Origin of the sequence: Blautia sp. OF09-25XD (assembly GCF_003482095.1) — a bacterium.
Classification (GTDB): domain Bacteria; phylum Bacillota; class Clostridia; order Lachnospirales; family Lachnospiraceae; genus Fusicatenibacter; species Fusicatenibacter saccharivorans.
The window spans coordinates 1-57,671 of record NZ_QUMG01000009.1; the positions used below are offsets into that span (position 1 = coordinate 1).

Sequence of the window (57,671 nt, forward strand, 5' to 3'; positions counted from 1 at the left end):
ACGGTCATTGCAGTTTGTCCAATAATCTTAGCGAGAATGCAATCAGGCCATTCACTGTCGGCCGGAAGAACTGGCTGTTCAGTGCCAGTCCGAAAGGAGCTGCCTCCAGTGCTATTGTGTATACAATGGTCGAGATGGCAAAAGCGAATGATCTGAATACCTATAAATATCTGCCATATCTCTTATCACAGCGGCCAGACGATAAAATGTCAGATGAACAGTTGGAACAGCTTGCCCCATGGAGCGAGACTGCGAAAACGAACTGTCAAAACTAAAATAGAGTAAAACGCTTGCATCTATCATTTTGGTGCAAGCGTAATTCATGAGTAACGTAGCAATATTTTGCGCTTACGATGGTAAGATGGCTTACATGAGAGAACAGAGGAACAACAGAAAAATCGAGAATGCGGTAAAGGCTGAGCGTCATACGAAGCTGATGCAGGACAAGTACAAGGATCAGATTCAGGCTTCTATTTCGGCAACGAAACTTTATAAAGTAGTCTGGAATTCGAAAGATCCGGACGAGAATGCAGAGCAGAATAAGATGCGTATTTTCGTGGAGGATCTGGACAGCGTTGCTGCAATCCTAAAATATCAGGGATCGAAAACGGCGGTTCTGAATTTCGCTTCTTACCGGAGTCCGGGCGGCGGTTTTATCAGGGGCAGTATCGCGCAGGAAGAATGTCTGTGTCATGAATCGTTTTTGTACAATGTGCTGGAAAGTTTTCAGAGAGAGTTTTATGAATGGAATATGCAGCATAAACAGAAAGGGCTGTATTTGAACCGTGCGCTGTATTCGCCGGAAATTGGATTTTTCCGTAATGGGAAGGAAGCGTTCTGCGATGTGATCACCTGTGCAGCACCGAATAAGGCGGCGGCACAGAAATACGAAAATGTCTCCGACCGGGAAAATACAGAGGCGCTGAAAAGCAGAATCCAGTTTGTGCTGGATATTGCGGAAAAGAACGAGGTAAAGACTCTGATTCTGGGTGCATACGGATGTGGTGTTTTCGGACAGGATGCAAAAGAAGTTGCCGGGATTTTCAAGGAATTTCTGACAACGACGCATACAAGTTTCGATACGGTCGTGTTCGCGGTGCCGGATGGAAAGAATGGGAACTACAGAAGATTTGCGGAAGTATTTAAAGAAAACTGAGCATATATATTTAGGAAAGAAGAAAACCGGGATGTTTTCCTGCAGATGAAGCAGGGTGGCATCCCGGTTTTGCTTAAAAGAGCGCGCAGCAGTTATACTACGGGATGAATGACTGGGCAGATGAAGCATGATAAAATTTTACCTGTGGCGTTTTACAAATGCTATATAAAATTATTTTGAGAGAGGATTTTGAAAAATGGGAAAGCGAAAATTGGCATCTGTGCAGTATGTACATCACATAACTCCAATTGAAGGAGCAGACAGAATAGAGTGTGTGCATGTCCTGGGATGGAAGTGTGTTGCGAATAAGGGACAGTTTCGGGTTGGAGATTGCTGTGTATATATGGAAGCAGATTCGTTTCTTCCGATTTGTGAGCAGTTTGAATTTCTGCGAAGCAGCAGCTATGAGAAGAACGAACTTCTGGGAGAAGGTTTTCGGCTGAGAACTATGAAATTTAGAGGCCAGATTTCTCAGGGCCTGGTTCAGCCTTTATCTATATTGCCGGAAGGAACGTATAAGATTAGTGATGAGGTTACAGAGCTGCTTGGAATCAGAAAGTGGGAAGTAGAGGAAAGAGTCACCAGCAGTGGTACGATTATAGGGGAGTTTCCAGACGGAATTCCAAAAACAGATGAGCTGAGAGTACAGTCTTATCCAGAATTGATCGACGAATTTAAAAAGATAAATGGATATTACATCAGTACAAAGATGGACGGAACCAGTGTTACGATGTATCGGAAAGACGATCATTTTGGTGTATGCGGAAGAAATTTTGAATATGCAGATGACGGAAAATGTGCGATGTGGAAATATGCACATGAAAATGGGATACCCGATAGAATAAAGGAGAATAATCTGTCAGATCTCGCAATTCAGGGTGAATTCTGCGGTGCTGGTATTCAAAAGAACAGATTAAAGCTGAAAAAACCGGAATGGTATGTATTTACCATGATAGATCTGAAACCACACAGAAGACTGTCTCTTGCGAAGATGAAAGAACTGTGCGGAATTCTGAACCTAAAAATGGTTCCGGTGGAAGAAGAAAGAGATTTGTTTGAGTATGATAGTATCGAAGAACTTTTAGAAAGAGCAAAGGGAAAGTATACATCTGGTATGAATAAAGAAGGAATTGTAATACGCCCATTGGAACCAGTGTATTCCAGAATTGTGGAAGGACCGTTATCTATGAAAGTATTAAACAATGATTATTTGCTAAAGGAATAAAAGAACTGTTTGAAGAAACTTGAGCATGTATATTTGTCAATAGAGGAAAACCGGGATGGTATTCTGCTTCATCTGCAGGATACCATCCCGGTTTTGCGTAAAAGAGAACGCGGCAGTTATACTGCGGGACGAATGACTGGGCAGATGAGGTATGATAGAATTTTACATGGTGAAAGAGATGAGAACGGCCAGGTATCTCATCGAGTGGGAGAGATTAATTATGCGCCTGCCATCCCGGTACAAGGAACTCGTTACTGTCTGCCTTTATCAGAAACTGAAGGATGAGATTGCGGATCTGGATGAGAAGATCATGGACAATCTTTTCTTCTTCCGAATCAGTGCATCGGACTGCAACGAGCATGATACGCTCTTCTACCTGAAGAGCCTGGATCTCGACCGCAGAATGGGTTATGAGCTGGGTACGATCTATGAGTGTACCCATGAGAATTAGAAAGGAAAGGGGTATTATTTTATGGAGCAGAAGAAATTTATGGATATCAAGCGAATCGTGCAGGAAAATGAGATGCACAAAAACAAGAACACCTGGGCTTTCGAGCCCGGGGATCACATTGTGATTCAGATTAAAATCGATGGAAGCAATGCCAGCGTACGGTATGACCCGGAAACAGGAAAGCTTGCGGCGTTCTCCAGAAAGCAGCAGATCGTGAGGACAAAGGATGTCGACGCGACATCAAAATTTCTCGACTATGTGGATACACTGGACGCGGAGAAGTTTCAGAAGTATCCCGATTATGTATTTTTTGGGGAATGGATGACGCGTCATCGTGTACCGTATCCGGAGAAATATCTGAATATCTGGATCATGTACGATGTCTACGATCTGAAAGCGGACGGTTATCTGCCGCAGAAGCAGGTAAAGGCGCTGGCGGCTGAGGTAGGAGTTCCGTATATACATGTGCTGTATGACGGACCTTTCGTGGACTGGGATCACTGTCGGAGTTTCATGCGGATTACGAAGTATACGGATGGGGACTGCGAGGAAGGCATTATCGTCAAGAATATGTCGAAACTGAATAATCCGGACTCGAGAGCGCCGTTTGTGCTGAAGATTGTGAATGAAAAATTTTCAGAGATGAAAGCACAGAAAGCACCGATCACATCGGAGCAGGAAGCGGCGAAAAAGATGGCGTTTGCAACTGTTGAGCGGATGGTGACGCGGGAGCGCGTGGAAAAAGAGCTGTATAAAATGCGCGATGAAGGTATTCTGCCAGAGGAGTTTGGAACGGCAGAATGGAAGCTGATTGCCCCGGTGATCGCAAAAAGAATCTATGCGGACTGCGTGAAGGAAGAGGCGGAGGCCGTGGAAGCCTGCGGAAAACTCTTCGGTAAAATGTGCGGTGGGCAGACGATGAATCTTGCAAAGAGTATTCTGAAGAAGATGGATGAAGCACGCGGGAAATAAGGAATTTTTTCTGGCGGAGATCTGATAAAAGAAAAAGCTCAGGGGAACCAGAGTTATGAAAGTAAGGTTAACTCTGGACCTGAGCTTTTTGGGGGGTTGTAGCTTAGGGTAGTAGTTGCTTTGCGTAGGCAGAAGCCACTCAGTTTCCTTTTAGTTACATCTATGATATTACACTTTCCAGAGAAAAAATGCAAGCCCAGGATGAGAAAAAGGATTCAACTGTCGGGGGACAGTTACGGTTCACTGCTGAATGAACAGTAACGAGGATACATTTTTTAGAAATAATTTGGAGAATAACGAGGAGAATTTTAGATGGATGCTTATAATAATGTTGGGATTGATTCCATAGAAACAGCAAAAAATCTGAAAAAACTTAGAATTGAGAATAACCTGAAGTTAAAACAGGTGAGAGACGCGATTGGACTTTCGGCAGAGCAGACGGTATGCAGTTGGGAGAGCAAAACACATCCGAAACTTCCAAGCATTGATAATGCGTTGAATCTGGCACGGCTTTATGGAGTCAGACTTGACCAGTTGTACAAGACACGTCCGGTGAAAACAGGCAGCCCGGAAAAAGTGGATCAGGAAATCCGGGACAGAATAACGATTTCCATGCGGATGGGTGAGTTTGAGGAGTTCTTTGACGATATGCGGATGGAACGGGAAAGCATCTGCGGGCCATTCGTCGCAGCGGAAGCACAGCGTGAGGACGGAACCTGGGAACCGGAGACGATTCCGCTGCCGGATGAGCTGACTTATTTTTCATATGATCTGTTCAAACTGAAACTTTGTAAAAAGAAAGGAAGCAGCAAGGCTCAGTTTTACCCTGGCACAGGATGCTTTGTCATAACACCGGAAGGGCTGGAAGACGAAAAACTTGTACTGCACAACATGATCCATCTCCACGAGTGGGTGCTGAACCAGGTGCCGGGCCATTACAAAGAAATGGTTACCAAAAGTCTCTATCAGGAACTGCGAAAGAGCATCAGCAATCTGGATGAACGTATAGAGGAAAATCTGTCCTTCTTCCGGGAAAGCCAGACGGACTGCGATGAACATGATACGCTCTTTTTACTGAAGAGCCTCGACCTTGACAGAAAAAGAGGGTATGAACTCGGGACGATTTACGGAAGTAAGTGACATTTTTAAAAATTTAACCCGAAAAAATATGTGTCCAGAAAAGAAAACAAAAGTTAGGGAGAACAAAAACACATATAATCTAAATGATAAAAAAGTACCTGAAACAGTATATAAAAAGGGGTAAAAGGAAAAAAGAAGGGGGGCTAACCTGAACGAAAATTTTTTCTGTCCTGACCTTTTATGATTTTAACCCGGAGTGTAAAATATGGGTATAAGAAAAGAAATTAGGGAGGGCAAAGATATGAAAGAATCGGAACAGATCTATGCAAACTTGAACATGAAGAAAACGGGCGAAAATATCCGTAGCCGGCGTGAAAGATTGGGGATGAACCGACCGGACATTCAGAAGAAGATGGGGCTCGCCGGGGTTCAGAGTGTCTGGAACTGGGAGAAAGGAAAAAAGATGCCGAACATTGAAAATCTGTTTGCACTTGCCGAGATCTTACATACGACGGTAGATGATCTGTGTGTGCGGGAGATCGTGGAAGTTTGACATGGATGAGAAGAAGGCTGTCTGCTGAGAAAGCAGGCAGCCTTTTTCCTGAATTGGGCATGTTCGTACCATAATCGACGCTATTGTAGGAATAAAAGAAAAAATTTGAAAAATTTTAAAAATTACCGTTGACAAATTAAAAGAACAGTGCTAAAATCTATAAATGTCAGCGGGACATAAGCGCTGATGAAAAACAGGATATGGGATCTTAGCTCAGCTGGGAGAGCATCTGCCTTACAAGCAGAGGGTCATAGGTTCGAGCCCTATAGGTCCCATATTTATCAAAAATTACATATGGCGAGATAGCTCAGTTGGCTAGAGCACGCGGTTCATACCCGCGGTGTCGAGGGTTCGAATCCCCCTCTCGCTATGGTTGGAGGCTCCTGTGTGAACAGGAGTCTTTTTTTCGTTTTCCTGGCGGATGATTTCTTTTTCTGGTTGGGTATAGTATAATGAGCAGAGAACATAGGAAAAACAGAGTTTTTGCTGCAGAAAGGGGATAGTTTTTGTGAAGTTGTTTCATTTATCGGATCTTCACATTGGAAAACGCGTGCATGAGTTTTCCATGATCGAGGACCAGAAATATATGTTGACACAGATCCTGCAGGCGGTTATGCGGGAAAAACCGGATGGAGTTCTGATTTCCGGAGATGTATATGACCGGACGATTCCAACGGCGGAGGCAGTGCAGGTGTTGGATGCCTTTTTAACCAGCCTTTCGGAGCAGGAAGTTCCGGTTTTTATCATCAGCGGCAATCATGACTCGGCGGAGCGGCTGGCATTTGGGTCGAATCTGATGGGGAAGAGCGGAATCTATTTGTCGAAGGTATATGATGGAAGAATAGAAAAGTTCGCGTTACAGGATGCATATGGAACGGTGTGGATTCATCTTCTTCCGTTTCTGCGCCCGTCAACCGTACGCCATGCCCTGCCGGAACGCGCGGAGGAGATTCAGTCCACGGCAGATGGCGTGAGGGCGGCACTGGAGCAGACCCAAATAGATCCAGGAGAGCGGAATATCCTTTTAGCGCATCAGTTTGTGACAGGCGCGCTGCGGTGCGAGGCAGAGGAACTGCAGGTAGGTGATGTGGATCAGATTCCGGTGGAGCTTTTTGATGCGTTTGATTACGTGGCGCTCGGCCATATCCATAGTCCGCAGAAGGTTGGCCGCGAGACCGTGCGCTACTGTGGTTCACCACTCAAATATTCGTTTTCCGAGGCTGGACAGGAGAAGTCGATTACCATTGTAGAGCTGAAAGAAAAAGGAACCGTCGAACTTCGCACGATTCCATTGAAACCGCTCCACGATCTTCGAAAAATCCGTGGAACGTATCTGGAAGTGACAGCAAAAACGTTCTATGAAAACAGCGACCGTACGGATTATCTGATGGTAACCCTGACGGATGAGGAGGATGTTCCGGACGGCATGGCGAAGCTTCGGACGATTTATCCCAATTTGATGCGTTTGGAATATGACAATAAAAGAACGCGTTCCAATGCGGAGGTAACGGCGGCGGAACGTATCGAGGAAAAATCGGAACTGGAGCTGTTTCAGGAATTTTATGAACTGCAGAATAACCAGAGCATGACGGAACAGCAGAAAGCATTTGTGAAAGCATTGCTTAGGGGGATAAAAAGATGAAGCCAAAGAAATTGATTATCAGTGCATTCGGACCATATGCGGACCGGACAGAACTGGATTTTACAAAACTGGGCAGCGGCGGCCTGTATCTGATTACAGGTGATACCGGTGCAGGAAAAACAACAATTTTTGATGCGATTACCTTTGCGCTCTACGGCGAGGCAAGCGGTGAAATCCGGACGGGGGAGATGTTCCGCAGCAAGTATGCCGCGCCGGAAGTGCGCACTTTTGTGGAGCTTACCTTTGCGCATCAGGGAAAAGATTATATGGTAAAGCGGAATCCGGAGTATGATCGGCCGAAGGAGCGCGGTCAGGGAATGACGAGAGAAAGAGCAAATGCAGAACTGATTTTTCCGGATGGGAGACAGCCGGTGACGAAAAGTACGGAAGTGACAAAAGCTGTAACGGAACTTCTCGGACTGGATCAGAAGCAGTTTCGACAGATTGCCATGATCGCGCAGGGGGATTTCCAGAAACTTCTCCTGGCAGAAACGGCAGATCGAAGTGAAATTTTCCGGAAAATGTTTCATACGGAAATTTATCAGGAGCTGCAGAATCGTCTGCGGGATGCCGCGAAAGAGCGAAGCAATACGTATAGTGAAAAGCGGAGGAGTATTCTCCAGTATCTCGACAATATCGTCTGCCCGGAGGATGCGGTGTTCAAAGAGGAATTTGCGCAGTTGAAAAAGGCAAATTTCGACGGTCAGGTGATGCGGGGGATGGAACTGCTGGCACGTTGCATCGAGATGGATCAGAAAAGACTTTCGGATCTTGAGCAGGAGCGGAAAGCGGTGGAAACAGAGATGGAGCAGAAAACCCAGCTGCTCGGCAAGGTAAAAGAGAGCCAGAAGCGGCGGGAGGAAAAAGCACAGAAGGAAAAGAAACTGGCGGGACTGGTTCCAGAGGAAGCGGAAAAACAGCAGAAAAGCGAACGGGCAGAACGGGAGGCTTCCATCTGCAAAGAACTGGAGGAGCAGATCCGCGCAGAACAGGAAAGCCTGGAACTGCTGAAGAAGATGAAGCAGGAACAGGCAGAGCTTTTGGAAAAGCAGAAAGAACTGCAGACGGCAGCGGAAGAGAAGGACAGACTGAAAGCAGAGCAGGAACAGGCGAAAGCGCAGCTGCTTGAGAAAAGAAAACGGGAAGAAGATCTTTCCGGCGTGGATGCGGTTTTGGCGAGGGTACAGCAGAATGAAACGCGGGCGCAGGAGCAGATTATGGCAATCCGGGGATGCCGCGAAAAAGTTCAGGAGTCCGAGAAGAAGACGGGGCTTCTGGCAGCAGAACTGGAAGGCCTGACACAGCAGGACACCGAGCTGGCATCCCGGATGGAAGCAACGACGGTATTTCTGAAAGAAAGACAGGATGCTGCATTTGCGGAGGAAGAATATCGCCGGGCGCGGACCGAATTTTCGCAGCTACTGCGAAAATGGACGGCAGCGCAGAAGGAATGGAAAGAAAAGCAGGAAGCGTATCGAAAAAGTCTGGAAATCAGAAATGATGTGCGGGAAACGTGTCAGGAACTGGAACAGCTGTTTCTGGATGCGCAGGCGGGAATCCTGGCAGAAAATCTGACAGAGGGAATCCCATGTCCGGTCTGCGGATCCGTGCATCATCCAGTGCTGGCGAGAAAGGCGGAACATGTGCCGGATAAAGAAACACTGGATCAGCAAAAAGAAAAACTGCAGAAGCAGAACGAAGTGACTGCGGCATTAAGCGAAGCGGCAGGAAACTGTAAAAGACAGGCTGAAACGGCAAGGGAAGAGCTGACGCAGCGGATTGCCCGGGGAACCGCTGCTCCGGCAGAAACAGCAGATCAGGAATGCAAAAAAGAGCAGGAACGTCTGACACAGCTTTCGGAAGAGCAGTTTGCACAGGCTGCGGATGAAACAGAAAAGCAGCTTGCGGCAGAAGAAAAGCGTCAGAAAACACGACGGGAAGAATATGCGGCATATGAGAAACGTCAGCAACAGGAACAGAAGCAGCGGGAAAAACTGAAACAGGTGATGGCAGAAAAACAGGCAGAGCTTGGACGGCTGGGCGGAGAAAAGCAGACACTTCTGGATCAGCTGAAACAGAAAATGGAAGACGCACAAAAAGCGATCTGTGAGGAAGTGGACATGGAAGAACAGCCAGCTGCTGTGGCAGCAGCTTACTGTGAAAAGCGTCTGGAAGAGAAAAAGAACAGAATCATTCTCTATAAGGAACGAATGCTGGAAAGACAGAGCGAATGGAAAGCTCTGAAACAGATGATTCCAGCAGAAACTGAGCGGGCAGAGCAGCGGGAAAAAGCAATCCATGCGAAGGAACTGCTGGAGGCGAAAGGAAAAGAGGCGGAAAAAGCGCTGCTGGAAAAGATCGGAGAAAAAAAAGAAAAGCTGGAAGGAAAAGACGAAACACAGCTCCGAACAAATATTTCCGTATGGAGTGCAAAAAAAGAGCAGCTGGAACAGGCGCAGAAGAAAGCAAAAGAAGCATATGAAACAGTGAAAGAACGGCTTACCGAAGTGCGCGCGGCACTAGAGACGATCCGCTCTCTGGAAGAAAATGAGGAGACAGATCGGACACTTCCTTCCGAAACAGAGCTGCAGGAAAAAATAGCGGAGCTGACAGAACAGAAACAGCAGCTGGAACAGAAATACAACGAACAGTATCATGCGGCAAATACAAACCGTAAGACGTACGAAAATGTACAGAATCAGCAGAACCAGATGCAGGCATTGGAGGAAGAATACAAATGGGTGCGGGCGCTTTCGGATACGGCGTGCGGCGGCATGAGTCAGAAATTGAAAATCGAACTGGAAACGTACGTTCAAATGACGTATTTCGACCAGATTCTGCGAAAAGCCAACCTGCGTTTCATGACGATGAGTGATGGTCAGTATGAATTGAAGCGTCAGGAAGCCTCTGGAAAAAATCTGAAGGTCAAAACTGGTCTGGATCTGAATGTCATTGATCATTATAATGGAACGGAGCGCAGCGTGCGTACCCTCTCCGGCGGCGAATCATTTCAGGCCTCCCTCTCTCTGGCCCTTGGCCTTTCCGATGAGATTCAGTCGCACGCAGGCGGAATCCAGCTCGATGCGATGTTTGTGGACGAAGGGTTTGGCTCTCTTGACGAGGAATCCCTGAATCAGGCTGTGAAAGCACTGGAGGGACTGGCCGGTGGAAACTGTATGGTTGGAATTATCTCCCATGTGCCGGAACTGAAAGAGCGAATTGAGAGAAAGATTGTCGTAATGAAAAGCAGAAGCGGCGACCGCGTAGGAAGCATGGCGGTTATTGAATAAGTGAAAATCCAGGAAATGAGTTTTTAAATTTCTTGTCAGAAGGCGGATGCAATGGTATAATAAGGTTCGTTGAGCCCGAAAGAACGGGCGCAGCACAGTATTTTACCTGACATCGGCCTTTTGTGCCGATTTGCAATAGAATGGAGGAAACCAATGAAAACTTCAGATTTTTACTATGATCTGCCAAAAGAACTGATTGCGCAGGATCCGCTCGAAGATCGCAGCGCCTCCCGCCTGATGCATCTGAATAAAGAAACCGGTGAATATGAGCATGGCCATTTCCGTGATATTCTGAAATACTTAAAACCGGGCGACTGCCTTGTGATCAACGATACCAAAGTAATTCCGGCGCGTCTCTACGGTTCGAAAGTCGGCACCGATGCAGCAATCGAAATCCTTCTGTTAAAAAGAAGAGAAAATGATATCTGGGAGACCCTCGTAAAACCGGGCAAAAAATGTAAGGTCGGCACGGTGATCTCCTTCGGCGACGGCATTCTGACCGGAGAGGTTGTAGATATTGTCGATGAGGGAAACCGTCTGATCCAGTTCCATTACGACGGCATTTTCGAGGAGATCCTCGACCAGCTTGGCGAGATGCCGCTGCCGCCGTATATCACACACAAACTGCAGGACAAGAACCGCTACCAGACGGTATACGCGAAACACGAGGGAAGCGCAGCCGCTCCGACCGCAGGACTGCACTTTACAAAAGAGCTTCTGCAGCAGGTACAGGATGCCGGTGTAAAGATCGCCCATGTAACCCTGCATGTCGGCCTTGGCACCTTCCGTCCGGTGAAAGTGGAGGATGTCACCCAGCATCACATGCACTCTGAGTTCTATGTGGTAGAAGAAGATCAGGCAAAACTGATCAACGATACGAAAGCAGCAGGCGGCCGTGTGATCGCAGTCGGAACAACGAGCTGCCGTACTCTGGAGTCGGCAACCGGCGAGGACGGCATTTTAAAAGCCGGAAGCGGCTGGACCGAGATCTTTATCTATCCGGGTTACTGCTTCAAGATGATCGACGGACTGATCACCAATTTCCATCTGCCGGAGTCCACACTGGTGATGCTGGTATCGGCACTGGCTGGAAAAGAGCATATTATGGCAGCTTATGAAGAGGCTGTAAGAGAAAAATACCGCTTTTTCTCCTTCGGCGATGCCATGATGATTGAATAAAAAATTCGTTTATGACAAAAATACGATGCTGAAAGAAAACGACCATATAGGAACACCCGTGAAGCCCTATATGGTCGTTTTTTTTCTCTGCGAATCTTCTAAATCTTTCTTTTTCCCTGCCGAAAAACAGAAGATTTTATTAAGGTTTCTGAAAACGAGCGGAACTGGGTTGTGTCAGGGAATGTTTTTGCGTATACTGATACGTGTTTGAGACAAGGGAGGACGGATTTTGAAGAGAGACGAGAGAAGAAAGTTTCCATACTATGGTATCCTGCCGCTAATTCTGACGCTGACAGCGAATTTTATCGCTTATTTTGGAACGCGGCCGTTTACCAGTTCGTGGAAACATTACAATATAGAAACGGTGCTGGACCAGCAGATCCCGGTGATCCCGTGGACGATCGTGATTTATTTTGGCTGTTATCTGGTCTGGATTGTAAATTATCTGATTGCCGCAAGCAGAGAGAAAGAATTTGTCTGGCGGTTCTTTGCAGCAGATGTTCTGGCGCGGCTTGTCTGTATGGCATTTTATCTGCTGCTGCCGACAACGAACGTAAGGCCGTCGATCCCGGAACAGGGATTCTGGAATCAGATGCTTGCCTTGCTCTACCAGATGGATGCGGCGGACAATTTGTTCCCATCGATTCACTGCCTGAACAGCTGGTTCTGCTATATCGCAGTCCGCAGCAGACGGGAGATTCCGCGCTGGTATCAGCGGTTCTCTTTCTGGGCGGCACTTGCCGTGTTTGTCTCTACGCTGACAACAAAGCAGCATGTGATTGCAGATGTGATTGGCGGAGCGCTTCTGGCAGAAGTGACGTGGCAGATCGCGGGACGCACGCATCTTGGTACATGGTATGGCATGATATTGGAACGAAGGAGGTGGAAACGCCGTGCAGAGTAAGAAAAAAATGATCGTGAATACCGTTTTTCTCGTTGTGATTTTTGCGTTGACGATATACGATGTTTTCCACGGCGAAGACCTTGGCGCAATGATGGAAGCAATGCGGCGGGCAGATGTGCGGTGGCTGTTGCCGGGACTGTTCTGTGTCGTGTTTTTTATCTGGGGAGAATCGATCATCATCTGGTACATGATGCATTCCTTCCAGATTCCGGTGAAGAAGCGGACATGTTTTCTGTTTTCTTCCGTCGGATTCTTTTTCAGCTGTATCACACCGTCCGCAAGCGGCGGCCAGCCGATGCAGCTTTACTATATGAAAAAGGAGAAAATATCTCTTCCGGTATCAACGGTGATTCTGATGATCGTCACGATCACCTACAAAGCGGTGCTGGTCGTGGTGGGACTTGGGCTTGTTCTGTTCGGACAGGGCTTCCTGCACCGGTATCTGACGGAAATCCTTCCGGTTTTCTATCTGGGAATCGGTCTGAATGTCTTCTGTGTCACAGCCATGCTTATTCTGGTTTTTCATCCGGCGCTTGCGCGGACAATTCTGGTTTTGGGACTGAAAATCGTGGAAAAACTGCATTTGATGAAACGAAAAGAAAGCCGCCTGAAAAAACTGGAAGCTTCCATGGAAGTCTACCAGAATACGGCAGCGTATCTTGGCACCCACAAAATGGTGCTGGTCAATGTCCTTGCGATTACCTTTGCACAGAGGTTTGCTTTATTTGCAGCAACATGGTTTGTATACCACGCCTTCCATTTATCAGGCATTTCCTTTATCACCATTGTGCTGCTGCAGGCGGTCATTTCCGTATCGGTTGACATGCTGCCGCTTCCGGGAGGAATGGGAATCAGCGAGACACTGTTCCTGAAAATTTTCCCGCCGGTCTTTGGAAGCACGCTGCTTCTTCCGGCAATGGTGCTTTCCAGAGGGCTCGGCTACTACGGGGAACTGCTGGTGAGTGCAGTCTTTACCATCGTCGCACAGCTTACGATCGGGAATACGAAAAGAGAAAAAAGAGGGGGAACTACATATGATAGGGTTCTATGATTATACCGTAATATTAACATATATCAGCTTTGCATCGTCCATCAGCGGCATTTTTCTTGCAACGCGGGGGCACTTTAACTGGGCGATTTTTTGTCTTGCTTTTTCCGGACTGTGCGATATGTTCGATGGAAAAATTGCGCGGACGAAGAAAAACAGGACCGAAGATGAAAAGCGGTTCGGCATTCAGATCGATTCGCTCTGCGATGTGGTTTGTTTCGGCGTCTTTCCGATCGTGCTCTGCTATGAGCTTGGCATGACACATTTTTACAGCATTCCGATTCTTATTTTCTACGGTCTTGCGGGCGTGATCCGTCTGGGATATTTTAACGTGATGGAAGAGAAGCGTCAGAATGAAACTTCGGAGAACCGGAAATATTACCAGGGACTGCCGATTACCTCGATGTCAGTAGCTTTGCCGCTGCTGTTCGTCTTTGCACCGCTCTGCCGCGGATACTTTCTGATCTGGCTGCATCTGCTGGTGCTGGCGGTCGGCGTTTTGTTTATCACGGATTTCCGCTTCCGCAAGCCGACGAATAAAGAGCTTGCTGTGCTGGTAGCGGTCGTTGGAGTGGCTGTGCTCCGCGGACTTCTGATCTGGAAGGGAGGAAGAACGATTTGAGACTCTGCGCTTATCCTTACCGAAAACAGGGGAAAAATCATCCAAAGCTTGATCTGATCCGCGAGGAAAATGATCTGCAGGACCGTTTTCTGCACATGATGTACAGCCATGCCGCCGGAAGAGCCGCGATGCAGCCGCTGGTTCAGTCATTTGTATCTCGTGCGGCAGGCTGCTTTCTGGACAGCCGCTTATCGGTGCCGCTGGTTGCACTGTTTGTAAAGAAAAATCATATTTCACTGAAGGAATGTACCGCAAAGCAGTTTATCTCGTTCAATGATTTCTTTGTGCGGAAGCTGAAAATGGATGCACGTCCGTTTTCCAATGCGCCGCAGGATTTTATCAGCCCGTGTGATGCGCGGCTTACGGTTTATCCGATTCATGAGAACGGGAAGTTTGAGATCAAGAACACAGAATATACGCTGGAACAGCTTCTGCGCGACAGGAAGCTGGCAAAACGGTATGAGGGCGGAACGTTATTTCTGTTTCGGCTTTCCGTGGACGATTATCACCGGTATCTCTTTGTGGATGACGGCGTCTGTTCGACGGAACGGCGGATTGAGGGTGTGCTCCACACGGTCAATCCGGCGGCGAATGATTTTTGCCCGATCTATAAAGAAAATACGAGAACCTACACGCTGCTGCAGTCCGCAAATTTCGGCACACTGCTGCAGATGGAGGTCGGCGCGATGATGGTCGGAAAGATTGTCAATGAAAATGCCGGAGCGGCGAGACGTGTACAGCGCGGCGAAGAGAAAGGCTATTTTGCCTTCGGTGGTTCGACAGTGATCGTTCTGGCACAGAAGGGAAGCGCAGTGCCGGAAAAACGGATCTGGAATTATTCGCGGCTTGGAATCGAAACGCGGGTACGGCAGGGAGAAACGGTTGGAACGGCCGGAAGAACAGGGTAAAAGCAAAAAAATGGATTGTGAGGAAATGATCTTCACAATCCATTTTTGTTTAAACGTTTTTTATGCCTGCAGCCGTGCCAGATCCTGGTAGAATGTCGGATACGAGATATCCACACAGCCGGCGCGCAGGATTTCCGTCGGTGTCTCTGCGGCAAGCGAAGCGATTGCAAACGACATCGCAATGCGGTGGTCGAGGCGGCTGTCGATTTGGGCGCCGTGGAACGGTTTTCCGCCCTCAATGATCATGCCGTCGTCCGTGCCTTCCAGGGAAACACCCATCGCGGTGAGTTCGTTTACCATGATATCAAGACGGTTCGATTCTTTGACTTTCAGCTCCTCCGCATTCCGGATCACGGTTGTACCGTTCGCTGTGGCGGCAAGAACCGCGATGATCGGGATTTCATCGATCAGGGTCGGGATCAGTTCGCCCTCGATGACAGTGCCGGAAAGAGACGGCGTATAGCGCACGAGAAGGTCTGCAACCGGTTCTCCGCCGGAGTTCTGCTCATTCAGAAGTGTGATGTCAGCACCCATGGCGCGGCAGACGCGGAGCATACCGTCGCGGGTCGGGTTGATGCCGACATTTTTCAGGAGCACCTCAGAGCCTGGAACTATCAGCGCGGCGGCGATGAAGTAGGCGGCGGAGGAAATATCTCCCGGCACACGGACGAGATTTCCATGGAGATCCGGGTCCGGCAGAACCGATGCGGTCAGCCCTTCGGAGGCAACGTCGGCGCCGAAGAATTTCAGCATCAGCTCCGTATGGTTTCTGGAAAGAGCCGGTTCGGTAACGCTTGTTTTTCCGTCAGCATACAGTCCGGCAAGCAGGACACACGATTTGACCTGTGCGGATGCGACCGGCGAAAGATAGGAGATGGCGTGGAGCGGATGGCCGTTGATCGCAAGCGGCGCACAGCCGTTTTCCGGAATACTGCGGATGGAAGCGCTCATCTGGGTCAGCGGATTGATGATGCGTCCCATCGGCCGTTTTTGAATAGAGGCGTCACCGGTCAGTGTACTGGAAAAGTTCTGGCCGGCAAGAATGCCGGAGATCAGGCGTGTCGTTGTTCCGCTGTTTCCGCAGTCGAGAACGGCGGACGGAGCCGAAAGCCCGTGCAGACCTTTTCCATGAACGAGGATGCGCTCCGGCGTGTTCTTGATCTCAATGCCCATACTGCGGAAGCAGGAGATGGTGGAGAGACAGTCGGCACCCTGTAAAAAGTTTGTGACTTCTGTGGTTCCCTCTGAAATGGCACCGAACATGACGGCGCGGTGGGAAATGGATTTATCGCCCGGCACGGAGATTTCTCCGCGCAGAGGACGTACTGCTTTCTGGAACTGCATAACGTAACTTCCTCCTGTCAAGATATACGCGCTTTTAATTGCGGATATGAATGGTATAGCCATGGTCTTTTAAGACCTTCCGGGCAAGAATGCCTGCCTGCTCTTCATAAAATTCAATGCGGAGAGCACCCTCTTCGAACTCGCGGTTATGCGTAATGCCGATATTTTTAATACTGATCTGGTTGATGGCAAGAATTGTTGTAACGGCTGCGATTCCGCCGGCTTCATCGAGCAGGTCGCAGTAAACGACGTATTCTTTCTTTGTCGGTCCATAGGAAGAATCTTCCATGGAATTCCGGTATTCGCGGGAACTCTCAAACATATTGTAGAGCTCGTGGCCTTTTTTGTTGTCAACCAGGTATTTTGCCTGGACGAGAAGGCGGATATAGGAATCCAGCACATTCGAGAGCTGCTTCTGGTTTGAGAGACAGATCTGCTGCCATACCTCCGGGGAGGAGGAAGCGATGCGGGTGATGTCCTTGAAGCCGCCTGCAGCAACGGTTTTCATCTGCTCTTCCGGTGTGTCCAGGGATGCGAGTGCATTGACCAGGGTAGCGGCAACGATATGCGGCAGATGACTGACACCTGCGGTGATGTAGTCGTGCTCTTCGTATGTTAAAACCATCGGGATCGCCTTTAAGGACTGGACAAGATCAACGAAAGCGGAAACTGTCGCGATCTCAACATCTGGTCCGGGTGTAATCATATAGTAAGCATTTTCCAGCAGGTAATCGGTGGCGCTGGAATATCCCGTCTTTTCGGAGCCTGCCATCGGATGGCCGCCGATAAACTGGTGCGTCATGCCGAGGGTCTCAACCGCCTGATGGATTTCTCCTTTTACACTTCCGACGTCTGTGATGATACAGCCCGGTTTTGCGATGCCTTTCACGAACGGAAGATAGGAGATGTTGGTGCTGACAGGAGCACATAAGAAGATATAGTCACAGTCGGCAAAGCGGTCGTCCCGTTCTTCCAGCGCGATATCAATCACGCCTTCCTGAATTGCCTCTTCGATCGTCGCTTTGGTGCGGCAGTAGGCCATCAGTTTATACTCCGGGTGAACCTTTCTGAGGGTTTTTGCAATGGAGCCGCCGATGAGGCCAAGGCCGATAAAGCCGATACAGATTTTTTCGGATGTATCACACATAATTCAAGTAGTCCTTTCTGACAATTTTCGTAGGTAAATCGTATAAAAGACATTGTAAAGCATCTGAAATCAAATGTCAAAGATTTCTTGCTTTAAAGCGACAAAGCATTTTTGAAAGGCAGCAATTTTGCTTGTTTTGCAAAATCCGGCAGATTCCACAGAAAAGCCAGACAGAAAAGCGGAAGAAAGACAGAATAACCAGCTAAAATACATATAAAATTTAAAAATTCAGAAATATATTGTGAAATATGAATAATATACTTGCAAAAAAGCAAAAACTTTAGTAGAATAGTGACTATGATAAGAGGAACGGAAGACGTGAATCTTGATAAAAAGCAGAAAGGCGAATAAGAGCGGCCTTGCAATCTGCAAATTTACTTACATGGGAGGTATTACATATGGACGTTTTTAGAACTGACCGAATCAGAAATGTGGTGCTGCTGGGGCACAGCGGCTCCGGAAAGACAAGTCTGACCGAAGCTATGGCTTATCTTTCCGGTATGACAAACCGTCTCGGAAAAGTGACAGACGGAAATACCGTCAGCGATTTTGACAAAGAAGAAATCAAGCGCAAATGCTCTATTTCCACAACGCTTGTCCCGGTCGTATGGGGAAAAAATAAGATCAATGTTCTGGATACTCCTGGAATGTTTGATTTCGTAGGAGAAGCACAGGAAGCCGCTTCCGCAGCAGATGCCGCTGTAATCGTGGTATCCGGAAAGGCCGGCGTGCAGGTCGGAACCCAGAAAGCATGGGAACTCTGCGAGAAATACAATCTTCCGCGTATGATCTTTGTAACGGAAATGGATCAGGACGATGTCAGCTACCGAGAAGTCGTTGAGCAGCTCACCGAACTGTACGGAAAACGAATCGCACCGCTTCATATGCCTCTGCGTGAAAACGGTAAATTTGTAGGATATATCAATATTGTAAAGAACAAAGGCCGCAGATATATCGAAAAAGATAAAAAAGAAGAATGCCCGATTCCGGATTACTCCGTAGAATATCTGGAGAAGTACCGTGAAACCCTGATGGAATCCGTGGCAGAAACAAGTGAAGAGTTTATGGACCGCTACTTTGGCGGAGAAGAGTTCTCGGTAGCAGAGATTTCCGCAGCGCTTGCCATGAACGTAGGAGACGGCACCATCGTTCCGGTATGCATGGGATCTCCGGTGAACCTGCAGGGCGTATCGAACCTTCTGGATGATATCTGCGGATACTTCCCGGATCCGTCCACCCGTCCGTGTGCCGGCATCAATCTCAATACGAACGAAATTTTCGAGGCAAATTACGACTTTGCGAAACCGAAGAGCGCGACCATTTTCAAGACGATCGTGGATCCGTTCCTTGGAAAATATTCAATGATTAAGGTTTGCTCCGGCGTTATTAAAAGCGATGATGTGCTCTATAATGTAGATCAGGAATCCGAAGAAAAACTGAGCAAGCTGTACGTGCTCGAAGGCTCCAAGCCGATCGAAGTACCGGAGCTTCATGCAGGAGATATCGGTGCCATCGCAAAACTCGGCGATGCAAGAACCGGCGATTCCCTTGCGACAAAGAACAATCAGGTCCGCTACGGAAAACCGGATGTTTCGACTCCGTACACCGCAAAACGATATAAACCGAAGAACAAAGCCGATGTAGATAAGATCTCCCAGGCCTTTGCCAAGATGATGCAGGAAGACCTGACTATGAAGGCAGTCAATGATTCTGCAAACCATCAGACATTGCTGTACGGCATGGGCGACCAGCACATCGATATTATCGTCAGCAAGCTGCTGGAGCGCTACAAAGTAGAAGTAGAGCTGTCCCGTCCGAAGGTAGCCTTCCGCGAGACGATCCGCAAAAATTCGGATGTAGAAGCAAAATACAAAAAACAGTCCGGCGGCCACGGCCAGTACGGTCATGTAAAAATGCGCTTCTCCGCTTCCGGAGATCTCGAGAAACCATACGTTTTCGAGCAGGAAGTTGTCGGCGGCGCCGTTCCGAAGAACTACTTCCCGGCTGTTGAAAAAGGTATCCAGGAAGCCGTACAGAAAGGCCCTCTGGCTGCTTATCCGGTAGTCGGCGTCAAAGCCGTTCTGTATGATGGTTCTTATCATCCGGTAGACTCCTCCGAGATGGCATTCAAGACCGCAGCGATCCAGGCGTTCAAGAAAGGCTTTATGGAAGCATCCCCGGTTCTCCTTGAGCCGATCGTTTCGATGAAGATCACGGTAGACGATAAATACACCGGCGATATCATGGGCGATCTCAACAAACGCCGTGGCCGTGTGCTCGGCATGAACCCGGATCACAAGGGCCATACGATTATCGAGGCTGATGTTCCGGAACTTGAGATCTACGGATACGGCACAACACTCCGCTCCATGACAGGCGGAAGCGGTGATTTCTCCTATGAGTTTGCGAGATATGAGCAGGCTCCGTCCGATATCCAGGCAAAAGAGATTGAGGCAAGAGCTTCGAAGGTTGAAAAAGCAGAAGAATAAAGCTTTATAAAATAGTGTGATAAAACAGAGAAAATCCGGTTTCGGGAGCAGAATTCGCCCGGAAACCGGATTTTTCTGCGGTTTTTGAAGAAAAACGGAGGATATAGGAAAAAATAAATTGTAAAAACAGGGAAAGAGTGATAGAATACAGCTATATGTTCAAATGCGCATGCTGTCCTATGCGGCGGTGTGAGAAAAAAGAACTTTGAACTTGAACATGCAGGAGGTTACCTATGAGTAAAAGATATGAGCCACAGGACATTGAAAAAAAGTGGCAGAAGATCTGGCAGGATGAAAAAGCCTTTGCCGCCACAGATGATTATACAAAACCGAAATACTACGCACTCGTTGAGTTTCCGTATCCGTCAGGACAGGGACTTCACGTAGGCCATCCGCGTCCGTACACTGCACTGGACATCGTAGCCAGAAAGCGCAGAATGCAGGGTTACAACGTTCTGTATCCGATGGGCTGGGATGCATTTGGTCTTCCAACGGAGAACTATGCGATCAAAAACCACATTCATCCGAAGATCGTTACCAAAAACAACGTACATCACTTCAAAGACCAGCTTCAGTCTCTTGGATATTCCTTCGACTGGGACAGAGAGATCAACACGACGGATCCGGAATACTATCACTGGACCCAGTGGATTTTCCTGAAACTTTTCAAAGCCGGACTGGCATATAAAAAAGAAATGCCGATCAACTGGTGTACTTCCTGTAAGGTAGGTCTTGCAAACGAGGAAGTTGTAAACGGCGTGTGCGAGCGCTGCGGAAGCCCGGTTGTCCGCAAAGTAAAGAGCGAGTGGATGCTGAAGATCACCGAGTATGCAGACAAGCTGATCGACGGTCTGGACGGCGTTGACTATATTGAGCGTGTCAAAACTTCCCAGAAAAACTGGATCGGACGTTCCCACGGAGCAGAGGTTGATTTCTCCCTGAAAGATAAACCGGAGAAGCTGACTATCTATACCACACGCCCGGATACCCTGTTCGGTGTTACGTACATGGTACTCTCCCCGGAGCATCCGTACATCGACCAGTACAAAGATGAGATCAAGAACTGGGATGAGGTCTGCGCATACCGTGAGATGGCAGCCAGAAAATCCGATTTCGAGCGTTCCGAGCTTGCAAAAGACAAGACCGGTGTCATGATCGACGGACTTTCCGCAGTCAACCCGGTTAATGGAAAAGAGATCCCGATCTGGATTTCCGATTATGTACTGATGAGCTACGGCACCGGCGCCATCATGGCAGTACCGGCACACGATGAGCGTGACTGGGAGTTCGCAAAGAAATTCAACATGCCGATCATCGAGGTTGTTGCAGGCGGCGACGTACAGAACGAAGTTTACACCGACGTTGCAGAGGGAACTCTTGTCAACTCCGGTTCCTGAACGGACTTTCCGTTGCGGAAGCAAAAAAGAAAATTCTTGAGTGGCTCGAAGAGAACCACGTTGGAAAAGCAAAAACAAACTATAAGCTGCGTGACTGGGTATTCTCCCGTCAGCGTTACTGGGGTGAGCCGATTCCGATCGTACACTGCGACAAATGCGGTTACGTTCCGGTTCCGGAAGAATCCCTTCCGCTGGAGCTGCCGGATGTAGAGAGCTACATGCCGACCGATAACGGCGAGTCTCCGCTGGCTGCCATGACAGACTGGGTCAACACCACCTGCCCGTGCTGCGGAGGACCTGCAAAACGTGAGACCGATACCATGCCGCAGTGGGCTGGTTCTTCCTGGTATTACATCCGCTATACCGATCCGAAGAACAAAGAGGCTCTGGCAAGCAAAGAAGCTATGAAATACTGGCTGCCGGTTGACTGGTACAACGGAGGAATGGAGCACACCACCCTTCACCTTCTGTATTCCCGTTTCTGGCATAAATTCCTGTACGATCAGGCGTAGTTACCTGCCCGGAACCGTATCAGAAACGTACTTCCCACGGAATGATCCTCGGCGAGAACGGCGAGAAGATGAGTAAATCCCGTGGAAACGTTGTCAACCCGGATGATATCGTAGCTGAGTTCGGTGCAGATACCCTGCGTACGTACGAGATGTTCATCGGTGCCTTCGACTTAAGTGCATCCTGGTCTCAGGAAGGCGTAAAAGGATGCCGTCGTTTCCTCGAGCGTGTATGGAAACTGCAGGACAGCCTGGTAGACGGAGATCCTACTCCAAAGAGCTGGAGTCCAAAATGCACCAGACCATCAAGAAAGTATCCAGCGACTATGAGTCCCTGAAATACAACACAGCGATCGCAGCCATGATGACCCTGGTCAACGAGTTCTACAAAGCCGGAAAAGTAACGAGAAAAGAGTTCGAAACCCTTCTGATCCTGCTGAATCCGGTTGCACCGCATATGACCGAGGAACTGTGGGCAGACCTTGGATACGAAGGCCGTCTGTATCAGACCGCATGGCCGGAGTTTGACGAGGAGAAGACGGTAGAGGCAGTAGCCGAGATCGCTGTTCAGATCAACGGTAAAATGCGCGGAACGATCAAAATCGCCAAAGATGCAGATAAAGAGACCGCAATCGCCGCTGCAAAAGAGGCAGTTGCAGACAAACTGACCGGAAACATCGTAAAAGAAATTTACGTACCGGGAAGAATTGTGAATATCGTTCAGAAATAATAATTATGTAAGCTGAAGAAAGGAGGCTGATTCTTGGAAAAAGAGTCAGTCTCCTTTTGCATAAATATTGCTGTTTAGCAAGGAGGGATACAAAATGGATCTTAAAACAATCAGACAGGAAGCGCGTGCCGTCGCAGAGGAGCTGATTACGACGGCGCAGATGAAACCGGGACAGACTCTGGTAGTGGGATGTTCTTCGAGTGAAATTCACAACAGTAAGCTTGGAACGGATTCCAGCCAGGAGATCGGGCAGGCGGTGTTTGAGGCGCTGTATGCGTGTACGAAGGAGCATGGGCTGTATCTGGCGGCGCAGTGCTGTGAGCATCTGAACCGCGCGGTTGTTCTGGAGCGTGCGGCGGCAGAAAAATACGGTTACGAGCCGGTCTGCGCGGTACCGTGGCTGCATGGCGGCGGATCGTTTGCGATGGCGGCATACTATGGATTGGAGGACGCTGTCACCGTAGAGCGTGTGCAGGCGCATGCAGGTATTGATATCGGTGATGTGCTGATCGGCATGCAGCTGAAGGCAGTAGCCGTTCCGGTCCGGGTATCGCAGAAAACGATCGGAGATGCGCACGTTGTCTGCGCGCGGACAAGACCGAAATACATCGGCGGCGAGCGGACGCATTACGCGGAAGATCCGGAGATGAGAAAGTAAGAAACTGTGATTTGTAAATCAAAAAATGCCGTACAGGCGGAGGAAAAATTTCCAACGCTGTACGGCATTTTTGATGGTTGGTTTTACGTTTTATTTCGCTTTTCTCGCTTCCCGTTTTCGCAGGAAGAAAATTTTCTGCTTCCGGTAAAAAGAGGAAATGGAATCCACGAGGATGCTCAAATATCGCAGAACCGGCTCTGTTGCGACAGAGAATACGACCAGCAGCATGATACATTTTCTGGACATATCAGAAATGGCGAACAGTTGGTTCAGATAGGTACTGCAGAAAATGAAGGCAATAATCGAGCCGATCAGGATCGTCCAGCGCATCCAGTTGAGCGGCTTGCTGATCCGGTAGAGAATCATAAAACCGACAATGGCGAGCAGTACGGTGGAAGCGGTCGAAATATCTTCCGAGCCGACCGCAAATTCCTGGCCGAAGACGACGAGTGTTGCGACCATCAAAAAGTCGGTCAGCGCCGCAGGCAGGGCCCGTGTCAGAATGTTCGTGATAAAGTGGCCCGCGATCCGGTTTTTGTTCGGCATCAGCGAGAGCAGGAAGCCTGGAATACCGATCGTAAACATACTGATCAGCGAGATCTGGGACGGCTCCAGCGGATACGTCACCATCGAGATCAGTGAGAAGATGGACAGCAGGAACGAGAAAATGTTCTTTACCAGGAACAGCGTTCCCGAGCGCTGCAGGTTGTTGACAACGCGGCGGCCTTCCAGTACGACAGAAGGCATCTTCGAAAAGTCGTTGTCCAGCAGAACGAGCTGTGCAGCCTGTGCGGCAGCGTCACTTCCGGATGCCATCGCAACGGAGCAGTCGGCATCCTTTAATGCGAGCACATCGTTGACACCATCGCCGGTCATCGCAACGGTCTTGCCGTTTTTCTTTAAAGCCTGGACAAACTGGCGTTTTTGGTCTGGTGTGACACGGCCGAACACGGTGTATTTCAGGATTGCTTCTTCGAGCTCTTCCGGTGTCTTTAGAGTGGAAGCATCAATATAATCCTCTGCGTGTGCAATCCCTGCCTGGCGGGCAACCTCAGATACCGTTACCGGAGTATCACCGGAGATGACCTTGACATGGACACCCTGATCTTCGAAGTAGCGGAACGTTTCCGGTGCTTCTTTTCGGATCGGATTGGAGAGAAGCACGTAGCCAAGCGGCGTGACACGGCCGGAGAGTGCTTTTCCATTCGGTACAGTTTCGGATGTGCCGAAGACGAGGAGACGGAATCCCTTTGAGGTATACGCTTCAATTTCACTCTGATAGCGTGCAAAATCATCGCGGAGAACGAACTCCGGGGCACCGAGCACGTAGGAGACATCCGAAAATGTCACACTGGAATACTTGAATTCCGAGGAGAACGAAGTCATCGAAACGGCAGTTTTGCCGTTGCTGTCTTTAAAATATTCTTTCAGTGCCGCCATAGTAATGTTGTCGTTTGACATGGCAGATGCGAAATCACCGACCGCAAGGGAAAGCTCTTCTTTCTGCAGTGCGGGAGCATTTTTGCCGGATTCTGTATCAGGGACTGAACTGGAGCCGACCAGAATCAGATCATGTACTTTCATATTTGTCTCGGTGATGGTTCCCGTCTTATCGACACAGAGCACGTTGACGCGAGCCAGCGTCTCGATACATTTCATATCATGCACGAGAACCTTCTGCGAAGCCAGCCGCATAACGCTGACGGCAAGGGCAACGCTTGCAAGCAGGTAAAGACCTTCTGGGATCATGCCGAGCACGGCGGCCACCATCGAGGTAATGCTCTCACGGAACGTTTCGTGGGAGACGAAAAACTGCTGGCCGAAGAGCAGAAGACCGATCGGAATGATCAGAATGCCGACAACCTTTACCAGCTTGTTGAGGGAGCGGATCATCTCGGACTGTTCGCCCTCTTTCATGGCCTTTGCCTCGAGGGTCAGACGGGAAATGTAGGAATCTTCACCGACCTGGGTCAGACGGCTCTTGCAGCTTCCGGAGACGATAAAACTTCCGGACATCAGCTCGTCGCCCGGGCGCTTGGTAATCTCATCGGATTCACCGGTAAGCAGCGATTCGTTGACCTGTACCTCACCTTCAAGCACGACGGCATCAGCGCAGATCTGTTTTCCTGCGGTAAATACAACAATATCATCGAGTACGAGATCTTCCGCGGCGAGTGTTACCTCAGCCCCGTCACGGATCGCAGTAGCCTTCGGCGCGTTTAAAACAGACAGCTTTTCCAGCGTCTTTTTCGCCTTGATCTCCTGTACAATACCGATCAGCGTGTTCGCGATGATGACCGGCAGAAACGTAAGATCCCGGAACGAACCGGCAAGGATCAGAAAGATGGCAATAATCAGAAAAATCAGGTTGAAATACGTACAGACATTGCTCTTTACGATCTCGGCCGTTGTCTTGGACGGAGGTTCCACCGCACGGTTGGTCCAGCCGTTCTCGCGGTACTCGGCAACCTGCTCGGCGGAAAGGCCTTCGGAAGGGTCTGCCTCATAACGCGTCGTTGGAACACGGCGGTGAATGATTTCGGGAATTGTTTTGTTCATAACAGTTATATTCCTCTCCGGCCGTCCTGATAAAGAAGAGACAGCCTCACTGTGGTTTGTTTGAAAAAGATCACGTCTGGAATCTTTTTCCATACTAAGAAGTATACCATAGAGCATCGAAAAAGAAATGAAGGAAGTATTAAATTTTACGAAAAAAAGACTTTTCGCAAAGAGGAACAGATAGGAATGTGCGAAAAGTCTTTTGTATTCTGAATTTAGTCCTGTACTTCCTGAAGATTGCGGATGTTCGGCTCCGCCATCATGGAGTAATTGGTGTAATAAACAACGAAGCCCGGTTTGCTTCCGTTTGGTTTGCGCAGGTTTTTCTTTAAGGTGTAGTCGATTTCCACCTTCGGTGCCTGTCTGCCTTTCGAGTAATAGGCGGCGAGAGCAGCGGCCTCTTCGTAGACGGAATCCGGCAGCTCTTTACCGTTCGTCTTTACGATGACATGGCTGCCCGGCTGGCCTTTCGCGTGGAACCACCAGTCGTTGCCGGAGGCGAATTTAAACGAAAGTTCCTCGTTCTGGAAGTTGTTCTTGCCGACATAAATGTCAAAGCCCTCGGAAGAGCGGTAGTGGAACGGATGGGAGGTGATTTTCTGCTTTTTCCCTGTCGGTCCCTTGCGGCGGATGTAGCCGTACTCGATCAGCTCTTCTTTTAACTGCACCAGATCCGCCTCATCGAGCGCAATATCAAGCGCCGTGCTGATGGATTCGAGATGGTCGATTTCCTCTTTCGTCTCGACAAGAAGTTCCTCGAGTGCCTCACGGGTCCGCTTCAGCTTTCCGTAGCGGTCGAAGTATTTTTTTGCATTTTCGCCGGCAGAGAGCGTTCCGTCGAGTGGAATCGTGATTTCCTCGCCGTTATAGTAATTGACGGCGTTCAGCGAAGTATCGCCCGGCTGGCAGCTGTAGCCGTACGTATTTAAAAGCTCACCGTAAATCCGGTATTTTTCCCGCTTGTCGGTGTCTTTTAACTGTTTCTGCTGCAGGTCGTATTTTTTGACATTCCGTTCGAGTGCGGTATTGACGACACGGCGCAGATCGGAAGATTTCTGACGGATGCGGGTGATGCGGTTTTTCATGGCATAGTATGTTTCCAGTACACCGGAGATCGAATCGTATGTTTCCTCCCGCAAATCCTGATACTGCGTCAGTTTCAGTGCGGAAAATTCTTTCGGCTCATCGCCTGGTATACGATGTTCGGCGTAAATGCGCCGTTTTTGATATCCTCAATCAGATAAGAGAAGGTGCGGAACAGATGAAGCTTCGCATTTTCTTCGAGTGCATTGACCGCAAATCCGCCGTCGATGCCGGCGCGGCAGCAGACTTCCTCCGCCATCAGCGGGCTGAAGCCGGTAAGGGAAGTGTAGATTGCCTTTGCGGCAGCCATCGGTTTCGTGCAGACGAATCGAAAAATTCTTCTTCTGTGATCGTGAGCGGATCTTTCTTATCCTGCGTGTGCGGAATGAACCAGGTGCGGCCCGGAAGAACCTCACGGACAGAACTCATGTTGGCGGAAATATGTTTGATACTGTCAAGGATCGTATTGTCCTCCTGACAGAAGATCAGGTTGCTGTGTTTTCCCATGATCTCCACAATCAGCTTCTTGCGGCAGATATCGCCGAGTTCGTTCAAATGCTCGAGCTCAAAAATAAGAATACGCTCGAGTCCCGGCTGGGTAACGGAGAGAATGCGGGCGCTGCCGATGTGTTTGCGGAGCAGCATACAGAAATTCGGTGCGGTCATCGGGCCGGGCTTATTGTTGTCCGTCAGGTAGATCAGCGGAAGCGAAGCACTTGCCGAGAGGAGAAGACGGTAAACGGTACGGTTGTTTTTTATTGTAATCATCAGCTCGTCGTTTTCCGGCTGTGCGATCTTGTTGATCTTTCCGCCGACGATGGTCTGATTCAGTTCCTGTGCAATATTTGCAATGGTAATTCCATCAAAAGCCATAGAAAATATCTCCTTTGTTTGAAATTCTGGTATTTTCATTATAATACAGAAAAAAAGATTTGACTAGGCTTTCTGAATGAATTATAATAAATCTGTATGGGTAGATGTATTTTCTGAAAAAGACTTCAGAAGGTACAGGAAAGGACGGATTGTGGCAAAACTGATCAACATCGGATTCGGCAATGTCGTAAATTCGGATAAAATAATAGCAGTGGTGAGTCCCGAGGCGGCACCCGTCAAGCGTATGGTGCAGCGTGCAAAGGAAAGCAACCGCATCATCGATGCGACGCAGGGAAGACGCACGAAAGCAGTGCTCATCACCGGAGAAGAATTTATCATCCTTTCGGCTTTGCAGCCGGAAACGATCAGCCGCAGATTCAACGGCGGCTGGGAAACAGAAAAAGAGCGAGGGGAATCTGAAAATGAGTAGAGGAATACTTACTGTAGTATCCGGTTTTTCCGGAGCAGGAAAAGGAACACTGATGAAACGCCTGATGGAGGAGTACGACAACTATGCGCTGTCCATCTCCGTCACCACAAGAGACCCGCGTCCGGGCGAGGAAGACGGCGTATCGTACTTTTTCCGTACAGAAGAAGAGTTTGACCGCATGGTAGAAGAGGATGCCTTCCTCGAGTATGCGCGTTACGTAAAACATTCCTACGGAACGCCGAAGGCATACGTAGAGGAGCAGCTGGATGCCGGAAAAGATGTTCTGCTTGAGATTGAAATCCAGGGAGCACTTCAGGTCAAGGAAAAACGTCCGGACACCCTTCTTGTGTTCATCACACCGCCGACCGCCGAGGAGCTGGAACGACGCCTCCGGGGACGCGGAACGGAAACAGAAGAAGTCATCAAAGGCAGAATGGAGCGTGCAAAAGAGGAAGCACAGGGCATGGACCAGTACGATTATGTCCTGATCAACGACGACCTCGAAACCTGCGTAAAACAGATGCATGAGACCATTCAGAGCCAGCATTTCATGAGCAGCAACCAGAAAGACTTTATCGAACAGATGAAAAAAAGTCTGGAAAAATAGAAAGGAGCATTTATTATGATTCATCCATCTTATCAGGAACTGATTGCAACTATTAACGAGGGCCAGGATCTGGACGAGGCACCGGTTGTCAGCAGCCGTTACTCTCTGGTACTTGCAACAAGCAAACGTGCAAGACAGATCATCGGCGGAGCTGAACCGCTTGTAAAAGTGAAAAAAGGCATGAAACCGCTTTCCATCGCCGTAGAGGAGATGTACAAAGGAGAGGTTACAATCCTTCCGGAATCTGAAGTTGAAGCGGAAGAGGAAACAAAAGAGGAGCCAGTAATTGAATAATATGAAAATTCTGTTTATTTCCCTTGGATGCGATAAAAACCTGGTAGATTCCGAGCATATGCTGGGTCTTCTGGTAGAGCATGGCTTCGAGATCACCGATTCCGAGGAAGATGCAGAGGTTATCGTGATAAACACATGCTGCTTTATCCACGACGCCAAAGAAGAAAGCATTCAAAATATTCTTGAAATGGCGAAGTACCGTACAGCGGGAAGCTGTAAGGTTCTTCTGGTAACGGGCTGTATGGCAGAGCGCTACCGCGATGAAATCATTGAGGAGATTCCGGAGGTTGACGCCGTACTTGGAACGAACAGCTATGACAAAATCCTGGATGCCATTCAGGATGTCCTCGGCGGCGACCGCTTCCAGGAGTATGCCGATCTGAAAGGACTGCCGAAAATTGACGCACAGCGCGTTGTAACGACAGGCGGCCATTACGAATATCTGAAAATTGCAGAGGGCTGTGACAAGCACTGTACCTACTGCATCATTCCGAAGCTGCGCGGACCGTACCGCTCCGTTCCGATGGAGGAACTGATAGCAGAAGCGAAGACGATGGCAGAACAGGGTGTCAAAGAGCTCGTTCTCGTTGCGCAGGAGACAACCATTTATGGTATCGATCTGTACGGAAAGCCGTCTCTCCACCTTCTGTTAAAAGAGCTCTGCAAAATTCAGGAGCTCTACTGGATTCGGATTCTGTACTGCTATCCGGAGGACATCTATCCGGAACTCGTTCAGACGATGAAGGAAGAGCCGAAAGTCTGTCACTACCTGGATCTGCCGATTCAGCATGCCAACGATGAGATCCTGCGCCGCATGGGTCGCAGAACATCCAAACAGGAGCTGATCGACAAAATTGATTTCCTGAGAAGCGAGATGCCGGATATCACACTGCGCACCACGCTGATCACAGGATTCCCGGGAGAGACAAAAGAGCAGCACAAAGAACTCCTCGAGTTTATCAACGACATGGAGTTCGACCGTCTCGGCGTATTCACCTACTCTCCGGAGGAGGGAACACCGGCTGCTGCGATGGAGCATCAGATCGACGAGGAGGTAAAACTGGACCGTCAGGCAGAACTGATGGAGCTGCAGCAGGATATCTCTGCAGAACTCGGCGAGCGCAGGATCGGCCAGGAGCTTCTTGTTATGATCGAGGGCAAAGTGGCGGATGAGGATGCCTATGTGGGCAGAAGCCAGGCGGACGCACCGGGTGTAGACGGCTATGTATTTGTCAATACACCGGAAACACTCGTATCCGGCGACTTCGTAAGAGTGAAAATTACCGGTGCTCTGGAATATGATCTGATAGGAGAGATAAGCCAATGAATTTACCAAACAAATTAACGATTCTGCGGGTAATTATGATTCCGTTTTTCGTGTTCTTCCTGCTGTCTGGCGTGGGCGGAAGCGCGTCCAAATGGATTGCACTGGTAATCTTTGCCGCTGCCAGCATCACGGATACTCTGGACGGCTACATTGCAAGACGTGACAATCTGATTACCGATTTCGGAAAGTTTATGGATCCGCTGGCAGATAAGCTGCTGGTATGCTCTGCACTGATCTGCTTTGTAGAGCTGGACAAGCTTCCGGCGTGGATGGTTATTATTATCATCGCAAGAGAATTTATCATCAGCGGTTTCCGCCTGGTTGCTTCGGACAATGGAATTGTCATCGCAGCAAGCTGGTGGGGAAAATCGAAAACAATCAGCCAGATGATTATGATCATTCTTCTGATCGCCGACATTCCGGCACTTTCCGTGCTGAATACCGTGCTGATCTGGGTTGCATTGATTCTGACCGTTGTTTCTCTGATTGATTACCTGGTAAAAAATAAAAACGTGCTTTCCATGCAGAACTAGGCAGGAAAAAGCACAGAATAAAAACGCTGACCGGTTTGGGATTCCAGACCGGCAGCGTTTTTTGGTTTGTAGTTTTTCAGCGTTTTTTCCCGGAAGCAGCGGAGCGGAAGAGGCGTACCATCTGGTCAATTTTTGCCGCTTCCTGTTTGGATTTTCCGGCTTTGATGGCAGAGATGATCAGGTCCGCCTCGGAGGCGGAAAACTGTGCGCCGCCCTGATTTCCCTGCATCAGGGAGAGAAGAAACGGCATCATTTCCGCCTGGGATTTTCCGCGGCTCTGAGAGGCCATCTGCTGCAGTGCCTGAAGCCGGGCGAAGTCAATTCCGGAAAGAGAGGGGTCCTGCGACCAGTCGTTTTGCTTATCATCTGAACTCATAGCAGATCCTCCTCATTTCCGGGATTTATATTCTGAAGCATCTGGACCATCTGCATGGTCTGAAACATCTGGGAGAGAAGATCCCGCTGCGGACCGGCGGCAAAACGGGAAATATCCTGCAGCATCTCAAGCGGAGAGACGTGCGGGGCATCAACAGACATCATGGAAAGGTCGGCCGGACGGGAAAAAAGCTGAATGGTCCGCTGGAGCTCGAGCCATTTGCTCAAAATCGCAAGGGAGGGCTGCAGGCCGAAGGAGGCGTAGGGAATGGCAGCCTTCAGCATCTGAAGCTGATCCTGTGCGATCATCTGGTCCAGCGGTGTCATCTGTTCCACATTTTGTTCCTGTTCCTGATTCAAATTAAGATCCTTCCTGGCAGCATTCCTGCATTTGTCTTTTTATTTCTCTTTATCTTATGTTCCAGGCCGGAAAAAATGACAGAAGGCGGGAAAAAACATATGATAAGAGGAAGAAAGAAAAAGGAGACCGCCGGAAAATGGATGGAAAAGAAACAGCAAAAAGAAAACAGGTACTCGAAGGGAATGCCTTTTATGAAATAGATCTGGAATGTATGAGAAAAAAAGAAAAAAGAGAAGAGATGGAAAAGCGGGAAAGAGAAGCACGGAAACCGAAACGGTTTCGCTGAAAGAGAATTCTGGTGAAAAAAAGCCCCGGGGCGGTTGATCCGCACCCGGGGCTTTTTCTGCCCGAACATCTGGGAAGACTGAAAAAAGGTCAGCAGCCGCATCCACAGTTATTGCTGTTGCCGCATCCACAGCCGTTGTTGTTCCATCCGCCGCAGCAGAACAGAAGAATCAGAACGAGCCAGCAGTCGGAATTGCAGCCATTGTTGTTGTTTCCACATCCACATCCGCCGCAGCAGGAGAGGAGAAGCAGAATCCAGATAATACTGCAGCCATTGTTTCCGAACAGGTTGTTGTTGGAAACACCGCATCCATTATCGCAGCCACAGCCGTTGTCACATCCGCATCCACAGTTTGTAGCAGCTAAATCACTCATGTTTGTTCCTCCAAAGGAATCATTTTGCTTACAATTCATGATATGAAAAACTGCCGGGCGGGGTTACTCTTAAAGAGAAAAATTCAAAGACCCTACAGACTGCGTCCCTGAAAATCAAAAAGCTCTTTCACCGGAATGTCAAGTGCCTCAGCGATATCGAACAGAAGATTCAACGAAATAGAGGTTTTTGTATTTGGCGCTTCGATGTTGCTCATATGGGTACGACTGATATGTACCGCCTCGGCAAGTTCGGCCTGCGTCATTCCTTTTGCTCTTCGGTAGTAGGCAATCGTAAGTCCAAGAAGGCGAAGATCGTTCAAGCGTTCGTAATTCATAGTCAGGAATCCCCCTTTTAGTTTTATAAATATAATGATAATACGTAATGATACAACGGAAAACAATCAAAAACAAGGCACTTGCACATTAAAAGTTTGCATCAACAAACGGATATACCATAGAAGCAAACCTGTGAGCGGGAAAATCAGTTTGTCATAAGGCTTGTGAAGCTTTGATATAACTGTAATCGGCCATATCCCCATTCTCTGCTCGGATACGTAATAGTATCAGTTCGGTCTGCACCGCGGATCAGGTAGTTTTTTACCTCCTGTGCCGTGAAATAGCGGGCGGGAGTGCGCTGGATGCCCCATTGCAGAAAAAGAGCAGCGGCGCCGGATGTAATGGCGGCGGACGCACTCGAACCGCTGAAGCTACATAGGAGCCGGCCGGTCCCGGTCCGGTAACGGAGACGCCGGGAGCGGCAAAGTCGGGCTTGATTTCACCAAGCCGGGTAAAGCCGCGGCCGGATTCCGGGGAAAAACTGTTGTTTGCTGCCTGATACGTGGAGGGAGAAAGAACAGGAACCGTGGCAGAAGGTGTCGTCAGTGTCGTGTACGGATCCGGTTCCAGAAATGTCACATCGGAGGTGGAAAATCCGGTGATCGGGAGCCAGATGTGGAAATCCGGCGGCGATGGAAAAGCGCGGTAAACCTGAAGCGTCCAGATACCGGGGGTCGGATCCAGCATGCGGATCAGAATGAGCTGGCTGCCGGTCGTGGCCTGGACCACTTCGTAGTTGACGTAGATCACGGTGCGCTCCAGAACGAAGGTGATCCGCTGTTCCTGATTCAAAGAGACGGGAATCCGCGGAATCGTCTCGCCGCCGGGAGAGCGGAAACCGACAGAAAAAAGCTGTGGAGCCTGTCCCCAGAGTTCCAGGGTGAAACCGCGGTTTCCTTCAGAAACGAGAAACTCTACATTTTTCGGGGTGTAAGTTTCGGATACAGAGCCATAATAATGGTGTGCTGCATTTCCTTCGTTGCCGGTCGCGCAGACGGGGATCACACCAGGCGTGTTGCCGTAGCGCGCCAAGGTCAGAGAAACGGGGAGCGTGCCGGAGTGGCTGCCCTGATTCGTCCCGAGTGCCAGACAGAGGACGAGCGGTTTTCCTTCCGCAGCTGCGGTTTCATTCAGAAAGTGCATGGCGGAGAGCAGGTCATCTTCCTCGAAGACGGGAGCATTGGAGGACACAAGATAAAAATCTTTCAGATTCTGTTTGGCGGGTTTTAATTTAACAACGGCAAAATCTGCCTCCGGTGCGGCGCCGAGAAATCCGGCGGAGGCATCCGGAGTACCGCCGGCCACGCCTGCGACATACGTGCCGTGCCCGTCGGGATCGGTGACGGGAACAAGGGAGAGTGGATTGCCGCTTTCAAGTGCCGCGTCGAGATTGGACTTGGTATAGAGACTGCCGTAAGGAAACTGCGCCGGCGGCGTTCCCGTCCGGTCCGTCTGATCCCAGACGGCGAGAATCCGGCTCTGTCCGTTGGCATGCAGAAATGCGGGGTGGCGGTAATCAATGCCGGTGTCCAGAAAACCGAAGATTACATTTTTGCCTGTATATCCGCCACCGTAGAGATTCTGCGTCTGGACAATCCCGGAGACTTCCAGTGAGAGCGTGGAGAGCGGCGTAAAAAGTTTTGGAAGCCGGTAAAGGGAACTGCGCCGAAGAGATTTTCCGGCAGCAGACTCCGCTCGAGAAAGAGAACGGAATACTGTGGGTTCAGCGTAAGAAGAGCACTTGACTCCGGAAACAGCATCTGGTACCGCTCGGACTGTGCCACGTAATTCTGGATCAGAATGTTGATGTAATCGTTGGAATAAATGATGTCTGTAAGATCCATAAAGAGATCCTTTGTTTTTGATGCTATTGTATGCAAACATTACGTCAAAGTATGCATGAAACAAAAAAGCCCCCCTTACCTGACGCAGTGTCTGCGCGGTAAAGGGGACGAAATAGAATCAGCTTTCGAGAAGAGCGCTGATATCCTGTTTCGGTACTTCCATTGGGTAATGGCTGTCGAAGCATGCACGGCAGATCGGCAGATCGCCGACCATGTTCTGGAGTTCATCGATCGGCATGTAGCCAAGAGAGTCGGCTCCGATCTGCTGACGGATCTCCTCCGTGGAGTGAGAGCTTGCGATCAGCTGTTTGTTCGAAGGAACATCGGTGCCGAAATAGCACGGATACAGGAACGGCGGAGAGCTGATACGGACATGGACTTCGGTCGCGCCGGCTTTGCGAAGCATCGTGATCAGGTTGGAAATCGTTGTTCCACGGACAATGGAGTCGTCGACGAGCACGATCCGTTTTCCTTTTACAACAGATTCGAGAACGCTCAGCTTGATTTTGACGCTGGATTCCCGTTCCTTCTGGGTCGGCTTGATGAAGGTACGGCCGACATAGCTGTTTTTGTGGAACGCAAGACCGAACGGGATGCCGGATTCTTCGGAATAGCCCTTTGCGGAGGCAAGTCCGGAGTCCGGGACACCACAGACGAGGTCTGCATCAACCGGGTAGGTCTTTGCGAGAGTTGCACCGCCGCGGATTCTGGCTTCGTAGACACTGATATTGTCTATTTTGCTGTCGAGGCGGGCAAAATAAATATATTCAAAAATACAATGCGCTTTTTTTACGTCAACCGGCATAAATTCGGATTTCAGATTTCCGGTTTTGTCAAACGTTACAATTTCTCCCGGAGCGACATCGCGGACGAATTCGGCGCCGATCGAAGTGAGGGCGCAGCTTTCCGAGGCGAGAACCCAGGCGTTGTCCCGCTTTCCGATGCAGAGCGGTTTTAAGCCATATGGGTCGCGCACGCCGATGAGTTTTCTCGGGCTCATGATGACAAGGGCATAGGCGCCGCGGATTTCTTTTACCGTGCGTAGAATCGCTTCTTCTACCGTTTTGGAATGAACGCGTTCCCGCGCAATACCGTAGGCGATGATTTCAGAGTCAATCGAAGTGTGAAAAATTGCGCCGGTGTTTTCCATCTGCTCGCGCAGTTCCATAGCGTTGACCAGATTTCCGTTGTGCGCAAGGGCGAGGGAGCCTTTCAGATAATTCAGAACGAGCGGCTGTGCATTCTCTACGGTAGTGGAACCGGTGGTAGAGTACCGGACATGGCCGATGCCGATATTGCCGGACAGCTCTTCTAATTTGGATTCTTTGAAAACTTCGTTGACAAGGCCAAGGCCTTTGTAGGATTTCACATGGCCCTTTGGACCGCTGGTGTCAGAGACGGCAATTCCGCAGGACTCCTGTCCTCTGTGCTGCAGGGCGGAAAGGCCATAGTAGATCGAAGGACTGACGTCGGCACCATCCAGATCGTAAATGCCGAAAACACCACATTCCTCCCGGAGACCGGTATCATAACAATTGTTTGACGATGGCTGCATAGGTATTCTCCTTTTTTCAGTTGTAGACCTGCATGTTTTAAAAACATTGATTATCATACTCATTTTTGCGGATGATGTCAAGAAAATCGTGATATGTATAAAATATGGTGCAGAAATTTAGGATTTCGTGGAAAATGTCGAAAATAATAAAAAATAGTAAAAAAAAGTTGCAGGAAATTCGAGATGTGTTATAATCGTTTTTGATTTTGAATGAAAGCCCCGGACAGCAGCTATGGATGAGCCATGCTTGCATGAGCGAATTCATAGATATTGGCCGGGCAAGACGACATGAGTAAGTAGGCGATAGCCCGGATTACGAATGTTGTCAGCAGTTACGGGAGCGACGCAGGCGCGGAGTAACTGGCTTTCATCATAGAGATGTCGCCGGCAGGCGACATTTCCTTTTAGAGAAACTTGTGACGGAAAAGAAAATATCAGAAGAGAAAAGCAGGAGGAAATCAATATGGCAGTAAAATATGTCTTTGTGACAGGCGGAGTAGTCTCTGGCCTTGGAAAGGGAATCACGGCGGCGTCCCTTGGACGGCTTTTAAAAGCCCGAGGATACAAAGTGACGATGCAGAAATTTGACCCGTACATCAACGTTGACCCGGGTACGATGAACCCGATTCAGCACGGCGAGGTTTTCGTTACCGATGACGGCACAGAGACAGACCTCGATCTCGGCCACTACGAGCGTTTCATCGACGAGAGCCTGGATAAAAATTCCAACGTGACGACCGGAAAAGTATACTGGTCTGTTCTGCAGAAAGAACGCCACGGTGATTTCGGCGGAGGCACCGTACAGGTCATTCCGCACATTACAAACGAAATCAAGAGCCGTTTCTACCGCGGAAAAGAAGTAGACGAGGAGCGTATTGCCATCATTGAGGTCGGCGGAACCGTCGGCGATATCGAGAGCCAGCCGTTTTTGGAGGCAATCCGCCAGTTCCAGCATGACGTCGGACACGAGAACGCCATTCTGATCCACGTTACCCTGATTCCATATCTGAAAGCTTCCGGTGAAATGAAAACAAAACCGACGCAGGCGAGCGTAAAAGAGCTGCAGGGAATCGGTATTCAGCCGGATGTCATCGTATGTCGGTCCGAGCATCCGCTGACCACTGAGATCAAAGATAAAATTGCTCTGTTCTGCAACGTTCCGTCAAGCCATGTTCTGCAGAACCTGGACGTGGAGTATCTGTATGAAGCTCCGCTTGCCATGGAGAAAGAGAACCTGGCGCAGGTTGTCTGCGAGAGCCTTCACCTTCCATGCCCGGAACCGGATCTGTCCGACTGGACCCATATGGTAGAAGCACTCCGCCATCCGAACAAAGAGGTGACGATTGCGCTCGTCGGAAAGTATATCCAGCTGCATGATGCATACCTGAGCGTTGTTGAGGCATTAAAACACGGCGGAATTGCAAGCCATGCAAACGTACACCTGAAATGGGTGGATTCCGAGCTGGTAACCGAGGAGAACGTGGCAGAGTATCTGAGCGATGTGGACGGTGTTCTGGTACCGGGCGGATTCGGAAACCGCGGTATCGAAGGCATGATCACAGCGATTCGATATGCAAGAGAGAACAAGATTCCGTTCCTCGGCCTCTGCCTCGGCATGCAGCTGACGATTGTTGAATATGCAAGAAACGTTCTCGGTTACCACGACGCACACAGCATCGAGATGAACCCGAACACCATGCACCCGGTGATCGCACTGATGCCGGATCAGGATGGAATCGAGGATATCGGCGGTACGTTACGTCTCGGCGCATATCCATGCGTCCTGGCAGACGGATCGAAGGCACAGGAGCTGTACGGTGAGAAAGAGATTTCCGAGCGTCACCGCCACCGCTATGAAGTAAACAACGATTTCCGGAAAGCACTGACCGAAAACGGCATGGTTCTCTCCGGTGTTTCTCCGGACGGAAGAATCGTTGAGATGGTAGAACTTTCAGATCATCCGTTCTACATCGCAACGCAGGCACATCCGGAGTTCAAATCCCGTCCGAACCGTCCGCATCCGCTGTTCCGCGGCCTGATTGCAGCAGCAGCCGAGTACCATGCAGCGAAATAATGGATCGAAAGTGTAGAAAATTATGTAAAATGCAGCAATAACCTAAGAAAGTAAAGAAAAATTGTAAAAAATTATATAAAAATTAAATTTGCTCTTTACAGGATGAAAAAAATAGAGTATAGTAAGGGCAATCCAAAAAGAACGGCGGGGAATGAAATGTTCCCTCCATTCTTTTCTGGAAAACAAAAGAGAACCGAAAATAAGAAAAGGTAAAGGAAGGGAAGCCGTATGACACAGAGTAAAGAGCGTGTCATGGGAGAAGAAGGGCTGTACCGTTCTTCCTTTGAACACGACAACTGCGGTATCGGAGCAGTCGTGAACATCAAAGGTGAAAAATCCCATGCGACCGTAGAAAACGCATTAAAAATCGTAGAAAATCTTGAACATAGAGCCGGCAAAGACGCCGAGGGTAAAACAGGAGACGGAGTAGGAATCTTGTTGCAGATATCGCACAAATTCTTTTCCAAAGCCTGTTTGACCCTCGGTTTTTCATTAGGCGGAGAACGGGAATACGGCGTCGGCGTATTCTTCTTCCCACAAAATGAGCTGAAACGGAACCAGGCAAAAAAGATGTTTGAGATCATCGTGGAAAAAGAGGGACTGGAACTCCTTGGATGGAGAACCGTGCCGACCGTTCCGGAAGTTCTCGGCCATAAGGCAAGAGAGTGTATGCCTTACATCATGCAGGCATTCATCAAAAAACCGGAGGATGTGGAAAAGGGAATCGCTTTCGACCGTCGTCTGTACGTCGTACGCCGTGTTTTCGAACAGAGCAACGACAACACCTATGTGCCATCCCTTTCCAGCCGTACCATCGTATACAAAGGTATGTTCCTCGTAGGACAGCTCCGCACTTTCTTCCGTGATCTGCAGGATACAGATTATGAATCTGCCATCGCCATGGTGCATTCACGGTTCAGTACAAACACCAACCCGAGCTGGGAAAGAGCACATCCGAACCGTTTCATCGTACACAACGGTGAGATCAACACCATCCGCGGAAATGCTGACAAGATGCTGGCCCGTGAGGAGACGATGTCTTCCCCGATGCTGCAGGATGAACTTCATAAAGTGCTGCCGGTTGTCAACACACAGGGTTCTGACTCCGCGATGCTCGACAATACACTCGAGTTCCTGACCATGAGCGGTATGGATCTTCCGCTGGCTGTCATGATCACGATCCCGGAGCCATGGGCAAACAACGATACGATTTCCCAGGAGAAACGTGATTTCTATCAGTATTATGCAACGATGATGGAGCCGTGGGACGGACCGGCATCGATCCTGTTCTCCGACGGAGATGTGATGGGAGCAGTGCTTGACCGCAACGGTCTTCGTCCTTCCCGTTACTACATCACTAACGATGGATTTCTGATCCTCTCCTCTGAGGTCGGTGTTCTGGAAGTTCCGGAAGAAAAAATCGTCTTAAAAGAGCGTCTCCATCCGGGCAAGATGCTTCTCGTCAACACCGTACAGGGAAAAGTCTTAAACGATGAGGAAGTCAAAGAATATTACGCAAAGAAACAGCCGTACGGCGAATGGCTCGACAGTTATCTGGTACAGTTAAAGGATATCAAAATCCCGAATCTGCCGGTCGAAGAGTACACGAAAGAAGAGCGGATGCGCCTGCAGAAAGCGTTCGGCTACACCTACGAGGAGTACCGTTCCTCCATCGGAAAGATGGCATTAAACGGTGTCGAGGCAACCGCTTCGATGGGTATCGATACCCCGCTTGCCGTTCTCTCCCATGAGCATCAGCCGCTGTTCAACTATTTCAAACAGCTCTTCGCACAGGTAACGAACCCGCCGATCGACTGCATCCGTGAGGAGATCGTAACTTCCACAAGCGTTTACGTCGGACGTGACGGAAACCTGCTTGAGGAGGAGCCGAAGAACTGCCAGGTATTAAAGATCAACAATCCGATCCTGACCAATACCGATATGCTGAAGATCAAGAACATGAAAGTCGAAGGCTTCAAGGCAGTGACCGTTCCGATCACCTACTACAAGAGCGCACCGCTTGACCGTGCGATGGACCGCCTTTTCGTCGAGGTTGACCGTGCACACCGGGCAGGAGCCAACATCCTGATTCTCTCTGACCGCGGTGTCGATGAGAACCATGTGGCGATTCCATCCCTCCTGGCTGTATCTGCGGTTCATCAGCATCTGGTAAAAACGAAAAAGAGAACTTCTCTTGCGATTATTCTGGAGTCCGGCGAGCCGCGCGAGGTGCACCATTTCGCAACACTGCTCGGCTACGGTGCCTGCGCAATCAACCCGTATCTGGCACTCGACACGATCCATGAGCTGATCGAAGAGGGTATGATCAAGAAAGATTACTACGCAGCCGTTGAAGATTACAACCACGCAGTCATCTCTGGTATCGTAAAAATCGCAGCGAAGATGGGTATCTCCACGATCCAGTCGTATCAGGGTTCCCAGATCTTCGAGGCCATCGGTATCTCAGCAGATGTCATCGACAAATACTTCACCGGTACGGTCAGCCGTGTCGGCGGTATTACCTTGGAAGACATTGCAAAAGATGTCGATGAGCGTCATTCCCAGGCATTCGATCCGCTGGAGCTGTCTACCGATCTGACACTGGACAGTATCGGCCGTCATAAATCGAGAAGCCAGGGCGAGGAGCACCGCTACAATCCGCGCACCATTCATACACTGCAGGAGTCCACAAGACGCGGCGACTACAAGATGTTCAAAGAGTACACAGCAATGGTCGACAGCGAGGAGAGCGGCTATCTGCGGAGCCTGATGGACTTCGATTATCCGGAGCAGGGCGTTCCGCTCGAAGAAGTTGAGAGCGTAGATTCTATCGTAAAACGATTCAAAACAGGTGCGATGTCCTACGGTTCTATTTCCCAGGAGGCACATGAGACACTGGCAATTGCCATGAACCGTCTGCATGGAAAATCCACACTGGTGAGGGCGGTGAGAGTGATGACCGTCTCGAATCCCCGGAGAGATGCTCCGCGATCAAACAGGTAGCATCGGGAAGATTCGGCGTTACCAGCAAATACCTTGTCAGTGCAAAAGAGATCCAGATCAAGATGGCCCAGGGTGCAAAACCGGGCGAGGGCGGCCACTTACCGGCCGGAAAGGTTTACCCGTGGATTGCAAAAACACGTCACTCCACACCGGGTGTATCCCTGATTTCCCCGCCGCCGCACCACGACATCTACTCCATCGAGGACCTTGCACAGCTGATTTATGACCTGAAAAACTCGAATGTGAATGCAAGAATCTCCGTTAAACTGGTATCCGAAGCAGGTGTTGGTACTGTCGCAGCAGGTGTTGCAAAAGCCGGAGCACAGGTTATCCTGATTTCCGGATATGATGGAGGAACGGGAGCAGCACCGAGAAGTTCCATCCACAATGCAGGACTTCCATGGGAGTTAGGCCTTGCCGAGACCCATCAGACGCTGATCAAAAACGGCCTCCGCAACCGTGTCATGATCGAGACTGATGGTAAGCTGATGAGCGGCCGTGACGTTGTGATTGCAGCACTCCTTGGCGCCGAGGAATTCGGTTTTGCGACCGCACCGCTTGTAACGATGGGATGCGTTATGATGCGTGTCTGCAACCTCGATACCTGCCCGATGGGTATTGCAACCCAGAACCCGGAGCTGCGCAAACGTTTCCGCGGCAAACCGGAGTACGTCATCAACTTCATGCACTTCATCGCAGAAGAGATGCGGGAATACATGGCAAAACTTGGCTTCCGCACCGTTGACGAGATGGTCGGCCGTTCCGACTCTTAAAGAGAAATGATAAAGTGACGAACGAGCACGCAGACCGCGTAGACTTAAGCCAGATCCTGAACAATCCGTTTGCAAAAGCAGGCGAGAAGGTAACGTTCGATCCGAAAGATGTTTACGACTTCAAACTTGGCGCAACCCTGGATGAGAAGGTACTCTTAAAGAAATTCGGTCCGGCAATGGATAAGAAAGAGAAGAAGACCGTCAAAGTCGAGATCACCAACACCGATCGTACCGTGGGAACGATTCTTGGTGCCGAGATCACCAGAAAATTCGGCACCTCTCTGGAGCCGGATACGTACACCGTACAGTGCAAGGGTGCCGGCGGACAGAGCTTCGGAGCATTTATTCCAAAAGGACTGACCCTGGAACTTGAGGGCGATTCGAACGATTACTTCGGAAAAGGCCTCTCCGGCGGAAAACTGGTTGTCTACCCGCCGAAAGCAAGAAAGTATAAACCGGAAGAAAACATCATCGTCGGAAACGTTGCCCTCTACGGCGCAACGAGCGGTGAGGCGTACATCAACGGTATCGCAGGAGAGCGTTTCTGTGTCAGAAACTCCGGTGCTTACGCCGTTGTCGAGGGTGTCGGTGAGCATGGATGCGAGTATATGACCGGCGGCCGTGTCGTTGTCCTCGGCGCAACCGGAAAGAACTTTGCAGCCGGCATGAGCGGCGGTATCGCTTATGTCCTGGATGAAAAGAGCAACCTGTACCGCAATTTGAACAAGGAAATGATTTCGATTGAACTGGTAGAAAGCAAATACGATATTGCAGAGCTGAAAAACATGATTGAAAAACACGTCGCACACACCGGCTCTGAAAAAGGTAAAGAAATTCTCACACACTTTGACGAATATCTGCCGAAATTCAAGAAGATCATTCCGAATGACTATAAGCGCATGATGATGCTGAGTGCCCAGATGGAAGACAAGGGCCTTAGCAGCGAACAGGCACAGATTGAAGCATTTTACGAAAGCATGCGTAAGTAGGAGGAAGAAGAATTATGGGTAAGCCAACTGGATTTATGGAATATCAGCGCAAGACGGGAAACACCGTTGCCCCGCTTGAGCGTATCAAAAACTTTAAGGAATTTCATCTGCAGCTCCCGAAAAAGGAACAGCAGATGCAGGCTGCCCGCTGTATGGCATGCGGTGTACCGTTCTGCCAGGCGGGAACCATGATTGCGGGAATGGCCTCCGGCTGTCCGCTGCAGAACCTCGTTCCGGAGTGGAATGACCTTGTGTATCTTGGAAACTATGAGCAGGCATACCGCCGCCTCACCAAGACAAACTGTTTTCCGGAATTTACCTCCCGTGTCTGCCCGGCACTCTGCGAAGCAGCCTGTACATGCAACGTAAACGGAGACCCGGTCTGCACGAAGGAAAATGAACGCGCGATCATCGAAAACGCATGGGCAACCGGCCTGATTACGCCGCAGCCGCCGAAAGTGCGCACCGGAAAACGCGTTGCCGTTGTAGGAAGCGGTCCTTCCGGCCTTGCAGCAGCGATGCAGCTCAACCGCCGCGGCCATTCTGTTACGGTCTTTGAACGCCGCGACCGCGTGGGCGGACTTTTACGCTACGGTATTCCGAACATGAAACTCGATAAGAGCGTCATCGACCGCCGTGTGGATCTGATGAAGGCCGAGGGCATCGAGTTTGTGACGAATGCTGATATCGGAAAAGATGTAAAAGCTGACAAACTCTTAAAAGAATTTGACCGTGTCCTGCTCTGCTGCGGTGCGGCAAATCCAAGAGATATCAAGGCAGAGGGAAGAGATGCAAAGGGCATCTACTTTGCTGTCGATTTCCTGACTTCCGTAACGAAGAGTCTTCTGGATTCCAATTTTGAGGATCATGCCTACATCGATGCCAAGGGCAAACACGTTGTTGTCATCGGAGGCGGCGACACCGGTAATGACTGTGTCGGAACTTCCATCCGTCTCGGTGCCAAATCTGTGACACAGCTTGAGATGATGCCGAAAGCACCGGATCAGCGTGCCGAGAACAATCCGTGGCCGGAGTGGCCGAAGATCTGCAAGACGGATTACGGCCAGGAAGAGGCAATCGCCGTATTCGGCCATGATCCGCGGATTTACCAGACAACCGTAACGGAATTTATCAAAAACAAAAAAGGTGAAGTCTGCCAGATCAAGACCGTAAAACTGACACCGAAAAAAGATGAGAAATCCGGCCGCATGATGATGGTTCCGGTTGAGGGAACCGAAGAGATTCTCCCGGCAGATCTCGTTCTTATTGCAGCAGGCTTTTTAGGATCCCAGAAATATGTGACCGATGCATTTAAAGTGGAAGTCAACCAGCGCACCAACGTGAAGACAGATGACGGAAAATACCAGACAACAAAAGAAAATGTCTTCACCGCAGGCGATATGCACCGCGGCCAGTCCCTGGTCGTATGGGCGATCCGCGAGGGACGCGAGGCAGCAAAGGCAGTCGATGAATCCCTGATGGGATACACGAATCTCTAAGTTTTTCTTGACAAAACACGCGAAAAACTGCTATAATATGCCCAAAACAAGGGTGTTTTTACGCAAGGTGTCTTTCTGCCCTGCCGCGTGAAAACACCCTTTTCGTTTAGAATCGTCTTTGATAAAGGAGAGAATCGATATGGCAAAGTATACGAAGGAAGCGATCCTTCAGATGGCGGAGGAAGAAGATGTTGAATTTATCCGCCTGCAGTTTACCGATATGTTTGGAATGATGAAAAATATGGCCATCACCGCCGGACAGCTGGAAAAAGCCCTGAATAATCAGTGCGTTTTCGATGGCTCTTCGTTCGAAGGATTTGTCACCATCGAGGAAGCAGACATGTTTCTGCACCCGGATCTCGACACCTTTGCAATACTTCCGTGGCGTCCGCAGCAAGGAAAGGTTGCAAGATTGATCTGTGATGTGTATGATAGAGAGGGGAATCTTTATGCAAAGAGTTCCCGAACCATCCTTCAGAAGGTAATTTCCGAAGCGAAAGCGATGGGTTATGAGTTTGAAATCTCACCGGAGTGTGAATTTTTCCTGTTCCACACCGATGAGGACGGCGGAGCAACGAGTGTAACGCACGACAAAGGCGGTTATCTGGATCTTGGACCGCTGGACCTGGGAGAAAACGCGCGGCGCGATATGGTGCTGACTCTCGAAGAAATGGGAATCGACGTTGAGTCTTCCTTCCACGAGGTAGCGGCAGGCCAGCACGAACTGGATTTCTGTCCGGCTGCAGCACTTCGGACGGCAGATCAGCTGATGACTGCCAAATTTGCTATCCGTACGATTGCAAAACGTCATGGTCTTCACGCAACCTTTATGCCAAAACCAAAAACCGGAGTTCACGGATCGGGTCTTCATCTTTCCTTCTCCCTGTTTCAGGAGGGAAAAGATGTGTTTGCCGACAAATCCGATGAATACGGGCTCAGCAAAGAGGCATATTACTTTATGGGCGGACTGATGAAACACATCAGCGGAATCGCAGCGATTACCAATCCGCTTGTAAACTCCTACAAACGTCTGACACCGGGATACGGTGCACCGATCTACGTGGCATGGTCTGCAAAGAACAGAAGCCCGCTGATCCGCATTCCGCTGACGGGAGACGGTATCATGGCCATTGAGCTTCGATGCCCGGATTCGGCAGCCAATCCGTACCTGGCACTTGCTGTCTGCATGGCAGCAGGACTTGACGGTATCAAACAGAAAATCGTTCCGCCGTCCCCGGTGGACCGCAATATTTCCGATCTGACAGAAGAAGAACGAAACGCGATGCAGATCACCCTTCTCCCGGGAAGCCTTGGAGAAGCGGTCGCAGAGTTAAAGAAAGACGATTTTCTGTGTCAGGTACTCGGCCAGGAATTTGTGAATGGATATATCAATGCCAAAGAAGAAGAGTGGCATGAGTATCTCCGTCAGGTATCCGACTGGGAGACCGAGAAATATCTGTACCGTATTTAGACGACGAAGGGGCCTGAAAATGCATGAGCAGCATAGTGATAGTACTTCCCAAAATAGAAGATGGAAAGCGCATCCGGGATATTCTGGCAAAAAGAGGATATGAAATCGATGCTGTCTGTTCGACAGCGGCAGCGGCGCTCGGAGAGATGAACAACTTAAACGGCGGTATCGTCATCTGCGGCTACAAGCTCCCGGATATGTTTTTTACGGATCTGAATGAGTGTATGCCGTCCGGCTTCCAGATGCTTCTGATTGCATCGAGCCGCGCATTAAGTGCGGTGGAGGGAACCGGAATCATGGCGGTTACGATGCCGCTTTCCGTGTACGAGCTGGTTAATACACTGGAGATGATGCTGCAGAGTGCGGCACGGCGCAGAAAGAAAGAGCGGGCAAAGCCCAAGGTGCGCAGCGCCGAGGAACAGCACATCATCGATCGTGCAAAAAGCCTTCTGATCGAACGAAATCACATGACCGAGTCGGAGGCCCATCGCTACATGCAGAAATGCAGCATGGACAGCGGCACCAATCTGGTTGAAACGGCACAGATGGTGCTGACGCTTTTGACAGAGTAAGAAAAAGTGAAAAGGAGCGACATAATAATGTTCAAAATCAATGACAATTATCTGAAATTGCCGGGAAGCTATCTGTTTTCCACCATTGCAAAAAAAGTTGCAGCTTACACCGAGGCAAATCCGGACGCGAAAATCATCCGTCTTGGAATCGGCGACGTAACCCAGCCGATCGCACCGGCGATCATTGAAAAGCTGCACGGAGCAGTGGATGAGATGGGACACGCAGAGACCTTCCACGGATATGCACCAGATCTTGGATATGCTTTCCTTCGCGATACCATCGCAAAAAATGATTATCAGGACAGAGGATGCGATATCTCATCTGATGAAATTTTTGTATCGGACGGCGCAAAATGCGACTGTAGCAACATTCAGGAGATCTTCAGCCTGGACAACAAGATCGCTGTATGCGACCCGGTTTATCCGGTTTATGTAGACTCCAACGTAATGGCAGGCCGTGCCGGTGACTACGACGCAGCAACCGAGCGTTTCACGAATGTGATTTACATGCCGTGTACCGCAGAAAACAACTTCACCCCGGAGCTCCCGAAAGAAACCCCGGATCTGATTTATCTGTGCTTCCCGAACAACCCGACCGGCGCTATGGTTTCCAAAGCCGAGCTGCAGAAATGGGTTGATTATGCAAATAAAGTAGGAGCCATCATCCTGTATGATGCTGCATACGAGGCATATATCTCAGAAAAAGACATTCCGCATTCCATCTATGAGTGCGAGGGTGCAAGAACATGTGCCATCGAAATGCGCAGCTTCTCCAAGAACGCAGGCTTTACCGGTATGCGTCTTGGATTCACCGTTATCCCGAAAGACATCAAATCCGGCGATGTGACTCTGCACAGCCTGTGGGCACGCCGTCACGGAACGAAATACAACGGAGCTCCGTACATCATCCAGAGAGCCGGCGAGGCTGTTTACTCTCCGGAAGGAAAAGCACAGTTAAAAGAGCAGGTTGCTTACTACATGAAGAACGCAAAAGTCATCTACGACGGATTAAAAGGCGCAGGCTACACCGTATCCGGCGGCGTCAACGCTCCGTATATCTGGCTGAAAACACCGGGAAATATGACTTCCTGGGAGTTCTTTGATCACCTGCTTGCAGACGCAAACGTAGTCGGAACACCAGGATCAGGCTTCGGCCCGAGCGGAGAAGGCTACTTCCGTCTGACTGCATTCGGTACGTATGAGAATACAGTGGAGGCAGTGGAGAGAATCAAAAAACTGTAAATTGTGTGCGAAATACCAATAAAACGGAATTTCTGCGCAATTTTATAAACACGCGAAAAAATAATTTTGTATAGATAAAATTCATGAAAAATGCATTAGAATTTATATGAAATCCGTAAAAATTAGGTGTTTACAAATGCAAAACTGCTGTGCTATAATGCACAGTATGAAAAAGGCAGTGAAGGAAACTCCGTATGCGGAATCTGACAGGAAGCCGATGTCACCGACTGAGAGCATCAGCATGGAGGAAACATACAATGGGGAACATTCCGGAGCCGGTCTGCTGAACATGAGATCCGAACAGGAAATCAAGTAGGCAGATCCGTGATACGCGTTAAGTATAAATGAGTGGGCGTTTTCCCTCGGAAAACCGGAGAGAAAAACGCAATGCGGGTGGTACCGCGGGAACATAAAATATCCCGTCCCGGAACAGTAGTTAAAAAACTGTTCCGGGACTTTTTTATTTGAAAAAGCAATCCGGGACAGGCGAGAAAGAGAGGAGAACAAGACATGGAATTTATGACAGGCGTAAAGAAAAAAGAAGACATCTCCGTAAAAACTCTGCTGGAGATACCGGAAGGCACAGAAGTAAAACTCGAAGGAGCCGTACACATCATCCGTGACATGGGCGAGGTTGCCTTTGTCATCTTAAGAAAGAGCGAGGGACTCGTTCAGTGTGTGTACGAAGAAGGAAGTGTTGACTTCCCGCTGAAAGATCTGAAAGAGGAATCGGCAGTTGCCGTAACCGGAACGGTCAAAAAAGAGGACCGCGCACCGGGCGGCGTCGAAGTCAGGCTGCAGACCATCACCGTTCTTTCCGAGCCGACCGAGCCAATGCCGCTCGCAGTCAACAAATGGAAAATGAACACCTCCCTTGAAGCAATGCTGAACATGCGGCCGATCGCTCTTCGAAACGTCAGAGAGCGTGCAAAATTCCGCATCCAGGAAGGCGTGGTACGGGCGTTCCGTGATTTCCTTCATTCCCAGGGATTCACCGAAATCCATACACCGAAGATCGGCGCGAAAGGCGCTGAAGGCGGCGCAAACATCTTCAAGTTGGAATATTTCCACCGCCCGGCTGTCCTGGCACAGAGCCCGCAGTTCTACAAACAGATGCTTGTCGGCGTGTTTGACCGTGTCTTTGAAGTCGGACCGGTTTTCCGTGCAGAGAAACACAACACGAAACGTCATCTGAACGAGTATACCAGCCTTGACTTTGAGATGGGCTACATCGAGGATTACACCGACATCATGGCAATGGAAACCGGATTTTTACAGTACATGGTGGAGCTTCTTAAAGAGGATTACGCAAAAGAGCTGGAGATCCTGAAAGTTATGCTTCCAAAGACAGAAGAAATCCCAACTGTACCGTTCACGAAAGCGAAAGAGCTGGTAGCCGAGAAATACAACCGAAAGATCCGCAACCCGTTCGACCTTGAGCCAGAGGAGGAGCTTCTGATCGGCCAGTATTTCAAAGAGGAGTACGATGCAGACTTCGTATTCGTCACCGAATATCCGTCGAAAAAGAGACCGTTCTATGCGATGGACGACCCGGAGGATAAGAGATACACAAAGAGCTTCGACCTGCTGTTCCACGGTCTGGAGATTACAACCGGAGGCCAGCGTATCCACGATTACAAGATGCTCTCTGAAAAGATCGCAGCCCGCGGCATGACAGAAGAGGGCATGGAGCAGTATTTAAGTGCTTTCAAACACGGTATGCCGCCGCACGGAGGTCTTGGCATCGGTCTGGAGCGTCTAACCATGAAGCTGATCGGTGAGGACAACGTCCGCGAGACAACGCTGTTCCCGCGTGATCTTACAAGACTGGAGCCGTAAGCGGATCCTGCTGGAAAATGAAAAAGGAGAATGAGTGAAATGGCAAATGTGATTTCAGATGAAACGATGGAATATGTCGGCATCCTGGCAAAGCTGGAATTAAAGGATGAGGAAAAAGAATCCGCACGGCAGGATATGCAGAAGATGCTGGATTATGTAGATAAATTAAACGAGCTCGACACCAGCAAGGTCGAGCCGATGACCCACATTTTCGAGATGGGAAATGTATTCCGCGAGGATGAAGTAACCAATGGCGACGACCGCGATGCAATGCTTACCAATGCACCGGAAGTCAAAGAGGGCCAGTACAAGGTTCCGAAAACGGTAGAATAGCAGGAGGAGATTGATATGGAAATCAAAGATATGACAGCAGTACAGCTTTCTGCCGCAATCAAAGAAGGAAAGATCACTGTAGCGGACGCTGTAGAAGCGTCTCTTGCGGCAGTCAAAGCATCGGAAGAATCAATTCACGCATTCCTTCTTGTGGATGAAAAGGGTGCAAGAGCACGCGCGGCAGAAGTGCAGAAGAAAATTGACGCAGGAGAGCTCACCGGTCCGCTGGCCGGCGTTCCGATTGCGGTCAAGGACAACATCTGTACGAAAGGTCTTGCGACGACGTGTGCGTCAAAGATCCTGCAGAACTTTGTTCCGACGTACGATGCAGAGGTTATCACACGGCTCGAAGAGGCGGGAGCCGTTATCATCGGAAAGACAAACATGGATGAGTTTGCGATGGGAAGTACGACAGAGACTTCCGCGTACGGCGTGACGAAAAATCCATGGAACACCGAACACGTTCCAGGCGGTTCCTCCGGCGGTTCCTGCGCAGCCGTTGCAGCAGGAGAAGTACCGATGGCACTTGGCTCCGATACCGGCGGATCGATCCGTCAGCCGAGTTCCTTCTGCGGCGTAACCGGCATGAAACCGACGTACGGCACCGTTTCCCGTTACGGACTGATCGCTTATGGTTCCTCCCTTGACCAGATCGGACCGGTCGCAAAGGATGTGACAGACTGTGCAGCACTGCTGCAGACGGTCGCTTCGTATGATGCAAAAGATGCGACATCGATGAAACGCGACGATTACGATTTCATGAGCGCTTTAAAAGAAGATGTCTCCGATCTGAAAATCGGTATTCCGAACAGCTGCTTCGGCGAAGGCCTGGATCCGCAGGTGAAGGAATCCATTTTAAAAGCTGCCGATGTCCTGAAGGCACGCGGAGCAGAAGTAGAGTATTTCGATCTCGACCTCATTGATTATGCCATTCCGGCTTACTACGTTATTGCATCCGCTGAGGCAAGCTCCAACCTGGAACGCTTCGACGGCGTGAAATACGGCTTCCGTGCCAAAGAGTACGAAGGACTCCACGATATGTATAAGAAGAGCCGTTCTGAGGGCTTCGGTCCGGAGGTGAAACGACGGATTATGCTGGGAAGCTTCGTCTTAAGCTCCGGTTACTACGATGCGTATTATCTGAAAGCACTGCGCACGAAAGCCCTGATTAAAAAAGAGTTTGACCGCGCATTTGAAAAATACGATATGATTTTAAGCCCGGCAGCACCATCGACCGCACCGCGTCTTGGCGATTCGCTTTCGGATCCTTTACAGATGTATCTGGGCGACATTTACACCGTATCGGTCAACCTCGCCGGCCTTCCGGGCATCACCGTTCCGTGCGGCATGGATGACAAGGGGCTTCCGATCGGCATGCAGCTTATCGGAGACTGTTTCTCAGAGAAAAAACTGTTCCGTGCAGCATACACCTATGAGCAGGCACGCGGTGCATTCGGGCAGCCAGAAAAATGGTAAGGAGGAAGCAAAACAATGTCAAAACAGTATGAAACCGTCATCGGACTTGAAGTACATGTGGAGCTTGCGACGAGAACAAAAATTTTTTGCGGCTGCTCTACCGCATTCGGCGGTGCGCCGAACACCCACACCTGCCCGGTCTGCACCGGTATGCCGGGATCCCTTCCGGTATTAAATAAGAAGGTTGTCGATTACGCCCTGCGCGTCGGACTGGCTGCAAACTGCAAAATCAACCAGCTCTGCAAATTCGACCGGAAGAACTATTTCTACCCGGACAACCCGCAGAACTATCAGATTTCCCAGCTGTATCTGCCGATCTGCCACGATGGATATGTCGAGATTGACACCGCAGCGGGAAAGAAGAAAATCGGCATTCATGAGATCCACATGGAGGAGGATGCCGGAAAGCTGATCCACGATGAGTGGGAGGATTGCTCACTCGTCGACTACAACCGAAGCGGCGTTCCGCTGATCGAGATTGTATCCGAGCCGGATATGCGCTCTGCGGAAGAGGTTATCGCTTATCTGGAAAAACTGCGTATGATGATTCAGTATCTCGGCGCATCCGACTGCAAACTGCAGGAGGGCTCGATGCGTGCCGATGTCAACCTTTCGGTCCGTGAGGTTGGAAGTGAGAAATTCGGAACACGTACCGAAATGAAGAACCTGAACTCCTTTAAGGCAATCGGAAGAGCGATCGAGGGAGAGCGTGCAAGACAGATCGAGCTGATCGAGGAAGGAAAAGCCGTTGTCCAGGAGACCCGCCGCTGGGACGACAACAAAGAGTATTCCTACGCGATGCGTTCGAAAGAGGATGCGAAGGATTACCGCTACTTCCCGGACCCGGATCTGCCGCCGGTGCACATTTCCGACGAGTGGATCGACCGCATTGTGAAATCCATGCCGGAATTCCAGCCGGAAAAACAGGCACGCTACGTGGAGCAGTACGGACTGCCGCAGTACGATGCGGGCATTCTGACCGGTTCCAAGAAGCTGTCCGATCTCTTTGAGGAGACGACGGCGCTCTGCGGCAAACCGAAAAAAGTGGCAAACTGGCTGATGGGCGAGACCTTACGTCTCTTAAAGGAGAACGGCCAGGAGCCGGAGGATCTGCAGTTTTCACCAAAGCATCTGGCATCCCTGATCGAACTGGCAGAAGCCGGATCGGTCAATAACCAGGTGGCAAAAGAGGTATTTGAGCAGATCTTTGCAGAGGATGTCGATCCGGAAGCATACGTCGAGGAGCACGGACTGAAAACCGTAAACGACACCGGCCTTCTGGAAGAAACCACGAGAAAAGTTCTGGAAAACAACCCTGGCCCGGTAGAGCAGTACAAATCCGGAAAGACAAAAGTCCTCGGATTTCTGGTCGGCCAGGTCATGAAAGAAATGAAAGGTAAAGCCAACCCGGCAGCAGCAGGAGAGCTGCTGCAGAAGCTGCTGTCTGAATAAAGAAAACAAAATTGCACGAATGGAGGCCTGGAAATGGTCTCCATTTTTCTGCCCGAAAAATCAAAGAAAATGCATAATCTGCCTCCTTTTGGGAAATTCTTTATAAAGAAACCGGAAGAGATAAAAAGACGATACAAAATCCGGAAAAAGGAGGTTTCTTTACATGAAAGGACTGGATTACACCGCACTCACCGTTGCAATCATCGGAGCCGTCAACTGGGGCTTGATCGGATTCTTCCGTCTCGACCTCGTCGCCCTGATCTTCGGAAACATGACGTGGCTGAGCCGCATCATCTACGCGGTTGTCGGCATCTGCGGCCTCTACCTGATCTCCGTCTACGGAAGAATTTCCGACCACGTACTGGGACAGGCGTAAGAACAGGAACCCTCTCATATACGCAGAGAAAGGCGGTATGAGAGGGTTTTCTTTTGCTGTTTTAGGAAGGACAAAACAAATATTGCGGCCCTCTGTATGGTTTTGAGCAGGGATATGGATCAGAAAAAGAAAAAATACCGGATGCTTCTGATGCAGCTTTCCTGTGCCGTTCTTCTGGCGAGTGATGCCGCAGCGTGGGCATTCCGCGGAGGTCCGGGGAGTCTGGAAAGAGGTATTGTGTATGTGAGTAACTATCTGGTTTGAATGTGATAGATCTTGCTGAATGGATTGCCCTTGCAGCAATTTTTATATTAATGTGCAGACGCAGAAATATCATATTGTAAAGACAACATCGCAGAGTGCAGCCCAAATGGGGGAATATGAGATCATAGACGATTTTGGCGGGCATGCGAAGTGCATGGCAGAGAAAATGTGCATGGAATCACAACTGGAAGAAACTGCTGCATTTATCGATCTCAATACGCTGGAAGAGCGGCTCGCCGGAAAAAACAGTATCATACACGAATTTATCGATAAAAAAACAGGCTGGTGCCGGAGCAGATTCATTCCTGTTGATTACGATGAAAATGGAAGGCTTCTGCATGTGCTGTTTTGTATTGAGTGTATCGAAGAAGAGAAAAAACGTGAGAACCGCTTGATTTATCTGGCACAGACGGATCTTATGACGGGATTGTATAACCGTGGAAGCGGGGAAAGACAGATTTCCCATCTGCTGCAGGAAAAAACAGGAGGTCTGCTTTGCCTGATTGATTGTGACAAATTCAAAACAATCAACGATACGTATGGACACTCGACAGGGGATAAGGTTATTATCGCCGTTGCAGAGACGATGCAGAAATCCTGCCGGGACAAGGACGTAGTTCTGCGCCTCGGGGGTGACGAGTTTGCAGTCTTTATGCCGGAAATGCGGGAGAAAGCGGCGGCAGAGAGATTTTTCGAAAGACTTTTTTATAACATCAGCCAGATTACGATTGCGGAAATGAAGGGGAAGCAGATAGAAATCAGCCTGGGTGCCTGTTTCTGCGAGGCATCGGAAGAAGTTTCTTTTGACCAGCTGTACAGAAAGGCGGACCGGGCAATGTATCAGAGTAAAAAGAAACAGGGATACAGTGCCTCCATTTATGAAGAATGGATGAAAAGCAATTAGAACAGGACAAGGCAGGAGAGATACCAGATGAACATCATTTGTGTAGACGACGAACAAATACAGAGGGACTGGAAGGGATGGAAGCCTTAAAGCTCTTCGGGAGCAGTGTGGAAGCCTAGGAATGGGCAAAGGAGCATCCGGTGCCGGGAAATTTGCGAGAAACATCAAAACGGAAGCAGAGTTTCCGAACTCTCAGAGGAATATGCTTTATCGGAAAAGAGCATTCAGCGGATCCTGCGCTGCACAGCAGCAGACGGAAAAAATACGGACTGAATACAAAAACGGAAAGACAGCCATGGAAGAACCCCCGGGCTGTCTTTTGTATTTCTGTTGCTTTTTTTCCGTTTTTCCTTGCATTTCAGAAAGATGCTGTTATAATAAGGGAAAGTGAATAAATATACATTACATGAGGAGAGAAGGAGATTATTATGAAAATGAATTTTGCAAAAAAAGCAACAGCACTTGCAATGTCCGTTTTGTTTGCTGTTTCGATGGCAGGCTGCGGAAGTTCTGCATCTACCGCAAAGAAAGTAGAAGTAACATCCGTAGAGGATCTGGCAGATCTGAAGATTGGTGTACAGACCGGAACAACAGGTGATTCTCAGGCGAGCGATGCCGTTAATGCAGATTCCCAGATGCAGCGTTACAACAAAGGCGCCGATGCTATTCAGGCACTGAAAAACGGAAAGATTGACTGTGTTGTCATCGATTCCCTGCCGGCAGAAAAATTCGTTGCAGCAAACGATGATCTGAAAATTGTAGAAGGCATTTTTGATACCGAAGAGTACGCGATGTGCTTCAAAAAAGGAAATGAGTTAAGAGACGAGTTCAACACTGCATTGGCAGAGCTGAAAGAGGACGGAACTCTTGATGAGATCATGAGCAACTACATTGGTGATGAAGTCGGCCAGCATCCGTATGAGTCCCCGGCAGACGTGGACCGTTCCAACGGAACGCTTACCATGGCAACCAACGCTGAGTTCGAGCCGTGGGAGTACAAAGAGGGAAATGATATCGTTGGTATCGATGCCGACATTTCCAAGGCAATCTGCGACAAGCTTGGTTATGAGCTGAAAATCGAGGATATGTCATTTGAAACCATCCTTGCATCTGTCAACAGTGGAAAAGCAGACTTCGGCGCAGCCGGAATGACCGTTACTCCAGAACGGGAAGAAAGCGTTGATTTCACGGATACTTATGCAGATGCAACACAGGTTGTCATCGTCAGAAAGTAATAACATAGTGATAAGGACTGCGAGAGTACGAAGTACGGGGCAATCTGGAATCAGGGGATAGAAACGAGCGGCTGTCCGCCAGACAAAAGGCGCGGCCGTTCGTTTTTCGATTGCGCTGTAAGGAAACTGCCGGTTGCAGATCCCGCAGTTAAAAACACAAAGGAGAGATGTGTCATATGGAAAATTTACATCATCAGTTCAACCGCTACTTTGTAGACAATGGTGCTACAGAATGGTGGCTGACCGGTCTGAAGACGACACTGCTTGTCACGGTGCTTGCGCTGTGCATCGGTGTTGTGCTCGGACTTCTTATCGCACTGATCCGCTCGACACACGAGCAGACCGGTAAATTAAAACTTCTGAACATCGTTGCGCGCGTCTATCTGACGATCATCCGCGGAACGCCGTCCATGATTCAGATCCTGTTTTTCTATTCGGTTATTTTTGCAACCGTAAACCTGAACAATATCGTGATCGGCGGAATCGCATTTGGTATCAATTCCGGTGCATACGTTGCTGAGATTTTCCGTTCCGGAATTATGTCTGTGGACAAAGGACAGACGGAAGCAGGACGAAGCCTTGGCTTAAATTCTGCACAGACCATGCGTCTCATCATCATTCCGCAGGCGTTTAAAAATGTTCTTCCGGCGCTGATTAATGAGATGATCGTGCTGTTAAAAGAGACTGCCATCATCGGCTATATCGGAACCATTGATATTACAAAGGCAGCGACCCTGGTACAGAGCCGTACGTACGATGCACTGGTTCCGCTTCTTTCCGCAGCGATCTTTTATCTGATTCTTGTTATGATTCTGACCTATTTCATGGGAAAACTGGAAAGGAGACTGCGTAAGAGTGACCACTAATGAAAAAGTATTAATCAAAGTTGAAAATCTGCAGAAGAGCTTCGAGGATAATAAGGTTCTGGACGGGATCAGTACAGAGATCCATCAGGGAGAGGTTGTCGCTGTCATCGGTCCTTCCGGTTCCGGAAAATCGACCTTTCTGCGTTCCTTAAACCGTCTGGAAATTCCAACCGGCGGAAAAATTTATTTCGAGGGCGTTGACATCACGGCGCCGGAAACCGATATCGACCATGTACGACAGAGAATTGGAATGGTATTTCAGCAGTTCAACCTGTTTCCGCATAAAACCGTCAAGGAAAATATCATGCTCGCCCCGGTGACATTAAAGCTGATGACACCGGAAGAAGCAGCGAAAAAAGCGTTGGAGCTCTTAAACCGCGTTGGACTGCCGGATAAAGCAGATGCTTACCCGGGAAGCCTTTCCGGCGGTCAGAAACAGCGAATCGCCATTGCACGCGCCCTTGCGATGAACCCGGATGTCATGCTGTTTGACGAGCCGACCTCCGCACTCGACCCGGAAATGGTAGGGGAGGTTCTTGAAATTATGAAGGAACTTGCTGAATCAGGCATGACGATGGTTGTCGTAACGCATGAAATGGGTTTTGCAAGAGAAGTGGCAACCCGCGTGATCTTTATCAACGAGGGAAATATTCAGGAGGAGAATACGCCGCAGGAGTTCTTCGCAAATCCGCAGCATCCCCGGCTCAAAGAGTTTTTATCGAAAGTATTATAATAAAAAACGCTGTTCTGTATCATCAAAACACAGAACAGCGTTTTTGCATCTTATTTGGAAATCGGGCGGGTGGCTTCTTTCAGCCACTCTTTTTCGTCTCCTTCTAGATAAGGAGAAATCTTTTCATATACTTCTTTGTGGTAGTTGTTCAGCAGTTCCACATCTTTTTCGGTCATATACTGTGTGTCAATACCGTCAAGATCGATCGGAACCATGGTAACGAACTCAAAGCACATGAACTGGCCGTACATGTTCTTTTCTGCTTTGCGGCAGAGCATCAGGTTCTCAGTACGGATGCCGTGGCTTCCTTCGATATAGATACCCGGTTCATCGGAAGTAAGCATGCCCTCCTCAAGAACGGCGTTTTCCATCCGCTCCGGAACCATTTTCCAGCGGAAACCGTTTGGACGCTCATGTACATTTAAAAGA

48 protein-coding genes, 2 tRNA genes and 4 pseudogenes (1 of these 54 running past the window's edge) are annotated in these 57,671 nt (G+C 49.4%); 41 read left to right on the forward strand and 13 right to left on the reverse strand.

The window, feature by feature from the left end; all coding sequences use genetic code 11:
* The 16 genes from DXA93_RS08905 to DXA93_RS08980 all read left to right on the forward strand — a co-directional run.
* Positions 1–275, forward strand: a 275-nt coding sequence (locus DXA93_RS08905; protein ID WP_147399539.1) for an IS66 family transposase, incomplete at its 5' end; no start/stop codon positions are given.
* Positions 276–322: 47 nt separating this feature from the next.
* Positions 323–1,156 (forward strand): TIGR02452 family protein, encoded by an 834-nt coding sequence (locus DXA93_RS08910; protein WP_118594509.1) that lies wholly within the window; start codon positions 323–325, stop codon positions 1,154–1,156.
* 196 nt (positions 1,157–1,352) lie between these two features.
* Positions 1,353–2,381: an RNA ligase family protein gene (locus DXA93_RS08915; RefSeq protein WP_118601544.1), complete on the forward strand. Its 1,029-nt coding sequence runs from the start codon at positions 1,353–1,355 to the stop codon at positions 2,379–2,381.
* A gap of 151 nt (positions 2,382–2,532) precedes the next feature.
* A complete protein-coding gene (locus tag DXA93_RS08920) occupies positions 2,533–2,832 on the forward strand; it encodes a hypothetical protein (RefSeq protein WP_119188929.1) in 300 nt (99 codons plus the stop codon).
* A gap of 21 nt (positions 2,833–2,853) precedes the next feature.
* Positions 2,854–3,804: an RNA ligase family protein gene (locus DXA93_RS08925; RefSeq protein ID WP_118594506.1), complete on the forward strand. Its 951-nt coding sequence runs from the start codon at positions 2,854–2,856 to the stop codon at positions 3,802–3,804.
* Positions 3,805–4,116: 312 nt separating this feature from the next.
* Positions 4,117–4,944, forward strand: coding sequence for a helix-turn-helix transcriptional regulator (locus DXA93_RS08930; protein WP_118601545.1), 828 nt, complete (start codon positions 4,117–4,119; stop codon positions 4,942–4,944).
* Positions 4,945–5,185: 241 nt separating this feature from the next.
* Positions 5,186–5,437: a helix-turn-helix domain-containing protein gene (locus DXA93_RS08935; RefSeq protein ID WP_158578725.1), complete on the forward strand. Its 252-nt coding sequence runs from the start codon at positions 5,186–5,188 to the stop codon at positions 5,435–5,437.
* Between the two features lie 202 nt (positions 5,438–5,639).
* Positions 5,640–5,712 (forward strand) — tRNA-Val (locus tag DXA93_RS08940).
* Positions 5,713–5,733: 21 nt separating this feature from the next.
* Positions 5,734–5,807 (forward strand) — tRNA-Met (locus DXA93_RS08945).
* Positions 5,808–5,945: 138 nt separating this feature from the next.
* Complete coding sequence (locus DXA93_RS08950) at positions 5,946–7,079, forward strand: exonuclease SbcCD subunit D (protein WP_118594503.1); 1,134 nt, start codon at positions 5,946–5,948, stop codon at positions 7,077–7,079.
* The gene (locus DXA93_RS08955) at positions 7,076–10,369 is read left to right on the forward strand and encodes an AAA family ATPase (RefSeq protein ID WP_118601546.1); all 3,294 of its coding nucleotides are present in this window, start codon (positions 7,076–7,078) and stop codon (positions 10,367–10,369) included. The genes DXA93_RS08950 and DXA93_RS08955 overlap by 4 nt, the downstream gene beginning before the upstream one ends.
* A 153-nt stretch (positions 10,370–10,522) precedes the next feature.
* Positions 10,523–11,548 carry a tRNA preQ1(34) S-adenosylmethionine ribosyltransferase-isomerase QueA gene (gene queA / locus DXA93_RS08960; protein ID WP_055217725.1) on the forward strand — a complete coding sequence of 342 codons (1,026 nt, stop codon included), beginning with the start codon at positions 10,523–10,525 and terminating at the stop codon, positions 11,546–11,548.
* A gap of 229 nt (positions 11,549–11,777) precedes the next feature.
* Positions 11,778–12,452, forward strand: a complete 675-nt coding sequence (locus DXA93_RS08965) for a phosphatase PAP2 family protein (RefSeq protein ID WP_055217726.1) — start codon at positions 11,778–11,780, stop codon at positions 12,450–12,452.
* Positions 12,442–13,503, forward strand: coding sequence for a lysylphosphatidylglycerol synthase transmembrane domain-containing protein (locus tag DXA93_RS08970; protein WP_119208104.1), 1,062 nt, complete (start codon positions 12,442–12,444; stop codon positions 13,501–13,503). Before DXA93_RS08965 ends, DXA93_RS08970 begins: the two co-directional genes overlap by 11 nt.
* Positions 13,487–14,122: a CDP-alcohol phosphatidyltransferase family protein gene (locus DXA93_RS08975; protein ID WP_022461413.1), complete on the forward strand. Its 636-nt coding sequence runs from the start codon at positions 13,487–13,489 to the stop codon at positions 14,120–14,122. The genes DXA93_RS08970 and DXA93_RS08975 overlap by 17 nt, the downstream gene beginning before the upstream one ends.
* Positions 14,119–15,030: a phosphatidylserine decarboxylase gene (locus tag DXA93_RS08980; RefSeq protein ID WP_243109187.1), complete on the forward strand. Its 912-nt coding sequence runs from the start codon at positions 14,119–14,121 to the stop codon at positions 15,028–15,030. Before DXA93_RS08975 ends, DXA93_RS08980 begins: the two co-directional genes overlap by 4 nt.
* 60 nt (positions 15,031–15,090) lie before the next feature.
* Here DXA93_RS08980 and aroA read toward each other — a convergent pair whose 3' ends face one another.
* Positions 15,091–16,374, reverse strand: coding sequence for a 3-phosphoshikimate 1-carboxyvinyltransferase (gene aroA, locus DXA93_RS08985; protein ID WP_118594499.1), 1,284 nt, complete (start codon positions 16,372–16,374; stop codon positions 15,091–15,093).
* A gap of 34 nt (positions 16,375–16,408) precedes the next feature.
* A complete protein-coding gene (locus tag DXA93_RS08990) occupies positions 16,409–17,521 on the reverse strand; it encodes a prephenate dehydrogenase (RefSeq protein WP_055265977.1) in 1,113 nt (370 codons plus the stop codon).
* Between the two features lie 398 nt (positions 17,522–17,919).
* Here DXA93_RS08990 and DXA93_RS08995 point away from each other — a divergent pair, with 398 nt between their 5' ends.
* The 3 genes and pseudogenes from DXA93_RS08995 to DXA93_RS09005 all read left to right on the forward strand — a co-directional run bounded on the left by DXA93_RS08995 (position 17,920) and on the right by DXA93_RS09005 (position 23,304).
* Positions 17,920–20,010 (forward strand): elongation factor G, encoded by a 2,091-nt coding sequence (locus DXA93_RS08995; protein WP_022461417.1) that lies wholly within the window; start codon positions 17,920–17,922, stop codon positions 20,008–20,010.
* Positions 20,011–20,243: 233 nt separating this feature from the next.
* Positions 20,244–22,646, forward strand: a pseudogene (gene leuS / locus DXA93_RS20560) (leucine--tRNA ligase).
* Between the two features lie 94 nt (positions 22,647–22,740).
* The gene (locus tag DXA93_RS09005; RefSeq protein WP_117761562.1) at positions 22,741–23,304 is read left to right on the forward strand and encodes a TIGR01440 family protein; all 564 of its coding nucleotides are present in this window, start codon (positions 22,741–22,743) and stop codon (positions 23,302–23,304) included.
* A gap of 90 nt (positions 23,305–23,394) precedes the next feature.
* Here DXA93_RS09005 and DXA93_RS09010 read toward each other — a convergent pair whose 3' ends face one another.
* Both DXA93_RS09010 and DXA93_RS20565 read right to left on the reverse strand, forming a co-directional pair.
* Positions 23,395–25,863, reverse strand: a complete 2,469-nt coding sequence (locus tag DXA93_RS09010; protein ID WP_118594498.1) for a cation-translocating P-type ATPase — start codon at positions 25,861–25,863, stop codon at positions 23,395–23,397.
* Positions 25,864–26,078: 215 nt separating this feature from the next.
* A pseudogene (locus tag DXA93_RS20565) lies at positions 26,079–27,819 on the reverse strand (Rqc2 family fibronectin-binding protein).
* A 151-nt stretch (positions 27,820–27,970) separates the two neighbouring features.
* Between DXA93_RS20565 and DXA93_RS09020 the strand changes: the two are divergent.
* Genes DXA93_RS09020 through pgsA form a run of 5 tightly spaced genes read left to right on the forward strand, consistent with a single transcriptional unit; the run spans position 27,971 to position 31,010 of the window.
* Complete coding sequence (locus DXA93_RS09020; RefSeq protein ID WP_055218332.1) at positions 27,971–28,249, forward strand: DUF370 domain-containing protein; 279 nt, start codon at positions 27,971–27,973, stop codon at positions 28,247–28,249.
* A complete protein-coding gene (gene gmk / locus DXA93_RS09025; protein WP_022461423.1) occupies positions 28,242–28,856 on the forward strand; it encodes a guanylate kinase in 615 nt (204 codons plus the stop codon). Before DXA93_RS09020 ends, gmk begins: the two co-directional genes overlap by 8 nt.
* A 15-nt stretch (positions 28,857–28,871) precedes the next feature.
* Positions 28,872–29,150, forward strand: coding sequence for a DNA-directed RNA polymerase subunit omega (gene rpoZ / locus DXA93_RS09030; RefSeq protein ID WP_022461424.1), 279 nt, complete (start codon positions 28,872–28,874; stop codon positions 29,148–29,150).
* A 1-nt stretch (position 29,151) separates the two neighbouring features.
* On the forward strand, positions 29,152–30,477 hold the full coding sequence (gene rimO / locus DXA93_RS09035; protein ID WP_055217739.1) for a 30S ribosomal protein S12 methylthiotransferase RimO: 1,326 nt from the start codon (positions 29,152–29,154) through the stop codon (positions 30,475–30,477).
* A complete protein-coding gene (gene pgsA, locus DXA93_RS09040) occupies positions 30,474–31,010 on the forward strand; it encodes a CDP-diacylglycerol--glycerol-3-phosphate 3-phosphatidyltransferase (protein ID WP_055228244.1) in 537 nt (178 codons plus the stop codon). The genes rimO and pgsA overlap by 4 nt, the downstream gene beginning before the upstream one ends.
* A 76-nt stretch (positions 31,011–31,086) precedes the next feature.
* On the opposite strand, the gene DXA93_RS09045 is transcribed toward pgsA, so the two are convergent.
* The 8 genes from DXA93_RS09045 to purF form a co-directional block, all read right to left on the reverse strand.
* Entirely contained in the window at positions 31,087–31,386 is a 300-nt protein-coding gene (locus DXA93_RS09045) for a hypothetical protein (protein ID WP_022461427.1), read from the reverse strand.
* On the reverse strand, positions 31,383–31,745 hold the full coding sequence (locus DXA93_RS09050) for a hypothetical protein (RefSeq protein WP_055217741.1): 363 nt from the start codon (positions 31,743–31,745) through the stop codon (positions 31,383–31,385). The genes DXA93_RS09045 and DXA93_RS09050 overlap by 4 nt, the downstream gene beginning before the upstream one ends.
* 54 nt (positions 31,746–31,799) lie before the next feature.
* Positions 31,800–32,162, reverse strand: coding sequence for a hypothetical protein (locus tag DXA93_RS17835; RefSeq protein WP_158576382.1), 363 nt, complete (start codon positions 32,160–32,162; stop codon positions 31,800–31,802).
* Entirely contained in the window at positions 32,122–32,406 is a 285-nt protein-coding gene (locus DXA93_RS09060; protein WP_055228247.1) for a hypothetical protein, read from the reverse strand. Before DXA93_RS09060 ends, DXA93_RS17835 begins: the two co-directional genes overlap by 41 nt.
* 92 nt (positions 32,407–32,498) lie before the next feature.
* Positions 32,499–32,741 (reverse strand): helix-turn-helix transcriptional regulator, encoded by a 243-nt coding sequence (locus DXA93_RS09065; RefSeq protein WP_022462361.1) that lies wholly within the window; start codon positions 32,739–32,741, stop codon positions 32,499–32,501.
* Positions 32,742–32,887: 146 nt separating this feature from the next.
* Complete coding sequence (locus tag DXA93_RS20905) at positions 32,888–33,085, reverse strand: hypothetical protein (RefSeq protein ID WP_119208164.1); 198 nt, start codon at positions 33,083–33,085, stop codon at positions 32,888–32,890.
* The gene (locus tag DXA93_RS09075) at positions 33,004–34,650 is read right to left on the reverse strand and encodes a S8 family peptidase (RefSeq protein ID WP_119208106.1); all 1,647 of its coding nucleotides are present in this window, start codon (positions 34,648–34,650) and stop codon (positions 33,004–33,006) included. The genes DXA93_RS20905 and DXA93_RS09075 overlap by 82 nt, the downstream gene beginning before the upstream one ends.
* 54 nt (positions 34,651–34,704) lie before the next feature.
* On the reverse strand, positions 34,705–36,141 hold the full coding sequence (purF, locus tag DXA93_RS09080) for an amidophosphoribosyltransferase (RefSeq protein WP_118640095.1): 1,437 nt from the start codon (positions 36,139–36,141) through the stop codon (positions 34,705–34,707).
* A 463-nt stretch (positions 36,142–36,604) separates the two neighbouring features.
* Here purF and DXA93_RS09085 point away from each other — a divergent pair, with 463 nt between their 5' ends.
* From DXA93_RS09085 to DXA93_RS09160, 17 genes and pseudogenes are all read left to right on the forward strand, one after another.
* On the forward strand, positions 36,605–38,215 hold the full coding sequence (locus DXA93_RS09085) for a CTP synthase (RefSeq protein WP_022462358.1): 1,611 nt from the start codon (positions 36,605–36,607) through the stop codon (positions 38,213–38,215).
* Between the two features lie 228 nt (positions 38,216–38,443).
* A pseudogene (gene gltB, locus DXA93_RS09090) lies at positions 38,444–42,980 on the forward strand (glutamate synthase large subunit).
* A 14-nt stretch (positions 42,981–42,994) separates the two neighbouring features.
* Positions 42,995–44,479: a glutamate synthase subunit beta gene (locus tag DXA93_RS09095; protein ID WP_022462356.1), complete on the forward strand. Its 1,485-nt coding sequence runs from the start codon at positions 42,995–42,997 to the stop codon at positions 44,477–44,479.
* A 139-nt stretch (positions 44,480–44,618) separates the two neighbouring features.
* Positions 44,619–45,950 carry a type I glutamate--ammonia ligase gene (glnA, locus tag DXA93_RS09100; RefSeq protein ID WP_117510183.1) on the forward strand — a complete coding sequence of 444 codons (1,332 nt, stop codon included), beginning with the start codon at positions 44,619–44,621 and terminating at the stop codon, positions 45,948–45,950.
* A 23-nt stretch (positions 45,951–45,973) separates the two neighbouring features.
* On the forward strand, positions 45,974–46,522 hold the full coding sequence (locus DXA93_RS09105) for an ANTAR domain-containing response regulator (RefSeq protein ID WP_022462354.1): 549 nt from the start codon (positions 45,974–45,976) through the stop codon (positions 46,520–46,522).
* A 27-nt stretch (positions 46,523–46,549) separates the two neighbouring features.
* Entirely contained in the window at positions 46,550–47,764 is a 1,215-nt protein-coding gene (locus DXA93_RS09110; protein WP_022462353.1) for an LL-diaminopimelate aminotransferase, read from the forward strand.
* Between the two features lie 166 nt (positions 47,765–47,930).
* Positions 47,931–48,080 (forward strand): hypothetical protein, encoded by a 150-nt coding sequence (locus tag DXA93_RS17840; RefSeq protein ID WP_158555021.1) that lies wholly within the window; start codon positions 47,931–47,933, stop codon positions 48,078–48,080.
* A gap of 194 nt (positions 48,081–48,274) precedes the next feature.
* Positions 48,275–49,603, forward strand: coding sequence for an aspartate--tRNA(Asn) ligase (gene aspS / locus DXA93_RS09115; protein ID WP_118594493.1), 1,329 nt, complete (start codon positions 48,275–48,277; stop codon positions 49,601–49,603).
* Positions 49,604–49,642: 39 nt separating this feature from the next.
* Positions 49,643–49,936, forward strand: coding sequence for an Asp-tRNA(Asn)/Glu-tRNA(Gln) amidotransferase subunit GatC (gene gatC, locus DXA93_RS09120; RefSeq protein ID WP_055228254.1), 294 nt, complete (start codon positions 49,643–49,645; stop codon positions 49,934–49,936).
* A 15-nt stretch (positions 49,937–49,951) separates the two neighbouring features.
* Positions 49,952–51,412 carry an Asp-tRNA(Asn)/Glu-tRNA(Gln) amidotransferase subunit GatA gene (gene gatA, locus DXA93_RS09125; RefSeq protein ID WP_117805348.1) on the forward strand — a complete coding sequence of 487 codons (1,461 nt, stop codon included), beginning with the start codon at positions 49,952–49,954 and terminating at the stop codon, positions 51,410–51,412.
* Positions 51,413–51,427: 15 nt separating this feature from the next.
* Complete coding sequence (gene gatB, locus DXA93_RS09130; protein ID WP_055228256.1) at positions 51,428–52,864, forward strand: Asp-tRNA(Asn)/Glu-tRNA(Gln) amidotransferase subunit GatB; 1,437 nt, start codon at positions 51,428–51,430, stop codon at positions 52,862–52,864.
* A 163-nt stretch (positions 52,865–53,027) separates the two neighbouring features.
* Complete coding sequence (locus DXA93_RS09135) at positions 53,028–53,240, forward strand: DUF378 domain-containing protein (RefSeq protein ID WP_055228257.1); 213 nt, start codon at positions 53,028–53,030, stop codon at positions 53,238–53,240.
* Positions 53,241–53,354: 114 nt separating this feature from the next.
* Positions 53,355–53,504: a hypothetical protein gene (locus DXA93_RS17845; RefSeq protein ID WP_158578723.1), complete on the forward strand. Its 150-nt coding sequence runs from the start codon at positions 53,355–53,357 to the stop codon at positions 53,502–53,504.
* Between the two features lie 172 nt (positions 53,505–53,676).
* Positions 53,677–54,408 (forward strand): GGDEF domain-containing protein, encoded by a 732-nt coding sequence (locus DXA93_RS09140; RefSeq protein WP_243109188.1) that lies wholly within the window; start codon positions 53,677–53,679, stop codon positions 54,406–54,408.
* Between the two features lie 434 nt (positions 54,409–54,842).
* Positions 54,843–55,643: a transporter substrate-binding domain-containing protein gene (locus tag DXA93_RS09150; protein ID WP_330411495.1), complete on the forward strand. Its 801-nt coding sequence runs from the start codon at positions 54,843–54,845 to the stop codon at positions 55,641–55,643.
* Between the two features lie 176 nt (positions 55,644–55,819).
* Complete coding sequence (locus tag DXA93_RS09155; RefSeq protein WP_117762276.1) at positions 55,820–56,509, forward strand: amino acid ABC transporter permease; 690 nt, start codon at positions 55,820–55,822, stop codon at positions 56,507–56,509.
* Complete coding sequence (locus tag DXA93_RS09160) at positions 56,499–57,242, forward strand: amino acid ABC transporter ATP-binding protein (protein WP_118594491.1); 744 nt, start codon at positions 56,499–56,501, stop codon at positions 57,240–57,242. The genes DXA93_RS09155 and DXA93_RS09160 overlap by 11 nt, the downstream gene beginning before the upstream one ends.
* Positions 57,243–57,292: 50 nt before the next feature.
* On the opposite strand, the pseudogene DXA93_RS09165 reads toward DXA93_RS09160, so the two are convergent.
* Positions 57,293–57,671 (reverse strand): annotated as a pseudogene (locus tag DXA93_RS09165) (aminopeptidase P family protein); it runs 1,410 nt beyond the window's last position.

What these genes read in the sequence shown, in the direction of transcription:
- gmk (WP_022461423.1), top strand. Translation starts at nt 28,242, where the DNA reads ATGAGTAGAGGAATACTTACTGTAGTATCCGGTTTTTCCGGAGCAGGA.
- pgsA (WP_055228244.1), top strand. Translation starts at nt 30,474, where the DNA reads ATGAATTTACCAAACAAATTAACGATTCTGCGGGTAATTATGATTCCG.
- DXA93_RS09135 (WP_055228257.1), top strand. Translation starts at nt 53,028, where the DNA reads ATGAAAGGACTGGATTACACCGCACTCACCGTTGCAATCATCGGAGCC.
- rpoZ (WP_022461424.1), top strand. Translation starts at nt 28,872, where the DNA reads ATGATTCATCCATCTTATCAGGAACTGATTGCAACTATTAACGAGGGC.
- DXA93_RS08915 (WP_118601544.1), top strand. Translation starts at nt 1,353, where the DNA reads ATGGGAAAGCGAAAATTGGCATCTGTGCAGTATGTACATCACATAACT.
- rimO (WP_055217739.1), top strand. Translation starts at nt 29,152, where the DNA reads ATGAAAATTCTGTTTATTTCCCTTGGATGCGATAAAAACCTGGTAGAT.
- DXA93_RS08995 (WP_022461417.1), top strand. Translation starts at nt 17,920, where the DNA reads ATGGACGTTTTTAGAACTGACCGAATCAGAAATGTGGTGCTGCTGGGG.
- DXA93_RS08925 (WP_118594506.1), top strand. Translation starts at nt 2,854, where the DNA reads ATGGAGCAGAAGAAATTTATGGATATCAAGCGAATCGTGCAGGAAAAT.
- DXA93_RS09110 (WP_022462353.1), top strand. Translation starts at nt 46,550, where the DNA reads ATGTTCAAAATCAATGACAATTATCTGAAATTGCCGGGAAGCTATCTG.
- DXA93_RS09150 (WP_330411495.1), top strand. Translation starts at nt 54,843, where the DNA reads ATGAATTTTGCAAAAAAAGCAACAGCACTTGCAATGTCCGTTTTGTTT.
- DXA93_RS08935 (WP_158578725.1), top strand. Translation starts at nt 5,186, where the DNA reads ATGAAAGAATCGGAACAGATCTATGCAAACTTGAACATGAAGAAAACG.
- DXA93_RS09140 (WP_243109188.1), top strand. Translation starts at nt 53,677, where the DNA reads ATGGAATCACAACTGGAAGAAACTGCTGCATTTATCGATCTCAATACG.
- DXA93_RS08990 (WP_055265977.1), bottom strand. Translation starts at nt 17,521, where the DNA reads ATGTGTGATACATCCGAAAAAATCTGTATCGGCTTTATCGGCCTTGGC.
- DXA93_RS09095 (WP_022462356.1), top strand. Translation starts at nt 42,995, where the DNA reads ATGGGTAAGCCAACTGGATTTATGGAATATCAGCGCAAGACGGGAAAC.
- DXA93_RS08910 (WP_118594509.1), top strand. Translation starts at nt 323, where the DNA reads ATGAGTAACGTAGCAATATTTTGCGCTTACGATGGTAAGATGGCTTAC.
- DXA93_RS09085 (WP_022462358.1), top strand. Translation starts at nt 36,605, where the DNA reads ATGGCAGTAAAATATGTCTTTGTGACAGGCGGAGTAGTCTCTGGCCTT.
- DXA93_RS09010 (WP_118594498.1), bottom strand. Translation starts at nt 25,863, where the DNA reads ATGAACAAAACAATTCCCGAAATCATTCACCGCCGTGTTCCAACGACG.
- DXA93_RS09005 (WP_117761562.1), top strand. Translation starts at nt 22,741, where the DNA reads ATGGATCTTAAAACAATCAGACAGGAAGCGCGTGCCGTCGCAGAGGAG.
- aroA (WP_118594499.1), bottom strand. Translation starts at nt 16,374, where the DNA reads ATGCAGTTCCAGAAAGCAGTACGTCCTCTGCGCGGAGAAATCTCCGTG.
- DXA93_RS09155 (WP_117762276.1), top strand. Translation starts at nt 55,820, where the DNA reads ATGGAAAATTTACATCATCAGTTCAACCGCTACTTTGTAGACAATGGT.
- DXA93_RS08920 (WP_119188929.1), top strand. Translation starts at nt 2,533, where the DNA reads ATGATAGAATTTTACATGGTGAAAGAGATGAGAACGGCCAGGTATCTC.
- gatB (WP_055228256.1), top strand. Translation starts at nt 51,428, where the DNA reads ATGTCAAAACAGTATGAAACCGTCATCGGACTTGAAGTACATGTGGAG.
- DXA93_RS08955 (WP_118601546.1), top strand. Translation starts at nt 7,076, where the DNA reads ATGAAGCCAAAGAAATTGATTATCAGTGCATTCGGACCATATGCGGAC.
- DXA93_RS08975 (WP_022461413.1), top strand. Translation starts at nt 13,487, where the DNA reads ATGATAGGGTTCTATGATTATACCGTAATATTAACATATATCAGCTTT.
- queA (WP_055217725.1), top strand. Translation starts at nt 10,523, where the DNA reads ATGAAAACTTCAGATTTTTACTATGATCTGCCAAAAGAACTGATTGCG.
- DXA93_RS17845 (WP_158578723.1), top strand. Translation starts at nt 53,355, where the DNA reads ATGGATCAGAAAAAGAAAAAATACCGGATGCTTCTGATGCAGCTTTCC.
- DXA93_RS09105 (WP_022462354.1), top strand. Translation starts at nt 45,974, where the DNA reads ATGAGCAGCATAGTGATAGTACTTCCCAAAATAGAAGATGGAAAGCGC.
- DXA93_RS08930 (WP_118601545.1), top strand. Translation starts at nt 4,117, where the DNA reads ATGGATGCTTATAATAATGTTGGGATTGATTCCATAGAAACAGCAAAA.
- DXA93_RS09065 (WP_022462361.1), bottom strand. Translation starts at nt 32,741, where the DNA reads ATGAATTACGAACGCTTGAACGATCTTCGCCTTCTTGGACTTACGATT.
- DXA93_RS17840 (WP_158555021.1), top strand. Translation starts at nt 47,931, where the DNA reads ATGAAAAAGGCAGTGAAGGAAACTCCGTATGCGGAATCTGACAGGAAG.
- DXA93_RS09045 (WP_022461427.1), bottom strand. Translation starts at nt 31,386, where the DNA reads ATGAGTTCAGATGATAAGCAAAACGACTGGTCGCAGGACCCCTCTCTT.
- gatC (WP_055228254.1), top strand. Translation starts at nt 49,643, where the DNA reads ATGGCAAATGTGATTTCAGATGAAACGATGGAATATGTCGGCATCCTG.
- gatA (WP_117805348.1), top strand. Translation starts at nt 49,952, where the DNA reads ATGGAAATCAAAGATATGACAGCAGTACAGCTTTCTGCCGCAATCAAA.
- aspS (WP_118594493.1), top strand. Translation starts at nt 48,275, where the DNA reads ATGGAATTTATGACAGGCGTAAAGAAAAAAGAAGACATCTCCGTAAAA.
- DXA93_RS09060 (WP_055228247.1), bottom strand. Translation starts at nt 32,406, where the DNA reads ATGAGTGATTTAGCTGCTACAAACTGTGGATGCGGATGTGACAACGGC.
- glnA (WP_117510183.1), top strand. Translation starts at nt 44,619, where the DNA reads ATGGCAAAGTATACGAAGGAAGCGATCCTTCAGATGGCGGAGGAAGAA.
- purF (WP_118640095.1), bottom strand. Translation starts at nt 36,141, where the DNA reads ATGCAGCCATCGTCAAACAATTGTTATGATACCGGTCTCCGGGAGGAA.